A 56,086-nucleotide genomic window follows, 5' to 3' on the forward strand; every position below is an offset into this window, starting at 1 on the left:
GATCCGGGGCCTATTGGTTCCCAGAGCGGTGACGAGGACACGCCGACGCGCGCCCATGCTCAGCGTGTCGTCCCGGTTTCGGCGCAGCCGAAGACCGGGACCCAGTAACCCGAACGGTTCGAGTCGAGCCGGAGCGCAGCCACCGAAATGTCGGCGGCTGCCTTCCCGCCACCATCTGCCCCGGCGGATACTGGATACCTGCCTTCGCAGGTATGACAGCCGAGAGTGGGGTGAGCGTCCTCCGCCTCACATCTGCCGAGGGTACCAATGGTTCCCGGGTCGCGGCTGCGCCTCGTCCGGGAAGACGCGGGACTTTGCATCCCCTCAGAACAGCGAGCCCTGTCCGCTCTCGCGCGGTTTGGCGGCCGGGCGCGGTTTTGCACGCGGTGCCGGCGCAGGTCGTGCCGGTTCGCGTCCTCCGCCGCTTCCCCCGCTGCCGGCGGGATCGCCGTCGCCGGATGCGGTTGCGGCAAGCCGGCTCTCGTCGCCGAATTCGATAGTGAGCGCATCGCCCGGCCGGACGCCATGGGCCGAGCGCAGCGGCTGCCCGTCCGCGTCGCGCACCAGGGCATAGCCGCGCGACAAGACGTTCTTGTAGGAGAGGCTCTCCAGCAGCTTGGAGACGCCATCGAGCCGCGCCCGGTCGCGGGCAAGCTGCTGGCGATGCGCCCGCAGCGCCCGCGCCTCCAGCCCGCCGAGCCGCTCGCGCGCGATCAGGACCGTGCGCGCCAGCGTGTGCGGCGACAGCCGCCCTGCGGCCATCATCTGCCGGCCGCGCTTGTCGCGAAGGCCAGTGCGCAGCGCCGGGGCCAGCCGTTCCGCATAGGTGTCGAGCCGCTGCCGCGGCAGCGCCAGCAGGTCGCGCGGCGAGGGCAGGGCGGCGGAGGCCGCCCGCAATTCCGTCCGCCGCCCGGCGATCAGCCGCAGCAGGCCGGAGATCTGCCGCCGCGCCAGCCCGTCGACGGTGGCCATCAGCTCGCCGCGCACCGGCACGGCGATCTCGGCCGCGCCCGTCGGCGTCGGGGCCCGCAGGTCGGCGGCATGGTCGATCAGGGTCCAGTCGGTCTCGTGGCCGACGGCGGAGATCAGCGGGATTTCGGACGCGGCCGCCGCGCGCACCACGATCTCCTCGTTGAAGCCCCACAGGTCCTCGATGGAGCCGCCGCCGCGCGCCACGATGATCACGTCCGGGCGCGGGATCGCACCTCCCGGCGCCAGGCGGTTGAAGCCCTCGATGCCGTTCGCCACCTCGCGCGCCGAGGTCTCGCCCTGCACCCGCACAGGCCAAACCAGCACATGCAGCGGAAACCGGTCGGAGATGCGGTGGAGAATGTCGCGGATCACCGCGCCGGTCGGCGAGGTGACGACGCCGATCACGCGCGGCAGGAAGGGAAGGCGCCGCTTGCGCTCCTCGGCGAACAGGCCCTCGGCGGCGAGCTTGCGCCGCCGCTCCTCCAAGAGCGCCATCAGCGCGCCGACGCCGGCCGGCTCCAGCGAATCGATCACCATCTGGTATTTCGACTGGCCCGGAAAGGTGGTGATCTTGCCGGTGGCGATCACCTCCAGCCCCTGTTCGGGCTGGATCTTCAGCCGGCTCGCCTGGCCGCGCCAGATGACGCCGGACAGCACCGACTGCGCGTCCTTGAGGTCCAGATAGATATGCCCGGAACCGGGCCGCGAGATGCGCCCGAGTTCGCCGCGCACGCGCACATAGCCGAAGGCGTCTTCCATCGTGCGCTTGATCGCGCCGGAAATCTCTGACACCGAGTATTCGGAAAGGTTGTCGCTGTCTGCCAAGGCGGGATCCGATTGGTGCTTTGCGTCCCGCGAGGGGACCGCACCTTGGGTCCCCCGTCAAGACCGCGCGCCCGCCGGTCCACGGCTCTCCCCTTCACGCGTCCCGGAAAACCCCGCCATGCCCCGCTACGAATTCCGATTGCCGCGCCTCCATGTCGAAGAAGGCCTTGCCGCCGGCGCGCAGATCGCGCTCGACCGGGCCCAGTCCAATTATCTGCTCAACGTGTTGCGGATGAAGGACGGCGACGAGGTGCTGCTGTTCAACGGCCGCGACGGCGAGTGGCGTGCAGCGCTGCGCCAGGAGGGGCGCAAGCAGGCCTCGCTGGTGGCAGGCAGCATGACCCGCCCGCAAGCCCCGCTCCCCGATCTCCACTATCTCTTTGCCCCGCTCAAGCGCGCGCGTCTCGACTACATGGTGCAGAAGGCGGTGGAGATGGGCGCCGGCGCACTGCGCCCCGTCGTCACGCGCTACACGCAGTCCGGCCGCGTCAACCTGGAGCGTATGCGCGCCAATGCCGTCGAAGCTTGCGAGCAATGCGGCGTCCTCGCCGTTCCTGCCATCGACGAGCCGGTGGCGCTGGAGGCGCTGCTCGCCGGTTGGCAGGCGAGCGAAGGCGCGCGCATCCTCGTCTTCTGCGACGAGGGCGAGGCCAGCCAGAACCCGCTTGCCGCGCTCGATAAGCTGTCGCAGGGCGTGCCGCTGGCCGTCCTCGTCGGACCGGAAGGGGGCTTCTCGGAAGAGGAGCGCGCGCTGCTGCGGGCGCAGCCCTTCGTGGTGCCGATGCCGCTCGGGCCCCGGGTGCTGCGCGCAGACACGGCGGCCGTCGCCGCTCTCGCGGTGGTTCAGGCGCGGCTCGGCGACTGGGTCTGAGGCGGGGACTGCCGCCGTTTTCGCAGCATTCCGCCACTGGACTGGATCACGAAAAATCTCATTTGTTTTGGCAGGGGCGGCTGAGTATGGTGCGCGCCGACCACGCGAAGGGATACCCCATGGCCCGCGATACCATTGATTCCACCCCGGTCGCGGGGGTGGCCGACCTCGCTGCGACGCTTGAGGCCGGCTGCAAGCCGACGGACTCGTTCCGCATCGGCACGGAACACGAGAAGTTCGCCTTCCGCCTCGCCGACAATTCTCCGGTCCCCTACGAGGGGCCGGCCGGCATCGAAACCCTGCTGACGGGCATGGAAGGCCTGCTCGGCTGGGAGCGGATCGAAGACAACGGCCGCGTCATCGGCCTTGCCGATCCGGTCGGCGGCGGCGCGATCTCCATCGAGCCCGGCGGCCAGTTCGAGCTGTCCGGCGCGCCGCTGGAGAACCTGCACCAGACCTGCCGCGAGACCAACGCGCATCTGGCCCAGCTGCGCCAGATCGCCGAGCCGCTCGGCATCGGCTTCCTCGGCCTCGGCATGACGCCGGACTGGCGCCGCGAGGACGTGCCGGTGATGCCGAAGTCGCGCTACGAGATCATGACGCGCTACATGCCCAAGGTCGGCAGCCTCGGCCTCGACATGATGTACCGCACCTCGACCATCCAGGTGAATCTCGACTTCGCCTCGGAGGCCGACATGCGGGCCAAGATGCGCGTCGGCCTGGCGCTGCAGCCGGTCGCCACCGCGATCTTCGCCAACTCGCCCTTCACCGATGGCCAGCCGAACGGCTTCCGCTCGTTCCGCGCCGAGATCTGGAAGGACACGGACAACGACCGCTCCGGCCCGCTGCCCATCGCCTTTAAGGACGGTTTCGGCTTCGAGAGCTATGTCGAATGGGCGCTCGACGTGCCGATGTATTTCGTCAAGCGCGGCGGCACCTATTACGACGTCACCGGCACCAGCTTCCGCGCCTTCATGGACGGCGCGCTGGAAGGCGTCGTGCCGGATGCCCGGCCGACCATCGGCGACTGGAACAACCACCTGTCGACCCTGTTCCCGGACGTGCGGCTGAAGAAGTATCTGGAAATGCGCGGCGCCGACGGCGGTCCGTGGCGGCGCATCTGTGCTCTGCCGGCGCTCTGGGTGGGTCTGCTCTACGACGAGGGCATTCTCGATCAGGCCGGCGAGATGATCCGCGACTGGACGGAAGAAGAGCGCGTCGCCCTTCGCAACGACGTGCCGCGCCTCGGCCTCGAGGCGCCGTTCCGCGGCGGCACGGTGCTGGATCTCGCCCGCGAGATGGTCGGTCTGTCCCGCGAGGGGCTGAAGCGCCGCGCCCGCCTCAACGACGGCGGTCAGGACGAGCGCGTGCATCTTGCCGCCGTCGAGGAGACGGTCGCGAGCGGCATGTCGCCGGCCGACGTCATGCTGCGCCGCTACAACGGCGACTGGCAGGGCGATCTCTCTCGGGTCTACACCGCTTACGCCTATTGAGGATACGCGGCGGCGCAAGTCATTTGACCGCGCCGCCGCGACAGCGGAAGATGCCTTTTCCTGAAAGTGGAAAAGGCATGCGATGACCGAGAGCTTTCCTGCCCTGGGCGCCTTCGATCCGGCTGCGGTCGGCGAGGCGATGCGTCGCCAGTTCGGTTGGGGCGAGAGCGAGGTCGCCCGCGCGGCCGAGGCCTTGATGCCGGCGGCGCTCGCCGGCATGCGCCGCTATGCCGCCTCTCCCTCCGCGCTCGAGGGCCTGCTCGCCCTGATGCCCGGTCCCGGCCGCGCCGCGGCTCTCCCCGACCCGTCCGCCCTGGTGGGCGAGCCGCTCGCCCTCATCTTCGGCCCGTCCGAGGTGCAGCGCTCCATCGCCGAGTATGTCGCGCAGCAGACCGGGCTCGAGCTTCCGGGCGTCGAGACGATGATGCCGGTCGTTGCGACGCTGGCGCTCGGCCAGGCGGCCCGGCGCTTCACCGTCGGTCCGGCGCGCGAATTGCTCGATGCCTTCCTTGCCGGCTATGCCCGCGGCCGGCCGAAGCCTGTGCCCAACCCGATGCGGGTGATGGCGCCCTATACGGAGGCGATGCGCTCGTTCTGGGATGGCTATCTCGGCCTTGTCGGTGCCGCCACCGCGACCGGCGCCTCGGCGCAGGAGCAGGAGGAGCCGCCGGTACCCGAAAAGGCACCCGAAGCCCCATCCGAACCCGAGCCCGAAGCCGAAGCCGTCGACGGACCTGCCGAGGAGACCGCGGCCGATGCCGGATCGGCCCTCGTCGACAGTTGGCTGTCGCTCGGCCGCGACATTCAGGAACGGCAGATCCGCAGCTTCGAGACCCTGTTCGAGCAGGCCTCTTCGGCGAAGAAGGCCGACTGGAACGACTGAGCCGCCGGCGGCCGACGCACAAAAAAAGCCCGCCTCGGGGGGAGGCGGGCAAGGTGAGTCGGCGAGGGGCCGACAGGGCCTCGGCACCGGGCGTAGGGAGAGGGTCTCGAGTGCCGCCCGGCGCGAAGAGGAGGTCAGGCGCCGCGCTTGCGGCGCCCGGAAAGGGTCGAGATGCGCCGCTCGTTCCGCAGGCGCGACAGTTGCATGCTCGGATCGACATAGTCGGTCGCGTAGAGCGAGGCGGCGACGTCGGAGCGCGTCACGCCGATATCGGCGAGCATGTAGTCGTCGAGATCGAGCAGGCCGGAGATCGCCTTGCGGTTCTGCCGGCGGCGCCATGCCGCGGCGGTAAGCGCGAGAAGCGAGGTCGCGGCGGTGCCGAGCGTTGCGAGAAGGGAAACGCGCGCCGGTCCGGCGATCGGGGTATTGCATACCTGCGTCATGGCAAGTCTCTCCTTTCCGGCGCCCCGGGGTGGCGCGCCTGGTATGTGCTGTGGCGGCGCTGCCGCCTCCGTCCGTTTCGTATGACAAGAGAATATGAAGCACAGATCGATTTAACAAACGAATGTTTTCGATGGATATCGATCTCGATCCGTGATGTATTGAGGTCAGGACACAGTCAGCGCGGAACGCGGCCTTTTGGCGCGCTGCGCAAGCCGGAGGCGACAGCCATGGCCCATGCTCTCGATATCGACCAGTTGCGCACCTTCCTTGCCATTGCCGAGCTCGGCAGTTTCACCAAGGCGGCGGACGCGGTGAACAAGACCCAGTCGGCGGTCTCCATGCAGATGAAACGGCTGGAGGACCGGCTGGAGCGGCCGATCTTCGTCAAGGACGGGCGCCAGTCTCGCCTGACCGAAGACGGCCATCGCCTCATCGAGTTCGCCCAGAGGATGATCCGTCTCAACGACGAGACGGTGACGGCCTTTTCCGCTCCTTCCATCGTCGGCCGCGTCCGGCTCGGCCTGCCGGACGACTATGCCGAGCGGTTGCTGCCGCAGGTGCTGGCCGCCTTCGCCCGCCTCAACCCGGCTATCGAGATCGCCGTGCAATGCCAGGGCTCGATCTTCACCGGCGAGATGATCGAGCGCGGCGAGCTCGACCTTGCCATCGTCACTTCCGGCGATTGCGTCAAGGTTCAGGGCGAGGTGATCCGCCGCGAGCCGCTGCACTGGGTGGCGCCGGCCAACCAGTGCCTGCATTGCGAGGACGTGCTGCGTCTGGCGCTCGGCCCCACCACCTGTTCCTGGCGCAGCCAGGCGGTCTCCCTGCTCGACCGCATGAACCGCGCCCATTGCATCGCCTATACCTCCTCCAGCGCCGCGGCGCTGATCGGCGCCGTCCAGGCCGGCCTTGCCATCGCCGTCCTGCCCGAAAGCGCCGTGCGCGCCGGCATGCGCATCCTGGGCGAGAGCGACGGTTTCCCGATGCTGCCGCCCTGCGACATCACCATGGTCCGCGCCGCCGCGGCCACCGACCCGGTGCATGACGCGCTCTGCGCCCATATCCGCGCGGCCATCGGCAATGTCAGTTCCGAGATGTCGATCGCGGCCGAATAGGCGCTCTCAGCTCTTGGCGCGGCCCGAGCGCAGCACCAGGAGGTTGCCGGCCAGCACGCAGACGAGGCCGGCGATGGCGTCCGGCCCCCAGTGGAAGCTCTCCAGCACGGTCGAGACCATCAGGGCGACGACCGGGAACATCACGGTCGAATAGCCGGCCCGGGCCGAGCCGATGCGCGCCAGCAGCGTCAGATAGCAGGCGAAGGCGACGACCGAGGCGATCACCGCCAGGTAGACCATCGCGCCGAGATAGGTCGGCGTCCATTCGATGGCGAAGGACGCCCCGCGCGCGGCCGCGAACAGGCCGAGCAGCACCGTGCCGTAGACCATGCCCCAGGCGGTGGCCGAGACCAGCGGGATGCCGCTCTTCTGGTTGGCGGTCGAGACCATGTTGCCGAGGCAGAAGGACAGCGTGCCGGCAACGCAGAGGCCGAGGCCGAGCAGGGCCGTTGCGTCGAGGCCGCTATCTGCCGCGCCCACGATCTGCGGGCGGAACAGCAGCGCCACGCCCGCGAAGCCGAGCAGCGCGCCCAGCAGCACCCGCCGGCTGATGCGCTGGCCGAAGATCGCAAAGCCCAGGATCATGTTGAACACCGAGGCGAGCGAGAACACGACCGACAAAAGGCCCGAGGGCACGTACTGGCCGCCGTAGTAGAACAGCGTGAAATTCGTCGAGAAGAGGAAGAGGCCGAGCCCGGCGAAGCGCAGATGCGTGCGCAGCGGGAAAGAGAGCTGCGCGCCGCGCGCCATCGCCCAGCCCATCATGATCGCCGAGGCCAGCACGAAGCGCCAGAACACCGAGACTTCCGGCGGCACCACGCCGAGCTGCAGCTTCAGCGCGTACCAGGAAAAGCCCCAGGCAAGCACCGTGAGGCCGTAGAGCCCCATGTCGAGCGGGGAAAGGGCAGGGTCGTCGCGCAGGGCGGCGCCGGGAGCGAGCGTGGTCATGGGATGCTTCTGGCAGGGAAAGGAAGGGCAATCATGCCCCATCCTGCGCCCCGCGACCAATCAGGATTGTTGACCCGATCGATGCATCCTGTTGATGGTTCGCGCGCGCCGCCACAACCTTTATGAGCGCCGCAGGCGCCAGCGGGCGCGCAGGCCTTCCGAAGTCAGGTAGACGAGGCCGAAGAGATACAGCCCCGTCATCGTCAGCATGGTGACGATCAGCACCGGATAGCCGTACCAGGCGACCGCCAGCAGCCACAGCGCCACGATGTTGAAGAAGAAGGCGAAGCGTTCGGCCTGGCCGCCGCGGCGCGCGCTGCGCAGCAGGGAGCCGAACACGGGGATATAGTCCAGAAGGCGGATGAGCCTGCTTGCCATGGGAAACCGTCCTGTTGTCGCAACGCCCGAACGGCCCCCTCGGGCCGCCCCCCTTGAGGGCGCGTTCCGGCAACAGATGCGCCAGCCGCGCGCGGTCGGGAATGCGGCGAGACGTCCCTGCGACAATCAGGGCCCGTCGAGGTCTGCCGCGCTGTCGTGCCAGAGCGGGCGGAAGCCGGCGGCCAGCACCGCAACGCTTGCCGACGGCGTCAGCAGCTCTGCCCGTGTGTCTGCGGCGCGCGCAAGGGCCTCCGGCTCGGCCGGGCGGTAGCCTGTAAAGCTCCAGGTGAGCCACCGTCCCTCGCGCCGCGTCAGGATCGTCTCGCCCAGCCGCACCATCGCCCCGTCGGGCAGCATCTCCAGGTCGCCAAGGGCAAGAACCGGGCGTTCTCCCGTGCGTTCGCCATGCAGCTGCCGGTCCATTTCCGGCGCGCTGGGCGGGGAGCTGAGCCCTTGCGCCCGCTGCCAGGCCGCGCGATAGCGCAGGGCATCCGCCCGCCGGCACTCGAAGCAGGGCCGGTGCCCGGCGGCGAGCGCGGTCGCTTCGTCGAGGAAGAACAGCTCGGTATAGCCCGCGCCCATCACCTTTCGCCTGCGGCCGCGAAACTCCAGCACGCAGCAGATCCAGGCGCGCGAGCGCCAGCGCGCCCGCCCGAGCGTCTGCGTCTGCGGATCGTGCAGCCGCCCGCCGCGATTGCCCATCATCGTGCCGCGCGCGGCGACCGCATGCAGGCCGCCGTCGGCGGACACCCGGTTGGTCAGCGGCATGGCATCCTCAACCGAGCCGCCAGTCTTCCGTCTCCACGCCCTGGTCGCGCAACTGGTTGACCCGGTCGTTGGCGTAGCGCTGGAAGCCTTCGCTCTGGTAGGCGCCGCTGCGCACCCATTCGAAGAAATGGTAGAAATAGAAAGGCGGCAGGTAACCCTGGATGCGGGCGATCTCCGCCTCGCGGCCGGTCTTGCCGGCGACCCCTTCGGCATCGGGCGGGAAGAACAGGATCGTCGGGGTGAAGTTGACCAGCCAGCGCCGGCCGAGCGCGCGCTCCTCCATCGCCTCGCCGTCGAAGTCGGTCGTCTCGCGCGCGCCGAACAGGTCGAGCTGCAGGATCGCGAAATTCTCCTTCATCCAGGGCAGGTAGTCCTCGCGCGCAAGGTTCACCTCGTGGGTCTTGCGGCAGAACGGGCAGCCGCCCTGTTCGAACATCACCACGAAATGCTTGCCCGCCGCCTGCGCCTCGGCCAGGTCCTCGCCAAGGTCGAGGAAGCTCTCGACGAACCAGTCCTGCTTGTAGAGCCCGTCGTCGCCCAGCGTCGCCGCGCTTGCCGCGCCCGGCCGGACGAGCGGCAGGCTCGCCCCCGCGGCACCGGCCGCCAGCGCTGCCAGCGAAAAGTCGCGTCTCGTGATCATGCTGTTTCCTCCCGACACATTCCTTTCTCGGAATGTATCAGCTCGCAGCACGCCTTGCATCCGCAATGCGGGGAGGGGACGAGGAAATCAGGCCTCGCCCACCACCACGATATGCAGCGCCCGCGGCCCGTGCGCGCCGAGCAGCAATGTCTGCTCGATGTCGGCCGAGCGCGAGGGGCCGGTGATCATGTTCACCGTGCGCGGCATCGTGCCCTTGCCGTGGATCCCGCGGATCCGCTCCCACAGGCTCTCGTAGTCGCCGGCGATATCGGCCGCCGACAGCACGACGATATGATGCTCGGGCAGGAAGTTCAGCGTCGTCGGATTGTCCGGGCCCGAGGTCAGCATCAAGGTGCCGGTCTCGGCGATGCCGCCGAAGGCGTGGGAGACGGTGGCGAGATCCGCATTCTCGGCCCGGCCGCGGTCGACTTCCAGGTTCGCCTGCGCTGCCCAGGGCATCGCGGCGAGCCGCGCGTCCTCGCCGAAGCGCACCCGCGCCGGCAGGTTTTTCGACTTCAGATAGTCGGTCACCGCCTGCGGCACCTCGGCCGGGCTCGCCACCCGGGCGATGCTCGCCTGCACCTTTTCCGCCATCTGGCAGAACAGGGCGACCCGCGCCGCCGGGTCCAGCTGGCCGCGCGCCGGGATCAGGCCCTTCGGCGCGCGCTGCAGCCGGTCGGTCACCGCCGCGCGGCGCATCGTGTCGTCGCCCTTGCGCCCCATGGCCGAGCGCATCTTGGCCAGGATCGAGGCTTTTGCGTCGCTCATGCCGAGACCCTTTCGCCGTTTCCGCCCGTTTTCCGCGCGTCCTTTGCCTTCGCCCATTGCGCCTGGAACGTGCCGCCCTCGGGCGCCGGCAGGTCGCGGTGCCGGGTCCAGCCGCCGGCCAGCGGCAGGAAGGAGAAGCGCCCGCGCGCCCGGCCCATCAGGCCGAGCGTCGTCATCGCAACGCGCGTCGCCATCTGGTACAGCGCCGGCCGCTTGGCGAAGAAGGCCCACATCGCCAGCCCGTAGCGGGCGGCCGCCGGGTTGAGGTTGCGCGAGAACTCGCGCTCGCGCCAATGGCGCATCATCTTCGGCAGCGGAATGCGCATCGGGCACACGCTCTCGCAGCGCCCGCAGAAGGTCGAGGCGTTGGGCAGGTGGCCCGACTGGTCGACGCCGATCAGCGAGGGCGTCAGCACCGCGCCCATCGGGCCGGGATAGACCCAGCCATAGGCGTGGCCGCCGACCGCGTGATAGACCGGGCAGTGGTTCATGCAGGCGCCGCAGCGGATGCAGCGCAGCATGTCCTGGAACTCGGTGCCCAGCATCGACGAGCGGCCGTTGTCGAGCAGCACCACGTGGTACTCCTCCGGCCCGTCGGGATCGCCCGCGCGCTTCGGCCCGGTCGAGACGGTCGTGTAGACCGACATGTCCTGGCCCGTCGCCGAGCGCGCCAGCACCCGCAGGATCTGCGACACGTCCTCCAGCGTCGGCACGATCTTCTCGATCGAGGCCACCACCACATGCGTCTTCGGCAGGATCTGCGTCAGGTCGCCGTTGCCCTCGTTGGTGACGATGATCGAGCTGCCGGTCTCCGCCACCAGGAAGTTGGCGCCGGTGATGCCGATATCCGCCTGGAAATACTTGTCGCGCAGCACCGCGCGCGCCTCGCCGAGCAGCGTCGTCGGCTCTTCCAGGTTGCGGTCCGGGTCGAGATGGGTATGCACGCGGCGGAAATCCGCCTCGACCTGGTCCTTGTTCACATGCACCGCCGGGGCGATGATGTGGCTCGGGTGCTCGCCGCGCAGCTGGATGATGTATTCGCCCAGATCCGTTTCCACCGGCGCGACCGAGTGCTCCTCGAGAAAGGCGTTGAGGCCGATCTCCTCGGTGATCATCGACTTGCCCTTGGTCACCGTCCGGGCGCCGCGCTTGCGGCAGATGTCGAGGATGATGGCCCGCGCGTCCTCGGCCGTCTCGGCCCAGTGCACGTGGCCGCCGGCCGCTTCCACCTTCTCGGCATAGGCCTCCAGGTACAGGTCCAGATGGGCCAGCACATGGTCCTTGATGTCGCGCGCATTGTCGCGCAGCCGGTCGAATTCCGGCAGCGCGGCGGCGGCCGTCGCGCGCTTGGTGATGAAGCCCGAGCGCACATGGCCGAGCGCGCGCTGCAGCGGCGCATCGTCCAGCGCGTGGCGCGCGTTGCTCTTGAACTGAGGCGAGGTGATCTGCATGTGAGGCTGGCTCCCGTGCGCTTGCCCGTGACCGGTACCGGTCAGCGCGTCCGCTTTTCGCCGATGGCCGGCTGGTCGATCATGCCCGCCAGCACCTCGGCGACGTGGCGGACCTCGATGGCCGACCCCTCGCGCTTGAGCTTTCCGGCCATGTTCATCAGGCAACCGAGATCGCCGGCAAGCAGCATCCCCGCGCCGCTCTCGCGGATGGTCTTGGTCTTTTCCTCGACGATCTTGTTGGAGATGTCGGGATATTTGACGCAGAACGTGCCGCCGAAGCCGCAGCACACGTCCGGGTCGCGCATTTCCTTCAGCTCCAGCCCCTCGACGGAGGCGAGAAGCTTGCGCGGCTGCCGGGAAATGCCGAGTTCGCGCAGGCCCGAGCAGCTGTCGTGATAGGTGGCGCTGCCGTTGAAGGTCGCATCGACCCCGGCGATGCCCAGCACGTCGGTGAGGAAGCTGACCAGCTCGAACACCTTGGCGGAAAAGGCCGTGGCCCGCTCCTGCGCGGCCGTGTCGCCCTCGAACAGCTCCTCGTAGTGCTTCTTCAGCATGCCGGCGCAGGAGCCCGACGGCGCGACGACGTAATCGTAGCCCTCGAAGGCGCGAATCACCTGCTCCGCGATGGCGCGCGCGTCCGCCCGGTCGCCGGAGTTGAAGGCCGGCTGGCCGCAGCAGGTCTGTGCCGCCGGCACCTCGACGAGGCAGCCCGCATCCTCCATCAGCTTCACCGCGGCGAAGCCGACGCTCGGGCGGAACAGGTCGACGAGGCATGTCACGAAAAGACCGACGCGCGGGGCGGTTTTCGGCGTCTGCGGTGTCTCGTTCGGCTGCGCGCCGGTTTGCGCGGTGGCTGTCATTGCGTCCCTGCTTCTTCTGTCGGGCGGCGGGGAGCCCGCCGTCGCTTGCTGTCGTCCTGCTCGCTCTCCAGGCGTTGCGCCAGCCGCAGCTCGGAGACGATACTCCAGCTGCCCGAGCGTGCCATGGCGTAGGCGACCTGCTCGACAAAGTCGATATGCGAACTGGCCGCATCGCCCGCCCGGCCCGCATCGCCTGCCATTACGGCCTCGTAGATTTCCCGGTGCTGCTCCAGCAGCTTCTCCCGCGATCCGGGATAGCGATAGAGCTGGACGCGGCTGTAGAACACCCCGTCGGCCAGCAGCCGGTAGCACGAGCGCAGCGTGTGCAGCAGCACGATGTTGTGCGCGCTCTCGCCGATCGCCTGGTGGAATTCCACGTCGAGTTCGGCTTCCCGCCCGAAGTCCTCGCCGTTATGGGCGGCCTCCATGGCGCGGAAGATCCGGGTGATGATCTCGCGGTCCGCATCGGTTGCCCGCTGCGCCGCCAGCCGGGCGGTGGTCCGCTCGATCTCGCGGCGATACTCCAGGTAGTCGGCAATCGCCGGCGGGTGGCGCCGGACCAACTCGACGATGGCCTCGGAGAACACGGTTCCGATGACGTCGGCGATGAAGGTGCCGCCGCCGTGACGGGTTACCAGCAGGCCCCGTTCCTCGAGAGTCTTGATGGCATCGCGCAGGATGGGGCGCGAGACGTCAACTTTCTTTGCCAGATCACGTTCGGCCGGCAGCCGGTCGCCGGGGCGCAGAACCCCCTGCAGGATCAGTTCCTCCACCTGATCGACAACGGAATCTGCCGTCCGGTTGTGATGGATCTTCTGGAATACCATCGTCCCGATCTTGTTTATTGCAACGCAGCGGAAACTCATCGCAACGCAATAAGTTTCTTCGCGTTGAAGTAGGTTGGGGCAATTTATTCCGTATTGCGTTGAGTGGTCAATATTGTTATCCAATTAGCGTGGGTTGGTTTTCTCCGGTTGGGAGGCCGGTTTCCGACCCGCGGGAGATGGGCGTGGATGTTGCCCGGCCAGGTTGTGCGGCGACAATCTGCCGGCAAAGGCAGGCATCCGTGTCCGTCCTGTTGCGCGATGGGGAGCGCTCGACGTCGGGGCATTGCCGGGCATTGCGTCCGCTGTGTTGTCGTCGGTGTCCGGTCCCTGGAGCGCACAATGTTCCTAGGGAGGACCTGAACGTGAAATCTTTCATTTCTGCAGTTGCCGTAACAGCGTCTCTTGCGATCGGTGCGACATCGCCGGCCGTCGCGCTGGACAAGCTGGACTGGGATCTTCAGTCGACCTATCCGGGCTCGCTGACGCAGCTCGGCACGCTCGGAAAGCTCGTGTCCGAGCGCCTTGCCGCGGTTTCCGGCGGTGAGATCAACCTCAAGTTCCAGGAGCCGGGTGCCATCGTTCCGGCGCTGGAGGCCTTCGACGCCGTGGCGTCGGGCGCCGTGCAGGCGGCCTGGTCGACCCCGGGCTACTGGACCGGCAAGGACAGCTCGCTCGCGCTCTTCGCGGCCGTGCCGTTCGGCCCGAGCGCTCCGGAATATGTCGCGTGGCTGAAGTTCGGCGGCGGCCAGGAGCTGCTCGACGAGATCTACGGCGCCTACGGCATCAAGTCGCTGATCTGTGCGGTCATCGCGCCCGAGGCTGCCGGCTGGTTCCGCAAGGAGATCAACACCGTCGACGATCTCAAGGGCCTGAAGATGCGCTTCTTCGGCCTCGGCGCCAAGGTCATGCAGAAGCTCGGCGTGTCGACGCAGCTGCTCGCCGGCGGCGACATCTTCCCGGCGCTCGAACTCGGCACCATCGACGGCACCGAGTTCTCCATGCCGGCGATTGACCTGAAGCTCGGCTTCTACCAGGTGGCGAAGTACTACTACTTCCCGGGCTGGCATCAGCAGTCGACCATGTTCGACCTGATGATGAACAAGGCCGAGTGGGACGCACTGGACGACCAGACCAAGGCCATCTTCGAGACCGTCTGCGAAGCCAACATGATCTACGGCATTGCCGAGGGCGAGGCCATCCAGGCTTCGGCGCTCGCCGAACTGGAGAAGCAGGGCGTCAACCTCAAGACGTTCGATCCGGCGATCCTGGAGTCTCTCGAGGCAGCCTGGAACGAGGTCGTCGAGGAAGAGAAGGCCGCGAACCCGAACTTCGTGAAGGCTTGGGAGTCGCTCTCCAAGTTCCGCGAGGAATACACGATCTGGTCCGACATCGGTTACCTCAAGAAGAAGTAACCCGGATCGCCTGACAGGGCGGGTCCGCACCGTCTGAACCGGTGGTGCGGACCCGTCGTTTGCGCGAGTGGCCGACAAGGTCGCCGCGCCCGACGGCGAGCCGGACGCCGACCGCGCAGCCGTACGGTCCACCGATTACCCGGTCGGGGAGAGAGTTCCCATGTCAACGCTGATCAGCCTTGCCGGCATCGCGGCTTCACTCGTCGCGGCGTTTGAGCTTGGCATTCCTGCCTATATGGTAGAGCTAGGCATTCCTGCCTATACCTCTACCTCTATCCTGTGCGCTGCGGGCTTCGTGCTCGGCATCCTCGGCGGTTTTCTCGGGGGGCGCGTGTCGCTCGCCGTCGCCGCCATGGTTCTGGCCGCCTTCGTCTTTGCGGTCACCGACAGCGGAATGACGGCCGTCCTCACCTCGCTGGACGTCAATCCGCTCGGCTTCTTCCGCAAATACGACGGCCTTTCGGGCCTCATCGGATCGCTGGCGATCCTGACGATCACCCTGCTCATCTTTCGTACCCGCGCGCCGCGGGCCTACGAGACCATGCTCGACACGTCCGACGACTTCGACCGCGTGGTCGTGGGCGCCGGCAAGCTGGCCTCCTGGCTCTTCGTGCCCTTGATGCTGATCATCTTCTACGATGTCAGCCAGCGTAAGTGGCTCGACTTCGACACGTCGATCATGGACACGTCGTTCTATGTCGACAGCACCAAGCTGCAGGAAATGGAGTGGCATCTGCATGCGACGCTGTTCCTGCTCTGCCTCGGCTTCGCCTACCGGGCCGACGGGCATGTGCGCATCGAACTGATCCGCGACCGGCTGTCCCAGCGCGCCCGGGTGTGGATGGAACTGGCGGGCATCCTCCTGTTCCTGCTCACCTACTGCTACCTCATCGTCGAGTTCGGCTGGATGTATGCCAGCAAGTCCTACGAGATCGGCGAGGTCTCGGCCGCCCAGACGGGCCTGAGCCATCGCTGGATCATCAAGGGCATGCTGCCTCTCGGCTTCGCATTGCTGTTCACCGCCGGCGTCTCCGCTGCGCTGCGTTGCGTCGTCTATCTCTTCGGCCCGTCCTACCTGAACGAGCGCTCCGGCGATTATGCCGGCACGCATCACGCGGACCTGCCGAAGGATGTGGTCACCAACGGGCCGATTACGGACTGATCGGAGAGCTCGAAACATGACTTTCGTGGAACTTTTGCCGATCTACATGTTCGTGGCGCTCGCGCTGCTGCTGTTCACCGGCTTTCCCGTCGCCTTCATCCTCGGCGGTGTCGGCCTCGGCTTCGCATTCCTGGCCCAGGAACTGGGCGCCTTCAACGTCGCCCGCCTCGTTATCCTGCCCAGCCGCATCTTCGGCAGCACCATGGAAAACCCGGTGCTGGTGGCCATTCCCATGTTCACCTTCATGGGCACGATGCTGGAAAAATCCGGCGTCGCGAAGGACCTGCTGCAATGCCTGCAGGTGCTGACGCGGCGGGTGCCGGGCGGCCTTGCCCTGTCGGTGACGCTGATGGGCACGATCATGGCCGCGACGACGGGCATCATCGGCGCCTCGGTGGTGATGATCACCCTGCTGGCGCTGCCCGTGATGCTGGAGCGCAACTACAACATCCCGCTGGCGACCGGTACCATCGCCGCCTCCGGCACGCTCGGCATCCTGATCCCGCCGTCGATCATGCTGGTGATCATGTCGGACCTGATGTCGATCCCGGTCGGCACCGTGTTCGTCGCGGCCATCGTTCCGGGCCTGCTGCTGTCGGCGCTCTACACGATCTACATCATCGTGCTGTGCCGCATCCGACCGCAGCTCGCCCCGCCGCTGCCCGACGACATCGGCCCGTCCACCCGGGGCGAATTCTGGACGATGATCCTGAGGAGCTTCATCCCGCCGGTCTTCCTGATCGTCGTGGTGCTCGGCTCGATCTTCGCCGGTCTCGCCACTCCGACGGAGGCCGCCGGCGTCGGCGCCCTCGGCTCCACGCTGCTCGCCTTCCTCAACCGCCAGCTCACCTTCCAGGTGATGAAGGATGTCTGCTACCGCTCGGCGCTCACCGGCGCCATGCTGTTCGGCATCTTCCTCGGCGCCACCTGCTTCTCGCTGGTGTTCCGCTGGCTCGGCGGCGATGCGCTGATCGACGAGTTCATCGCCTGGGCAGGCGTCGGCCCCTGGGGGATCCTCTTCGTGCTGATGGGGATGGTGTTCTTCCTCGGCTTCTTCTTCGACTGGGTCGAGATCACCCTGATCGTGCTGCCGGTCTTCGGACCGATCGTCGCCGGCCTCGACTTCGGCGACCATCTGGCCGGGTTCGAGGGCGTCGGCGAGGTGGCGCTGATCTGGTTCACGATCCTCGTGTCGACGAACCTGCAGACATCGTTCCTGACCCCACCCTTCGGCTTCGCGCTCTTCTACATGAAGGGCGTGGCGCCTCCGGGCGTGACGATCCAGCACATCTACAGGGGCATCATTCCCTTCGTGATGCTGCAGCTCATGGGTCTTGCGCTGTGCATGCTCTTCCCGGGCATCGTCCTGTGGCTACCTAACGCATTGCTCGGCAACTGACGTCTGTGGCCTAATGCTGCCCCGCCCGCGCGTTTACCCGCGCGGGCGGGGCATTTCTTTGCGCGGACGGGATTTCGGCAAGCGGGGGGCTGGGCATGGCGGACAGCGACAGCAACGGGCAGCCGCCTGTGGGCGAGCCGCATCTTCCCGGCTTTGCGCCCCATCCCGCCCGCGATCTCGTCCTCGGCGAGCTGCACGCCCGCCCGTTCCGGCCGCTCGTCGGGCCGCGCGTCTTCCTGCGCTACGGCTTCACCGTCGACGATGCGGGCGTGGAGGCGGACCGCGACTGGTTCGCCGGCTATTGCCGCTCCCTCGGCCTGCAGGGGCCGGGCGAGGCCGAACGGCATCATCTGGTGGAGATCGGCGAGGGGGTGCTGCGCCGCGAGCGGCACGGCGAGTTCCTCACCTATACATGGGACGGGCCGCTCGATGCCGCCGCTCCGGCCGAGGCGGCGCCCGCCGGCCATCCCTTCGGCGCCCGCTTCCGCGCGCCCGGCCCGATGATGGTCGCCGTGCGCTGCGACGTGGTGCCGGCGGACGGGGAGGCCTTTTCCCGGCGCTTCGCCCTGTTCGACCGCACCAGCCTGTGCGTCTCGCAGACCGGCGGCGGCGCCTCGCTCATCGCCACCGACTTCCGCCAGGACCGCGACGGCCTCACCCGCATCCTCGTCGGCGACCGCTCGCTGTCGCCCGTGCAGGCCGGCGCCCAGTGCCAGCGGCTGCTGGAGCTGGAGACCTACCGCCTCTTCGCCATGCTCGGCCTTGCCGAGGCGCAGCGCCAGATGCCGCGCGTCTCGGCCATCGAGGATGCGCTGCTGGCGCTGGCCGAGCGCATGCGCACCAGCGACGGGCTGGAGGCCAACCGCGCCCTGCTCGGCGAGCTGATGCGCCTTGCCGCCGACCTGGAGGCGAGCGCGGCCGAGAGCGCCTATCGCTTCGGCGCCAGCCGGGCCTATTACGGCATCGTCCGCCAGCGGCTGGAAACCTTCGGCGAGGACCAGCAGGACGGCTATTTCACCTTCACCCAGTTCCTGTCGCGACGGCTGGCACCCGCCATGCGCACCTGCGAGACGCTCGAGGAGCGCCAGGTCAAGCTGTCGGAAAAGCTCGCCCGTGCCGCCACCTTGCTGCGCACCCGCGTCGACGTCGAGCTGCAGGAGCACAACCGCTCGCAGCTCGCCGCCATGAACCGCCGCGCCCGGCTGCAGCTGCGCCTGCAACAGACGGTCGAGGGCCTCTCGGTCGCCGCCGTCAGCTACTACGTGGTCGGGCTGATCGCCTATCTCGCCAAGGGCGCCAAGACCGGGCCGCTGGCAGCCATGCTGCCCTCGCCCGAGCTGATGACCGGCCTTGCCGTGCCGGTGGTGCTCGCCGCCGTCTTCCTCACCGTCCGCCGCATCCGCCGCCACCACAGCGAGGAAGACCACGGCGAGGGGTGAGGAGGAGGGGGCGCCACCTCCACGGCCGTCATCCCGGCCGCGCGCAAGCGCAGAGCCGGGAACCATTGGCACCCTCGGCAAGCATGAGGCGGCAGCGCATCACCACCTCCACCGCTGTCATACCTGCGAAGGCAGGTATCCAGTATCCGCTGGGGCGGATGGTGGCGCGAAGGCAGCCGCCACCGGCGTTCCGGAGCGCTACCACAAGCGCCCTCGGCTCGCCGGTCCCGGCTCGCGCTTCACTTGCCCGGGAGGACGCCAGAGAGTCAGGCGCCCTCTCCCGCGCTCCAAAAACAAAAAAGAGAGCCGCTCGGGGGAACGGCTCCCTTCAAACTCTCATGTCGCTGATGCGCGCGTCATGCGCTCCCGCCCGCGGCGGGGCGGGTCACTTCTTGCTGCCGTCGGCGGCGAACTGCGCCAGATAGGCGATCACGTTGGCGCGCTCGTCTTCCTTCTTCAGGCCGGCAAACGCCATCTTGCCCTTCGGGATGACCTTCTTCGGCGCTTCGAGATAGGCCGACAGCGTCTCGGCATCCCAGGTCTTGCCCGCTTCCTTGCCTTCCAGCAGCGCCGGCGAATACTTGTAGTCCTCGATATGGCCCCAGGCCGCGTCGACGACGCCGTTCAGCTGCGGGCCGACCTTGTTCTTGGCGCCCTCGCCGACGGCATGGCAGGCCATGCACTTGCGGAACACCTTCTCACCTGCAGCGGCATCGCCCTCGGCCTGGGCGCTCGCGGAGAATGCGAGCACGGCGGCGCCGGCCAGCAACACAAGACGTTTCATAGACTTTCTCCCAAGACTTCTCTTCGAACGGTCGGACGCTGGTCCGTCTTTCGCCTGGCTTGCAGACGGCGGGAACACTAGCACGATACCGCCGCGCGTCATCCTGCCCCTGCCGAGGCAACATGTCGCATTTTTTCGAAACGAGAGTCCCTTTCGGCCAATTCGAAGTCAATTCTGCTTCTCGATTGGGGCAGCGGGCGCCGCCGCGTGTGATGGTCCGTCTCAGCCGTCGGCCAGCGCCTCTGCCACGCTTTTCTCGGGCTGGGCCAGCCACTGGTCCAGCCCGTCGTCCCAATAGGGGGAGGGGCCGTAGAGCTTCGCCATGAAGTCGATGAACACCCGCACCTTGGCCGGCAGGAAGCGGCGGCTGGGGTAGACCGCATGCAGGCCGACATTCTTGGAGGCGCGATAGTGCGGCAGCACGATGCGCAGCTTGCCCTCGCGCAGCTCCGGGCCGATGTCCCAGGTCGAGCGCAGCGCGATGCCGAGCCCGGCCAGCAGCGCCTCGCGCACCACCTCGCTGGAATTGGTGCGGATCGGCCCGCCCGTGCGCACGATCTCGATGCCCTGCGGCCCGGCCAGTCGCCAGGTCTCCTGCTGGGTGGTTGAGATGCAGGCATGCCGGTTCTGCAGCTGCTCGATGGTCTGCGGCGCGCCGCAGCGCTCCAGATAGGACGGGGCGGCGCACAGCACCCGGTGCACCGGCGCCAGCCGCCGGGCGACGAGGCTGGAATCCTCCAGCTCGGCGATGCGGATGGCGAGGTCGTAGCCTTCGCCGACGATGTCGATGAACTCGTCGGACAGGTCCAGATTGAACGACAGGTCCGGATTGTCGGCGAGGAACGCACCAAGATGCGGGGCGATATGCATGCGGCCGAAAGCGGTCGGCGCGCTGACCTTCAGCGTGCCGCGCGCCAGCGCCGAGCGGCGGGTGACGAAGGTCTCCGCCTCCTCGATCGAGGCGAGGATCGCCACCACCCGCTTGTAGTAGCCCTGTCCCGCCTCCGTCAGCGCCAGCTGGCGGGTCGTGCGTTGCAGCAGCCTTGTGCCCAGCCGGTCTTCCAGCCGGCGCAGCCGTTTCGACACCACGGCGGGAGACAGGCCCATTTCGCGCCCGGCGGCGGACATGCTGCCGGCAGCCACCACCCTGGCGAAGATTTCCATGTCGGGAAAATCGGTCATTTTCAACGCACCGGACTTGGTTCTTGTAAATCTTCAACGCTTTATAACGGACAAGCCGTCTGGCATGTTTCGCGGGGTGCCGTTGCCGTCCGGCATCGCAAAACTGTCTCAACCTTGATATTACGCGGGATGACGCCCGCCGGATCTAAAAAGCGGCGCGATTGTGTCGAGGGAGGAAACGACATGAGCGGCATTGCCATGCCACGGCCGGACGAGGCCGTCCTGTCGCGTCGCGAGGAGATCGTGCGTGCCCTGAAGGAGATGGTGCCGGGCGAGGGCGTCATCGACACCGACATCGGCATGCGGGTCTACGAGACCGACGGCTTCAACGCCTATCGCCAGATGCCGATGGTCGTGGTCCTGCCGGAAACCGTCGAGCAGGTCTCGGCCGTGCTGCGCTATTGCCACGAGAACGGCGTCAAGGTCGTCCCGCGCGGCGCCGGCACCTCGCTGTCGGGCGGCGCCCTGCCGCTCGGCGACGGCGTGCTCATGTCGATGATGAAGTTCAACAAGGTGCTGGACATCGATGCCGCCAACCGCGCCGTCGTCGCCCAGCCCGGCGTCACCAATCTCGGCATCACCCGCGCGGTCGAGCATCTCGGCTTCTACTACGCGCCCGATCCCTCCTCGCAGATCGCCTGCTCCATCGGCGGCAACATCGCGGAAAATTCCGGCGGCGTGCACTCGCTGAAATACGGGCTGACCACCAACAACGTGCTCGGCCTGGAAATGGTGCTGATCACCGGCGAGGTGATCCGCCTCGGCGGTAAGCATCTCGATTCGGAAGGCTACGACCTGCTTGCGCTGATGACCGGGTCGGAAGGCCTGCTCGGCGTCGTCACCGAGGTCACCGTGCGCATCCTGCAGAAGCCGGAGACGGCGCGAGCCGCGCTCGTCGGCTTCCCCTCCAGCGAGGCCGGCGGCCAGTGCGTCGCCGAGATCATCGGCGCCGGCATCATTCCCGGCGGCATGGAGATGATGGACGAGCTTGCCATCAACTTCGCCGAGGACTTCGTCAATGTCGGCTACCCGCGCGAGGCCGGCGCGCTGCTGATCGTCGAGCTCGACGGGCCCGAGGCCGAGGTCGACCATCTGCTTTCCGAGGTCGAGGCCATCGCCCGGCGCAACGGCGCCAGTTCCTTGCGCGTCTCCACCTCGGAGGAGGAGCGTCTCGCCTTCTGGGCCGGGCGCAAGTCGGCCTTTCCGGCGGTGGGGCGCATCTCGCCCGACTATCTGTGCATGGACGGCACCATTCCCCGCCGCGCCCTGCCGCAGGTCCTCGCCCGCATGCGCGAGCTCTCCGAAAAGCACGGGCTGCGCTGCGCCAACGTCTTCCATGCCGGCGACGGCAACCTGCATCCGCTCATCCTCTACGATGCCAACAAGCCGGGCGAGCTGGAGCGGGCGGAGGATTTCGGCGCCGACATCCTGCGGCTGTGCGTCGAGGTCGGCGGCGTCTTGACCGGGGAGCACGGCGTCGGCATCGAGAAGCGCGACCTGATGCCGGTGATGTTCTCCGAGGACGACCTCAAGCAGCAGCAGCGGGTCAAGTGCGCCTTCGACCCCAAGCAGCTGCTCAATCCGGGCAAGGTGTTCCCGGAGTTGCACCGCTGCGCGGAGCTCGGACGCATGCATGTCAGCAAGGGGCAGCTGCCCTTCCCGGACATTCCGCGCTTCTGACAGTTCGCGCTTCCGAAGAAGCGCCAATCTCGAACCCGCAAGCCAGGACGAGAAGATCAAGATGCCCGACACGTTCAAGCCGCGCACGGCGGAGGAGGCCCGCGACGTCGTCCGCTGGGCGGCGGCCGAGCGCGAGCCGCTGGAAATCGTCGGCCAGGCCTCCAAGCGCGCCCTCGGGCGCCCGGTGCAGGCCGGCCACGTGCTCGATATGTCCGGCCTTGCCGGCATCGAGCTCTACGAGCCGGAGGAACTGGTCCTCACCGCGCTGCCCGGCACGCCGATCGCCGAGATCGAGGCGGCGCTGGCGGCGAAGAATCAGGAGCTTGCCTTCGATCCGCTGGACTACGGGCCGCTGCTCGGCAACCCGGCGGGGCAGGGCACGCTCGGCGGCGTCATCGCCGCCAACCTTGCCGGCTCCAAGCGGCTGAAGCACGGGGCAGCGCGTGATCATGTGCTCGGCATGGACGCGGTCTCCGGGCGCGGCGAGATCTTCCATTCCGGCGGCCGGGTGGTGAAGAACGTCACCGGCTACGACCTGCCGCGCGCCCTGACCGGCTCCTGGGGCACGCTGGCGGTTGCCACCCGCATCACGCTGAAGGTGCTGCCGCGGGCGCAGACCGAGGCGACATTCCTGCTCTCCGGCCTCGGCGATGCCGAGGCGGCCACGGCGATGACCGCCGCCATGGGCTCCTCGGCCGAGGTCTCGGCCGCCGCCCATCTGCCCGCGGCCGCCGCGCAGGATCTTGCCGCGCGCGGCCATACGCTCTCCGGTCCCTCGACCCTGTTGCGGCTGGAGGGCTTCGGCCCCTCCGTCGACTACCGCTTCGAGCAGCTGCGCGCCCTGCTCGGCGCCGACCGGCCGGTCGTGCGGGTGGAGGCGGACGCCTCCCGCGCCCTGTGGCGGGCGGTGCGCGACGCAGAGGCCTTCGCCGGCACGGACGATCTCGTCTGGCGGCTCTCCGTCGCTCCGACCGCCGGTGCCGCCGTCGTCGCGCAGCTTGCCGGTCGGTTCGCCTGCAAGGCGTTCTACGACTGGTCGGGCGGCCTCGTCTGGCTCGCCGTGCCGGGCACTGATGCCCGCGCCGAGGCGATCCGCGCCGCCATCGCCGCTTGCGGCGGCGGCCATGCGACCCTGGTGCGCGCGCCTGCACCGCTGCGCTCTTCCATCCCCGTGTTCCAGCCCCAGCCGGCCCCGCTTGCCGCCCTTTCGGCCCGGCTCAAGGAGCAGTTCGACCCACACGGCATCCTCAACCCGGGCCGCATGACGGCGGGACACTGACATGCAGACCAGTTTCTCCATCCATCAGCTTGCCGACCCGCACATGGCGGAGTCGGAAAAGATCCTGCGCAAGTGCGTCCATTGCGGCTTCTGCACGGCGACCTGCCCGACCTTCGCCCTGCTCGGCGACGAGCTCGACAGCCCGCGCGGCCGCATCTACCTCATCAAGGAGATGCTGGAGAACGACCGGCCGGCCGATGCGCGCACCGTGCGCCATATCGACCGCTGCCTGTCCTGCCTCTCCTGCATGACGACCTGCCCCTCGGGCGTGCACTACATGCACCTGGTCGACCATGCCCGCGCCCATATCGAGAAGACCTATCGCCGCCCGCTCGGCAACCGGATGGTGCGCTCGCTGCTGGCCTTCGTGCTGCCGCATCCCGGCCGCTTCCGCCTGTCGCTGGCCGCCGCCTTCTACGCCCGACCCTTCGCCGGCGTGCTGCGGGCGATGGGAGGCCCGTTCAAATCGCTGGGCGCGATGCTTTCGCTGGCGCCCATGAAGGCCCCCTCGCCGTCCTCGCTGAAGCCGGGGAGCGCCTATCCGCCCGCCGCTGCCGCCGCGCGCAAGGGCCGCGTCGCGCTTCTGACCGGCTGCGCCCAGCCGGTGCTGGCGCCGGAAATCAACGAGGCGACCGTCCGCCTGCTCAACCGCGCCGGCGTCGAGGTGGTGCTACCCAGGGGCGAGGGCTGCTGCGGCGCGCTCGTCCATCACATGGGCCGCGAGGACGAGGCGCTCACCGACGCCCGCCGCAATGTCGATGCCTGGACGCGTGAGATCGAGGGCGAGGGGCTCGATGCCATCCTGATCACCGCGTCCGGCTGCGGCACGACGATCAAGGATTACGGCTTCATGCTGAAGGACGATCCGGCCTATGCGGAAAAGGCCGCCAGGGTCTCCGCGCTGGCCAAGGACGTCACCGAGTACTTGACCGGCCTCGACCTCGGCGCGCCGGTGCGCAAGACGGGTCTGACGGTCGCCTACCACTCGGCCTGCTCCATGCAGCACGGGCAGAAGATCACCCGCCAGCCGAAGCAGCTGCTCACGGCGGCCGGCTTCGCCGTGCGCGACGTGCCGGAGGGGCATCTGTGCTGCGGCTCGGCCGGCACCTACAACATCCTGCAGCCGGACATCGCCCGGCGCCTGCGCGACCGCAAGGTCGCCAATATCGAGAAGACCGCGCCCGATCTCGTCGCCACCGGCAATGTCGGCTGCATCACCCAGATCGGCAGCGGGACGCAGCTGCCGGTGCTGCACACGGTGCTGCTGCTCGACTGGGCCTATGGCGGCCCGGAGCCGGCGCTCCTGGGCGAGGCCGGGCTGATGGCTTCCGCCTGAGGCGGCATTTGCCGGACCGACAAACGAAAAACCCCCGGGCGGCGGAACCGTCCGGGGGTCTTGCTTGCGGGGAACTTGCAGCAAAGCGGGTTCAGAGAACGTGCACCTTCGCGCCGACCGGCACCCGGTCGTACAGGTCGATCACGTCCTCGTTGCGCATGCGGATGCAGCCGGAGGAGACGGCCCGGCCGATGGTCCAGGGTTCGTTCGAGCCGTGGATGCGGTAGAGCGTCGAGCCGAGATAGAGGGCGCGCGCGCCGAGCGGGTTCTTCGGGCCGCCGGCCATGTGCACCGGCAGGTTCGGCTGGCGCTTGCGCATTTCCGCCGGCGGGCGCCAGTCCGGCCACTCGGCCTTGCGCGTCACCTTGTGCGTGCCGGCCCATTCGAAGCCCGGACGGCCGACGCCGACGCCGTAGCGGCGGGCGAAGCCGCCCTTCTCGATGAGGTAGAGATAGCGCGCCTCGGTGTCGATGACGATGTCGCCGGGCTTGTGCTTGCCGTCATAGGCGACGGTGGTCGGCAGGAAGCGCGGGTCGACCTGGCGCTGCACCTTTTGTTGCGGGGCCGCGCCGGGGGCGACGCCCATGTGGCGCACCCGCTCCATGCGCTGCGGCTGGCGCATCACCGGCCGGGTGGTCACCTGCGCCCGCATCTGCCGGCGATGGGGCTGCAGCTGCAGCACCCAGGGCTCGGTCAGGTCCGGGCTGAGCAGAAGCGGCGGCGCGCCGGCGCCGCTGCGATAGTCGGCCTCGGCAGGGGACAGCGCCATCGCGCCGGCCAGCATCGCCGCGGCAAGTAGGAATCCTGTTCGCTGCATCGACGTACTCGCAACCTCTTCGTCGCACCACGGGCACCGCCGGGGCGGCAGGGCACGGGCGGTTCGTTCGAAACTAGCGGCTGCGCGGCAGTCAATCGTAAACCTTGCGGCAAGACGGGCCGCTTTCTCTCCGCTTGGTTAGCGCACCGTTGAAGGACATGGTCAACGCCCGGTGAATCGGGGGCGCTTGCCGGTTAACGCCGGCCTTGCCTCAGTTCACCAGCGGGCGCACCTGGCGCACGATCGCCGGCAGCAGGGGCCGGACCTGCTCCAGGCTCATGCCCGGCTTGATGCTGGGATGGTAGAGCATGTTGAGCAGCAGCCGGTCGAACGTGGTGAAGCGGCTGTGGCGCGAGCGGTCGTTGAACACCGAATGCGACAGCGAGGTGTCGTCGTTCATCGGGCCCAGGCCCTGCAGCAGCTCCTCCACCAGGCAGCGGCGGAACAGGAAGTCGCCCTCGTCGGAGACGATCACCGCCGCCGATTGCGAGATGCCGCGCCGGTCGGAGACGACCCGCACCAGGCAACGGCCCGGCACGTCGGCGGTCGGATCCTTGTAGATGTGCCGGCGGACCACGTCGCGATACTGGCCCCGGTCGACCACATAGACGTGGAAATTCGCTTCCGCCGGCGTCGGTACGACGATCGTCGACAGCCCGCGAATCCCTTTGCCCATCTGCTCGATGAACCGGTAGACGATCGGCCTGCGGTTTCGGGTTGCCATGTTGTGGACGTAGAAGCGCACCGGTCCGGCATATTTCTTGACGAGATAGGGCTGCCAGCTCCACGAGCGGTATTCCAGACCGAAGACCGTCTTCATGAAGCCGTCGATCAGTTCCTCGGTGGAGAAGGTGTGCGGCGCGGCCGACGACGATGCCGTGCTGCCGGAAAAGGCCGGTAGGGCAAGGCAGAGCAGCAGGATCAGTCTCGACAGCGGTCGGCGCAAGATCGCGATTCCGGTACGGCATTTCAGGTCAGGCGTCGGCCGCCGGGGTCGAGCATACAGAACCGGGCAGGGGATCGGAACGCAAAATCGCGCTGCGGCAGGCAATTGCCGTCGCGGCAGAGGCGCCGGAACAATTCCTTAAATCTCTGCGGCTATACGTATTTCCGACGCCCCCCCGGTACAACCTGCCCTGGAAGACGTGGAGACAAGCCCCACCATGATGGCCACAAGAAGAGCCTTTAGAGCCGAGAGCCTCTTGCAGCAGCCGAGCGCTGGCGGGGCGGCGGCTCAGGGGCCGGGTATCCAGTACCATGCCCTGATGGCGGAGATTTCCGCGATCAAGGCGATGATTCGCCCGGCCGAGGAGGTCGGCAACCAGGTCCTGGAGCAGTTCAAGAAGGAGCTGGGCGAGGCGGTCAAGCTCAAGGCCGAGCTCGATTCGATCTACGAGGCGATCGCCAAGACCAAGCGCGAGATCGCCACCCTGCACCACACGACCGGGCAGGACAGCCACGAGATGAGCCGGGTCACCAACGAGCTCGACGCGGTTGTCAGCGGGACGGAAGGGGCGACCGAGGGCATCCTGTCTGCGGCCGAATTCATCGACGAGACCGCCAACACGCTGGCGGCGCGCCTGCGCGGCCAGGACGCGGAGCTTGCCCACGACATCCAGGAGAAGGTCGTCCAGATCTTCGAATCCTGCAACTTCCAGGACCTCACCGGCCAGCGCATCACCAAGGTCATCAACACGCTGCGCTTCATCGAGGACCGCATCATCCGCATGATGGAGATCTGGGGCGGCATCGAGAGCTTCAAGTCGATCTCCCCGGAAGAGCAGCCGACCCGCGAGGGCGACGCGGCCCTGCTCAACGGCCCGGCGCTGGAGACCGACGAAGGCCTCGCCAGCCAGGACGATATCGACGCGCTGTTCGCCTGAGCGCGTCCACGTCCCCCGTCATCCCTTGCCTCCGTCGCCATCGCGGCGGCGGGCTTCGGACGGTGGAGGCGAGCGGAGAACCCGCGAGCCGGAACGAGCCCGCGACCGCGGCCCGGGCTTTCGCCCGCCCCCGCGGAGCCGGAGCCCGGCGCGAGCGAAAAAGTGGCATCGCTTCACAAGCCTTGCCGTTCCTGCTATTCGAACAAAAAGTGAACGATCTGGCGTACGGGTGCGCCGAAAGGAGAGACGATGGGCGAGGCGATAGATGGCATGGGCGGCGAGGCCTCGGTGCAGGACGACCTGCCGCCGGGCCTGCTGCGCGGCGAGGACGGCCGCCACCGCTGTTGGTGGCACGGCAACAAGCAGGACTATCTCGTCTATCACGATCATGAATGGGGTCGTCCCGTCACCGACGACCGGCGCCTGTTCGAGAAGATCTGCCTGGAGGGGTTTCAGTCGGGCCTGTCCTGGCTGACCATCCTGCGCAAGCGGGAGAGCTTCCGCGCCGGTTTCGCCGGCTTCGACTTCGAGGCGGTGGCGCGCTTCGGCGATGCCGATGTGGAACGGCTGCTGCAGGATGCCGGCATCGTCCGCCATCGCGGCAAGATCGTCTCGACCATCAACAATGCCCGCCGCGCCTGCGATCTTGCCGCCGAGCGCGGCTCGCTCGCCGCCTATTTCTGGAGCTTCGAGCCAGGGCCCCAGGACCGGCCCGCGCGCTGCGACCATGCCTCGGTCTCGGTGTTGGCGCAGACGCCGGCCTCCCGCGCGCTGTCGAAGGACCTCAAGAAGCGCGGCTGGAGCTTCGTCGGTCCCACCACGGTCTACGCCTTCATGCAGGCCATGGGCCTGGTCAACGACCATCTCGAGGGCTGCTGCGTGCGCGAGGAGGCGGAGCGGCAGCGGCAGGCGCTGGTCCGCCCGACCTGAAGACGAGGCCTTTCCTCCCTCGCAGCCCCTCAGCCGCTCTGGCAACCAATAGCCTTCGGATCTCGCGATACTCGTCCGGGGTTGCGGCTGAGGGAATGCGAGGGCAGAGGAGAACGCGACGGCGGTGCCTCACCCTCAGGCCGTCATCCCGGCCGCAGGCGAAGCCGGAGAGCAGGGATCCATTGGCGCCCTCGGCCAGCGTTTGTCGCTCCAGCCTTCCTTTAGCGTCTTCCCGGCGCGACGCCGCACCGTCCGCCGCTGCCCTCGCGGTTTCTCCTCAGGTTCAGTTGCCCCGGCAGGCACATGGAGGTTGCGCGGCCTCCGCGCTTGGGCTTAGCTGACATGGCATTTGCCACGAGGGGGCGCCAGGAAGCGACCGGGAAGGGCGGGGACGGGTCCCGTCTTCCGTCGGTTCCGCAGCGGTCTCCTTGTCGGAACGACAGGCGCCGGCAAACGGCGTCGCTTGGGGCGCGCAACGCGCTGCCCACGGGAGGACTGACATGAAATTCGCACGCTATGCCATCGGCCTTGCCGCCGGCCTTGCGATGACCGCCTCCGCGGCCTTCGCCGACACCACCACCTTGCGCATCACGCTGCAGCTGCCGCTCAAGAGCCATCTCGGCGAGAACGTGACCCTGTTCAAGCAGAAGGTCGAGGAGATCTCCGGTGGCGACATCAAGGTCGAGATCTACGACTCGGCCCAGCTCTACAAGGACAACGAGGTGCCGCAGGCCGTCGGCTCCGGCGCCATCGAGATGGGCGTCGCCTCGCTGACCCGCTATGTCGGCGACGTGCCGGCGGTCGACGTCTTCTACATGCCGTTCCTGCTCAACAGCGAGGACCTGGTGCGCAAGGCGGTTGCTCCGGGCAGCCCGGTGCGTGGCCCGCTCGACGAGGCGATTCTCGAGACCGGCGCCCGTGTCGTGTGGTGGCAGGCCTATGGCGGCTCCGTGCTGCTGTCGAAGGGCGAGCCGATCCGAACCCCGGCCGACCTGAAGGGCAAGAAGGTCCGCGTGTTCGGCAAGACGCTCGGCGAGTGGATCAAGGCTGCCGGCGGCGCGCCGACCCTGGTCTCCGGCTCGGAGCAGTACATCGCCTACCAGCGCGGCACCGTCGATGTCGGCATGACCGGCGTGTCCGGCGTCGACAGCCGTCGCCTGTGGGAGGTCATGGACACGATCACCGTGACCAACAACGCCGACATCGAGTTCATCGTCGTCGTGAACGAGCAGTTCTGGCAGGGCCTGCCGGAGCAGCACCGCGCCTGGATCACCGAGGCGGCCCTGTTCGCCGAGAAGGACGTGCGCGACCGTATGTCGAGCATCGAGGCCGCCTCCTACCAGGCCGCTCGGGAGAACGGCATGACCATCTACGAGCCGACCGCCGAGGAAATCGCTGCCTGGGAAGCCGCCGCGCAGCCGGTTTACGACCAGTTCCTCGCCGATTCGGGCGAACTCGGCGCCAAGGTCCTCGAGGCCGCCCGCGCCCTTAAGAACTGATCCCCTTTTCGGGATGAGCGCCGGGGCGGCCCGTTTCGCCCCGGCGCACCCGGACCTTCCGCAATCAAGCTGGGATTGACCCGATGCTGCGTGTGATCGACGCCGTGTCCCGACTGGCCGGGACGGTGGCGGGCTGGGCCTATTTCGCCACCGCCCTGATGCTCGGCTACGAGGTGGTGATGCGTTATGTCTTCATCGCCCCGACCATCTGGGCCGAGGAACTGGCGCGCATGCTGCTGGTCTGGGCCACCTTCGGCGGCGCGGCGATCCTGCTGCACCGGCGCCAGCACATCGCCATCACCCTCTTGACCGATCACCTCTCGCCCCGCCTGCGGCAGGTGCAGGAAGTGTTCGTCCTGCTCTTCATTGCCGGGCTTGCCGCCGTCATCGTCCATGACGGCGCCGGCATCGCCTACGATTCCTTCCATCGCGGCCGCACCACCGGCTCCATGCTCGACCTGCCGGCCTGGTGGTCGCAGGTTTCGCTTCCGGCCTGCTTCGCGCTGCTCGGCTTGCAGGCGCTCGTCGAGGCGCTGCGCGTCGCCATCGGCGGGGTCGACGACCTGCCGCGCGGCTCCGTGGAGCACTAGGTCGTGAACTCACAATTCTGGCCTACCCGAAGGGCGCCGTTCGAGCATCTCACTGCGGCGTCGGATCGCTCGGCCGGGGGACCTGCCCCGGCCATCGCGCTCCTCCTGGCATATCATTGCCCGAACGGACGCCGTTTCCGGCACAATTGTGAGTCCACGACCTAGATGACCACCATCCTCATCCTCCTGGCGCTCTTCGCCCTGCTGCTGGTCGGCGTGCCGGTCGCCTTCACCATGACCGGCCTCGGCTTCGGCCTGCTCTATTTCGGCGGCTTCTCGCCGCTCATGGTGCCGCAAGGGCTGCTGTCGGCGGCCGACAGCTTCGTGCTGATCGCCGTGCCGCTGTTCCTCCTGATGTCCAACGTGCTGCTGAAGGGCGGCGTCGGGCGCGATCTCTTCGCTGCCGTGCAGGCCTGGGTCGGCCACTGGCCGGGCGGCCTTGCCATTGCCACCATCCTGTCCTGCGGCATCTTCGCGGCGATCTCCGGCTCCTCCGTGGCCACGGCCGCGACCATCGGCACCGTGGCGATCCCGGAGATGACCTCGCGCGGCTATCCCCGCCGCTTCGTGCTCGGCCTTCTGGCCGCCGGCGGCACGCTCGGCATTCTCATTCCGCCCTCGATCCCGATGATCGTCTACGGCGTCATCACCGAGGAATCGATCATCGCCCTGTTCCTGGCCGGCGTCGGTCCGGGCCTGCTGCTGATGGTGCTGTTCATCGCCTGGTCGGTGCTCTATGCGAGCTTTGCCGCCGACTATCAGCCGAGCCCGCGCGCCACCTGGGACGAGCGCCGGCGCACCGCCATCCGCGCCTTCCCGACCGTGCTGCTCGCCGCCTTCGTCATCGCCGGCATTTACATGGGCATCTTCACACCCACCGAGGCGGCGGCCATCGGCTTCCTCGGCTCGCTGATCGTCGTCGGGCCGGTGCTGCGCACCCTCGACTGGCCGAAGTTCCGCGACGCGGTCGCCGAGGCCATGACCACCACCGTGGCGATCCTGCTGATCGTCGCCGGCGCCAAGGTCTTCGGCAAGGCGATCACCCTCTACCGCATTCCCCAGGACATCTCGCTGTTCCTGTCGGAACACATCGCGACCGCCGGCATGTTCGTGCTGGTCGTCGCCCTCGTCCTGCTGGTCATGGGCCTGTTCCTGGAATCCCTGTCGATGATCCTGATCATGGTGCCGGTGCTCTCCGGTGCGCTGATGGCGCTCGGCATCGATCCGATCTGGTTCGGCGTCTTCTTCGTCATCATGATCGAATGCGCCCTGATCACCCCGCCTGTCGGTCTCAATCTCTATGTGATACAGGCGGTCGGAAAGGCGAGCATGGGCGAGGTCGCGACCGGCGTCCTGCCGTTCCTCGTGATCATGTTGGCCAGCGCCGCCATCATCTTCTGGTGGCCCGCCGTCGCGCTCTACATCCCCTTCCGGCTGTAGGCGCGCGCCGCCGCCCGGTTTCCAGCGAAAAGGCAAGCTCATGTCCTCTCCCGCCGCGCGTCTTCGTGCCCATCTCGCCGCGACCCCGCTCACGGTCATGCCCTGCTGCTTCGACGGCCTGTCGGCCAAGCTGATCGGCGACGCCGGCTTTCCCGTCACCTTCATGTCGGGCTTTGCCGTCTCGGCGGCCCGCATCGGCGCGCCCGACACCGGCCTCATCTCCTATGGCGAGATGGTCGATACCGGCCGCAACGTCTGCGCGGCGACCGGCGCAATGGTCATCGGCGACGGCGACACCGGCTACGGCAATGCCCTCAACGTCAAGCGCACGGTGCGCGGCTACGCCCAGGCCGGTTTTGCCGCGATCATGATCGAGGACCAGGTCGCGCCCAAGCGCTGCGGCCACACCCGCGGCAAGCTGGTCGTCGACCGCGCGGAGGCCGTCAACCGCATCAAGGCGGCGGTCGATGCCCGCGAGGAGGGGGCCGACATTCTCATCCTCGCCCGCACCGACGCCCGCCACGGCCACGGGCTCGACGAGGCGCTGGAGCGTGCGGCCGCCTTCCGCGATGCCGGGGCCGACCTGCTCTTCGTCGAGGCGCCGCAGTCCGTCGAGGAGATGGTGCGGATCTGCCGCGAGGTGCCCGGCATCCACATGGCCAATCTCGTCGAGGGCGGCGCCACGCCGCTCCTGCCCCATGCCGAGCTGCAGCGCATCGGCTACCGGCTCGCCGCCTATCCCTTGACCCTGCTCTCCGCCGTCACGCGCGCCATGCAGGAGGCGCTGCAGGTGATCAAGGCAGGCCGCCATCCCGACGAGGCGCTGCTCGACTTCCCCTCCCTGCGCAAGGCGGTTGGCTTCGACGCCTATTACGAGGAAGAGGCGAACTACGCCGACCGTCGCGATTGACACTATCTCACAGGGACGGCAGGCGGGGATAAGCCGTTTGCCGTCCGTGCCGCTCGGCGGGGATAAGGGCTCGATGGCGGCCGAAATCCGCGCCGTGCCCCGATTTCGAGAAAATTGAGACGGGTTTGGATCGGAAAACGCAAAATTTCTCGAAATTTTGCAAAATTCATCTCGAAAATTCTCGAAACTGATTTCTCTTTATCTTCAAAGACTTGAGTGAGATCGCATGGCGAAGTCGCTCCGCTGTGATCTATCGCCGTGAGCCCTGCGTAATTTCGCCGAGACCCAAGGTGCGACGGCTTTCCCGATCCGCCGCTCGACCAACGCTTTCGGTCTCAGCCGGAACGCCTACCCGATCGGCTTGCCGGCCAGGAGGCCGCTCTCCCCCGGAGCGGCCTCCTTTTTCGTTCAAAGCGCCGGCTTGCGCGCCAGCCAGTCGGTCGCCTGTTCATAGGCCTTTGCCGCCTGCAGGACGCCGAGATCGTCGCGCGGCCGGCCGATGATCTGGATGCCGGCCGGCAGTCCTTCAGCCGAGAAACCGGCCGGAACCGCGACCACTGGCAGGCCCAGAAGGCTTGCCGGAACAACGACTTCCATCCAGCGGTGGTAGGTGTCCATCGCCCGGCCGCCGACCTCCTCGGGCCAGTCCAGATCGACGTCGAAGGGAAACACCTGCGCCGTCGGCAGGATCAGGATGTCGACCTGGTCGAACAGCCGCAGCACCGCCCGGTGGAAGGCGCTGCGCACCACGCTGGCCTCTTCCAGCCGCGCCGGCGTCAGCACGCGGCCGCGCTCGATTTCCCAGATTGCCGCCGGTTTCAGCTTGTCGCGGGTCGCCGCCGCCTCATAGAGGCCGCCGAGCTTTCCGGCAACCCGCCAGCTCCGCAGATCCGCCCAGGCCTGAAACACCCGCTCCGCATCGAAGCCCGGCGCCGGCTCCTCGACCCGGCAGCCGAGCCCGGCGAAGACGTCGACCGCCGCCCGGCACAGCTCGAGCAGTCCCGGCTCGAATGGCAGATGGCCGCCAAGATCGCCGAGCCAGCCGACCCGAAGGCCGGCGATGTCGGAGCGGATCGGCGGCACGAATTCGGACCCGTCGCCCGGCAGCGATTGCGGCGCGCGCGGGTCGTACCCGGCCTGCACCGACAGCAGCAGCGCCAGGTCGTCGACACTGCGCGCCATCGGCCCTTCCGTCGCCATCCCGTCGAAGAAGCTCTCCGGGCCCGGCCCCGACGGCACGCGGCCGTAGCTCGGCCGCATGCCCAGCACGTTGCAGAAACCGGCCGGATTGCGCAGCGAGCCCATCATGTCGCTGCCGTCGGCCACCACCAGCATGCGCGCGGCCAGCGCCGCCGCCGCGCCGCCGCTGGAGCCGCCGGCGCTGCGCGTCCTGTCGTACGGGTTGCGCGTCGGCCCGAACAGCGGGTTGTAGGTATGCGAGCCGAGGCCGAATTCCGGCACGTTGGTCTTGCCGATGATGAGGCCCCCGGCCGCCCGGATGCGCGCCACCTGGATGCCGTCCTCCTCCGGCACCTGGCGGGCGAAGACCGGCGAACCCATGGTCGTCGGGATGCCGGCGGTCATCGCCAGGTCCTTGATCGCCTGCGGAATTCCGTGCAGCGGCCCGCGCGAGCGCCCGGCGGCGAGCTCTTCGTCCGCAGCATTGGCCTCGGCCAGCAGCGCGTCGCCGTCGCGCAGCGAGACGATGGCGTTGATCGTCGGATTGACTGCGTCGATCCGCGCGAGCGTCGCCTCCATCACTTCGCGGGCCGATACCTCGCGGCCATGGATCTTGCGCGAAAGCTCGATGGCGGACAGCTCGAGCAGCTCTTGTGACGACATGAACGGGACCCTTCGGGCTGGAACTGCCGGCTGTCGGCACGCGACGACCGACAGCGGCAAACGGGGCGGGCAAGCGCGCGGGAGACAAGAGCCTCCCTCGCGCCAGTGACTTGAAATGTCACATGTTCCGCGGCGAATGCCAAGGGCGGGCCGGCTGAAAGGGGCCAGCTCCTACAGCGCCGAGGCGCGGCGCAGCCAGTCCGGATTTTCCAGGCAGTAGTAGCCGGAGATCCGGCTGATCGTGCCCGCGCGCTTCCAGTCGTTGAGGACGCGGCTGACATTCTCGCGCGCCGCCCCGGCCATGTTGGCGATGTCGGCCTGCGACAGCTTGTAGTGGATCAGGATGCGGTCCTTGTCGACCGGCTTGCCGAACGTGTCGGCGAGCTGCAGCAGGGTCTGGGCGACACGGCCGGGCAGGGGCAGGAACGAGCGCGCGGCCAATACGTCGTTGGCCTGGCGCAGCCGCTGGCCGACGATGTAGAGCATGTGGCGGTAGAGCGCCGGGTTCTCGTCGGCGAACCGCTCGAACGCGTGCTTTTCGATGAAGGCGAGGCGGGTTGGCTTCAGCGCGGTGACGGTGGCCGAACGCGCCCGCCCGTCGAGCAGCGCCAGTTCGCCGACGATGGCGCCGGGGCCGAGCACGGCCAGCAGCTGCTCGTCGCCCTCGACGCTGACGATCGAGACCTTCAGCGAACCTTCGAGGATCGCATAGCAGCCGTTGCCGGGATCGCCGGCCTCGAACAGGATGGCGCCCGGCTTCACCGACATCGGCCGCGCCAGCGCGGCCAAGCCGGAGGCCAGGCTGCAGTCCAGCCCCTCCATGGAGAAGCTGTTCTCGAGGAAGTTCCTCAGTTCCACCATCTACCCTGCCTCGATTCTTCGTCCCCTGGGACGCGCATTCTCGGGGCCGGCGCATGAATGCCGCATGAACTGGAAGGATGCGCCGGCACGACTGCCCCGTCGCGCCGGGCCGGATTGGCCCCGTCCGGCCATATTACGGCGGTTTCGCTCGCAGCAAAGCGGATTGTGTGACCGTCGTCACTGTAACCGGACGTGGCGGCCCCTATATCAGGAACAACAGGCGCTGCTCTCCTGACCTGGCAGCGCCCCTCCCGAAAAACCGGTCCCCCATCCCCGCGGGGGGCCGGTTTTCGCGTTTTCCGGCGCTGTAAGTCGCTGTCAGTACAGGAAAATATCCTTTTCCATCAGCAGCAGCGGAAAGGTATCCCCGCGGAAGAACGCCAATTGGGCGCTGCGCGTGTCGAGGCGCGCGCGCGGCTCGACACGCCGCAGCCGGTCGTCGATTTCGCCGGGCTGGCAGAAGACGACGGTCCGGTCGGAAAGCCCGTCCATCCCGCGGCGCAGATGCTGAACATGGGTCGCTTCGTCGATTGCCTCGGGAAAGTCGGGTCCGCGCTCCAGCACCTTGACGCCGAAATTCTGCGCCATACGGACGAACCTGGCCGCCGCGCGCGGGCTGAGCTGCGGCATCACGATGCGCGGGGGCCAGCGGCGCAGGCCGGCCTGCTTCAGCACCACACGGGCGAGCGCCGGCACGGCCAGCAGATCCTCCGCCACATGCAGGAAGTCGGCCGGGCGCTGGTAGAACTCCTCGAAACAGGTGATCTGTGCCTCCACCTCTTCGGCCAGCATCTCGTCGGGCAGCAGGCGCAGCGCGCCCCGCAGACGCCACCAGCGCGCCTTGGGAAAGCCGTTGCCGAACTGGCCGCGCGCCCGCACCGACAGCGGCGCGAAGGGGCGGGTGAGCGTCAGCGTCAGCCCGACCAGCGTGCGATGGCGGACGTTGTCGACCGTGTCGCGCAGCGGCAGGTACTCGCGCGACCACAGGTCGGAGACGACGAGACACCCGACGGCGGAGAGCGCGCCGGCCGAGATCAGCTCGCGCAGGGCCCGGTCGACGCCGAAGGCCAGCCCATAATCCGCTGACGTGAGGAGGATCCGTTTCATGCCGGAATTCTATGCAGGGACCGGCGCGTTGGCGCCAGTGTCAATTTTCTCTGCCGAATTTGTCTGGCCGAGCCCTGGCGAGGTTACGGCAGCGGGTAGACCGGGTCGAGAGGTCCACCCGCATGCGGTTCGGCGACCCGATAGACGACGAGGTTCTCGATCGGCGTGCCGCGCGAACTGCGGGTCAGCACGGCAACCCGCTCTACCTCGGCAAAGCGGGCCGAGAGGCGCTCCAGGCCGGGATCGCGCCGCTCCTCGGCAACGAACAACGCCGGCTGCGCCAGCGTGCCGGCGTCCGGCTCGGGCCGCATCGCGTAGCGAATGCGCTGGTCGACCTGCTCCACCGGCATCACATTGTCGAGCTGCCAGGAGAGCTGGGCGTTGAGGCTGTAGGCGTTGGTGGCGATCCATGCCGCGCCCTGTTCGCGCGCAAGTGCCTGCAGCGCCGTGCCGATCTCCTCCCAGCCGCGGGTCTGGTGCGTCGGATCCTTGCGCGCGAAGGCGCCGGTCAGCGGCGCGACCGCATGAACGTAGACGACCGCCGACACGGCAAGCCCGAGCGCCACGGCAACGGCGGAGAACCGGTGCCAGAACCTTGGGCCCGGCCGTAGCGGCGGGTTTGCTGCGACCAGCGCGGCGGTAAGGGCGATGGCCGGAAACAGCGGCGCCGGCCAGTTGCCCTGCACGCGCGAATGCAGCGAATGCGCCAGCAGGTAAATGAGGAAGGGCAGGCTGGTCCACAGCAGCAGGCCGCCCGCCGCCTCGCCCCGCAGGGCGGCACGGGCGATGCGCACCACGCCGATGCCGGCAAGCACCGCGACCAGCGGGTTGGCAAGGCCGACCAGCGCGCCCAGGAATTCCGGAAGGTAGCGCGCGCTCCAGCCCTCCGGCACGGCGCGGCCGAACTGCTTGGTGAAGGACGCCCATTCGTGCGCCGCGTTCCAGCCGATGACCGGAGCTACCAGGAGGGCGGCGAGCAGCCCGCCGGCCCAGAGCTGCCAGGCGCCCCACCAGCGGCGCGCCTGCGGCACGAAGACGAGATAGAGCACGATGCCGGCGCCGAGAAACAGCACCGAATACTTGGCGTTGAGCCCCAGTCCGGCGAACAGGCCGACCGCCAGCCACCACCAGGGGTTCTCGCTCGCCGTCAGCTCCGCCAGCGCCCAGATGGCAAGACCCCAGAACAGCACGGAAGGCGCATCGGGCGTTGCCAGCAGGCTGCCGACGCCGATCAGCAGGCTGGCATTGAGAAAGAGCACCGCAAGGCCGGCGACGCGCGCACCGTAGAGCAACTGCCCGGTGCGCCACAGCGCGGCCGAGCCGATGGCGGCCGACAGCACCGACATGAACCGCAGGCCGAGCGCGGTGTCGCCGAACAGCGACTGGCCGAGGAAGGCGAACCAGGCGACCATCGGCGGATGGTCGTAGTAGCCGGCGGCGGGAGAAAGACCCCAGAGCCTGTAATAGGCCTCGTCTTCGGCAAGGCCGGCATCGGCGGCGACCAGCAGCCGCAGCACGGCGAGGGCGGCGACCAGCAGCGCGAGGGGCAGGGGGCGCAACCACAGGGGCAGGGCCTCCGCTTCCGTGCTGCTTGGTCCGAGCGCCTCGCTCTTGGGTGCGTGTCCCGCCATCTCGTCGTCCTTGTCGCGCCGCGAAGGCCTGCTGAGGCTTCAGGCCTTGCGCCAGGTCAGCACCGAGCTTGCGGCATAGTTCCACACCGCGCCCATGACCGCACCGGCAAGGCCGGCAAGCCCGATCAGGATGCGCCCGGCATCCTCCTGGTAGACCAGCGAGGCGACGCCGACATTGGCGACGACACCGACGCTGCACACCACGTAGAAGGTGAAGAGACCGCGCAGGGCTGCGAAGCCGCGCAGACGGCGGTCGCGATAGGTCAGGCGGTTGTTGAGCCAGAAATTGGTGGTCATGGCGACGAAGGTTGCCGCCGTCTGCGCCACCGGGAAGGACAGGCCGCCGATCTCCATCATGGCAAACAGCGCCGCCATGTGGACGACGACGCCGGACGCGCCGACCAGCATGAACATCAGGAAGCGGATCGAGACCAGGTCTCCGACGAGCTTGGACAAGATGAGCCCCAGAAAGTCGAGCGCCACCAGCGTGTCGAGCTTGCTCTCGCCATGCAGGCGCTCTCGGAAGACGAAGGGAAGCTCGACGATGCGCAAGGAGCCGCGCGCGGTGGCGACGATGTCGAGCAGGATCTTGAAGCCCTGCGACGAGAGTCCGGGTGCCAGCCGCTCGACCTCGGAGCGGCGGATCATGAAGAAGCCGCTCATCGGGTCGGACAGGGTCACCTTCAGCAGCACCCGCGCCAGCCGGTTGGCAAGGCCGGAGCCGGAGGCGCGCACGCCGGACAGGCCGGTGCCGACGTCGCCGCCTTCCACATGGCGGCTGGCCACCGCAAGGTCGGCCGCGCCGTTGGACAGGGCTGCCAGCATCTTCGGCAGCAGGGTCTCGTCGTGCTGCAGGTCGGCATCCATCACCGCCACATAGTCGGCGGATGAGGCCAGCATGCCCTCGACGCAGGCGCCCGACAGGCCGCGCCGTCCGACACGGCGGATGACACGCACCCGCGGGTCGCGCGCGGCGATGGCGCGGGCGACGTCTGCGGTGCCGTCGGGCGAGTTGTCGTCGACGACGATCGCCTCCCAGGCGATGCCGGCGAGCGCGGCGTCGAGCCGGTCGATCAGGACAGGCAGGTTGTCGCGTTCGTTATAGGTCGGCAGCACGACCGAAAGCCGTGCTGCGCCAAGCGGCGCCGTGCCGTCGGCCTCGCCCGTCTGCTGAATGCCGTCGCCCGGCATGGGAACTCCGAACATCAAGGGGATCCGGTCTGTCTTGATCGCCCGCGACCCGAGGGCCTGCAAGGCGGAACCGCGCGGGACCATAGTCGGAACGCCCCCGATTGCAAGCGCCGATCCGCCGCAGCGTCCGGCGCGCCCCGGGCTTCAATCTCGGAAGTGGTCTGGAAACGGGTCGTGGGCAGCGAGTGCGGTCGATACGCAGACACGACAGCGGCATTGAACTGAATGCTGTTTGGCCAAACCGGCAAAGAGGACCTCCCGATGAATTCCCGACCAAGCAACGACAAGACTGCGATGCAACTTCTGGCGAAGATGTTCGAGGTGGAAATGGCTTACATGGCGTCTACAGACAAGGACGCGAGTATTCTTGCGCAAGCATTTCACCCTGATGTGGTGGTGCGCGAGCCTCGCTCGCTTCCTTATGCCGGCGATTGGCAGGGATACGACGGGTTGCAGGCGCTGTTTCGCCTGATGAGTGACGCCTGGAGCGACATGCAGGTGCTCGGAATGACGGCGGCCCGTGAGAACGACAAGGTCTTTATGACGTGTACTCTGCGTCTGACCGTGAGAGCGAACGGCCGGATTATCGAGCAGCCCTTTGCAGAGGCATTGACGTTCCGAGATGGGCTTGTTGCCGACGCGACGCCTTTCTACCACGACACTCACGCGATAGTGGCGAGCCTTCAGGGCGTGTGATCCGTCAGTCGGCTCCCACCCGTCGCGGACGGGCTTCGGACGCAGACCACCGCAGGCACGACAGCGGGCAAGGGTGCCGTTCCCCCGGCGTCCTTGCCCGCGCGGTCCGTTTCGTCTAGGAAACCGGCAACTGCAAGAACGCGCGCGTCTTTTGAGCCATGAGCAAAAAAGATGCGCGCCCGCGATGGATTCCGATACGCCGATGGCCAAGAACAAACCGTCCAAGCTGAAGGCCCGCCTGCCGCGGGGCTTCGTCGACCGCTCGGCCGCCGACATCCGCGCCACCGAGGCGATGCTGGCGAAGATCCGCGAGGTCTACGAGCGCTACGGCTTCGATCCGGTCGAGACGCCGGCCTTCGAATATACCGACTGTCTCGGCAAGTTCCTGCCCGACACCGACCGGCCGAATGCCGGCGTGTTCTCGGTGCAGGACGACGACGAGCAGTGGATGAGCCTGCGCTACGATCTCACCGCGCCGCTCGCCCGGCACGTGGCGGAGAACATCAACGAGATCCAGCTGCCGTTCCGCAGCTACCGCGCCGGCTGGGTGTTCCGCAACGAGAAGCCGGGGCCGGGCCGTTTCCGCCAGTTCATGCAGTTCGATGCCGACAGCGTCGGCGCGCCGGGCGTCCAGGCGGATGCCGAGATGTGCATGATGATGGCCGACACGATGGAGGCCCTCGGCATTCCGCGCGGGTCCTATGTCATCCGCGTCAACAACCGCAAGGTGCTCGACGGCGTGATGGAGGCCATCGGCCTGGGCGGCGAGGAGAATGCCGAGCGCCGGCTGACCGTGCTGCGCGCCATCGACAAGCTCGACAAGTTCGGCATCGAGGGCGTTGAGCAATTGCTGGGCGAGGGCCGGAAGGACGAGAGCGGCGACTTCACCAAGGGCGCGGGGCTGAGCGACGAGCAGATTGAGCGGATTGTGGCTTTTGTCATTCAATCTCTGAAGATTTCACAACTAGCGAAAACCTATGCTCGCAATACTGGTTATAGTGGTAATCCGAAATTGGTTTCTGCGGCTATAGGAGAGCTTTCAAATTATGTTCTGCCGCAAAGCTCTGGAGCTGAGGGCGTAGACGAGCTTGAGACAATAGCGGAGCTAGTATCTGCGGCGGATTATGACAACGGTCGGGTAGCTATCGATCCCTCCGTCGTTCGCGGCCTCGAATACTATACCGGCCCGGTCTACGAGGCCGAGCTGCTGTTCGACGTCACCAATGAGAAGGGCGAGGTCGTGCAGTTCGGCTCCGTCGGCGGCGGCGGGCGCTATGACGGTCTGGTCAAGCGCTTCACCGGTCGCGACGTGCCGGCGACCGGCTTTTCCATCGGCGTCTCGCGCCTGATGACGGCGCTGAAGAATCTCAAGAAGCTTCAGGCCGACGAGGTCGTGGCCCCTGTACTGGTCACCGTGATGGACGGCGATACGGCGAGCCTTGCCCGCTACCAGAAGATGACGCAGGAGCTGCGCGCTGCCGGCATCCGCGCCGAGATGTACCAGGGCAACTGGAAGAAGTTCGGCAACCAGCTGAAATATGCGGACCGCCGCGGCTGCCCGCTCGCCATCATCCAGGGCGGCGACGAGCGCGCCGAGGGCACCGTCCAGATCAAGGATCTGATCGAGGGCGCCCGCCTTGCCGGCGAGATCGAGGACAATGTGACCTGGCGCGAGAGCCGCCCGGCGCAGGTCAGCTGCCCCGAGGCCGACATCGTCGCCACCGTGCGGCGGATGCTGGCCGAGCAGGCCGAGGACCGCGCGCGGCAGGACGGCGAAGCGGGGGCCTCCCAGTGAGCCCCGCCAAGACCCCCGCCGGGCCGCAGGCCGCGCGCTACGCGGCCCTGACCGCCCTGTTCGAGACCGCCGGCTTTCCCGCTGTCGAGCCGGCGATCCTGCAGCCGACCAGCCTGTTTCTCGATCTGATCGGCGAAGACATCCGCGGCCGCATGTACCTGACGTCCGATGTGGCCGGCGAGGAGCTGTGCCTGCGTCCGGACTACACCATCCCGGTCTGCCGCGCCCATCTCGACGGGCCCGGCGCGACCACCCCGGCGCGCTACTCCTATTGCGGCCCGGTGTTCCGCCAGCGCCGCGAGGGCGCGGGCGAGTTCATGCAGGCCGGCGTCGAATGCTTCGGCCGGCCGGACGAGGCCGAGGCCGACGCGCATGTTCTGGCGCTGGCGCTGGAGAGCCTTTCAACGCTCGGCGTCGACGATGCGACGATCCAGATCGGTGACGAGGCGCTGTTCCGCGCCGTGCTCGACGGGCTGGACCTTGCGCCCGTGTGGCACCGCCGTCTCGGCGAGCTGTTCGGCGAGCGCGACCGGCTGGACGCGGCCATCGCCGCCATGACCGGCGGCGTGCCGGACGGTGCGATGCCGGCGCCCGCCTTGATGCGGGCGCTCGACGGCGTCGACCCCGCGACGGCGCAGCAGGCCGTTGCCGAGCTGCTGCGGCTGTCGGGCCTGCGTCCGATTGCCGGCCGCAGCGCTGCCGACATTGCCGGCCGGCTGCTGGAGCAGGCGGCGCTCGCCACCCATGACAGCGGCACCGACCGGGCGGCCGAGTTGCTCTCCGCGTTCCTGTCGATCCGCGGGCGTCCGCGCGAGGCGGTGACGGCGCTGGAAGCCTTTGCGGCCCGCTCCGGGCTGGACCTGGCCTCGGCGCTTGCCGGCTTCACCGCCCGGCTGGACGCGCTGGAGGCGGCCGGCGTCGAGGTGGCGAACCTCGAGTTCTCCGCCGATTTCGGCCGCCGGCTCGACTATTACACGGGCTTCGTCTTCGAAATTCATTCGGCCTCGCGCAAGGATGCGGGCCAGATCGTCGGCGGTGGCCGCTACGACCGCCTGCTCGCCCTGCTCGGCGCCGAGACCCACATCCCGGCGACCGGCTTTTCCATCTGGCTCGACCGGATCTGAGGCGCATTGTCATGACCCATTCGCCGGAAACCGCTGCCCAGCCGCTGATCATCGCGGTGCCCTCCAAGGGACGGCTGCAGGACAACACCCACGACTTCTTCGCCCGCGCCGGCCTGCCGGTCGGCCGTCCGGGCGGGGCGCGCAATTATCGCGGCCGCCTCGGCCGCTTTGCCGCCTCCGAGGTCGAGATCGCCTTCCTGTCGGCCTCCGAGATCGCCCGCGAACTCAGCACCGGGCAGGCGCATCTGGGCGTCACCGGCCTCGATCTCGTGCACGAGACGATCTCGCAGCCCGAGGAGCTGGTGCATGTGGTGACGCCGCTCGGCTTCGGCTTCGCCGATGTGGTCGTGGCCGCGCCCGATGCCTGGATCGACGTGTCGACTATGGCCGATCTCGTCGACGTCGCCTCGCATTTCCGTGCCCGCAGCGGCGGGCGGCTGCGGGTCGCCACCAAGTATGTGGCGCTGACGCGGGCCTTCTTCGCGCAGCACGGCCTGTCCGACTACCGCATCGTCGAAAGCGCCGGCGCGACCGAGGGCGCCCCGGCCGCGGGCACGGCGGAGCTCGTCGTCGACATCACCACCACCGGCTCGACGCTCACGGCCAACAATCTCAAGGTGCTGGACGACGGCGTCATCCTGAAGAGCCAGGCGCATCTCGTCGCCTCGCTGAAGGCCGAGTGGACGCCAGAGCAGCTTGCCGCAGCAAGGGTCATTCTCGACCGGATCGCGGCGGAGGAGCGGGCCCGCTCGCACCGCGAGATCCGCGCGCTGGTGCAGGCGCCGGAACTGACGGCCCGTACGGCGGCCGAGCAGTTCGGCGCGGTTGCGCCCTTCGGCACCCAGGTCGGCCAGCCCCTGCTGCTGCACTGCCCGGCGGATCGCGCCGCCGACTGCGCGACGCTGCTGCGCGACCATGGCGCGCCGCATGTCAGCATCACCACGTTGGATTATGTCTTCGGCACGCAGAACCCGCTCTACGAGCCCCTCGCGGCCCGCGTCGGCGGCTGATCCAACACGAGGAACGCGCGCCGCTGCTCAGTAGTGCGGCGGCTTGGTCACCGGCACGCTGCCGGCGGCCGCGTCTTCCAGTTCCTCGACATGCTCGACCAGCGCCGCCAGACGGCGGTTCAGCGCGTCGATCTGGTCGGCCTGGCGGGTCACCACCTCGTTCAGATCCTCGACGGTGCGCGTCTGGAAGGCGAGCTGCTCTTCCAGCCGCTCGATGCGGGCTAGCGTTTCGCGGTCCATTGCACTTTTCCTCAGGTCTTCTCGTCGGTTCTCTCTCGCCGGCCTTTCCGGGCGGCTCTCCGGCCTCGCCATACCCTTTGCCCGCGCGGCTGTCCATGCGGGTGAGGTTGTGAGGCGGTGCCACCCACCCAGGCTGTCACGCCGGGCAAGGCGAAGCCGCGACCCGGTGCCCATTGACACCCCGGCCGGCGTGAGGCGGGAAGGCATTCGTCACCTTCTCGGCTGTCATGCCTGCGACAGGCAGGCATCCAGTATCCGCCGGGCGCGGTTGTGGCGCTCACGCCGCAGCTCCGGCGCCGCGACCTGAGTCGTATCTCCTGTGGTTACTGGTTCCCGGTCTCCAGCTTCGCTGGAACCGGGAGGATACCCCTTGCACGCAAAATCGGGCGAGGTGCTTTTAACTCCCCTCGTGCGAAAGATCGGGGCCGTCTTCAAGACGGGAATGAGGGACCAACTCGCCGACATGAGCTGATGACGGCTGTGGGATGCAGCCCCCATAAACGGAAATGGGCGGCCCGAGGGCCGCCCATTCGTTGTTTCTGGCTTTATGGACTTCTTAGAAGTCCATGCCGCCCATGCCGCCGCCCGGCATGGCCGGAGCCGGAGCGTCCTTCTTCGGAAGCTCGGCGACCATGGCCTCGGTGGTGATCAGCAGGCCGGCGATCGAAGCCGCGTCCTGGAGGGCCGTGCGCACGACCTTGGTCGGGTCGATGATGCCGGTCTCCACCATGTTGACGTACTGCTCGGTCTGGGCGTTGAAGCCGAACGTCTCGTCGTTGTTCTCCAGGATCTTGCCGACCACGATCGAACCCTCGACGCCCGCGTTCTGGGCGATCTGGCGGATCGGAGCCTCAAGAGCGCGCAGGACGATCTTGATGCCGGCCATGATGTCCGGATTGTCGGAGGTCAGCGCCTCGACGGCCTTCTTGGCACGCAGCAGGGCAACGCCGCCGCCCGGGACGATACCTTCCTCGACGGCCGCACGGGTCGCGTTGAGGGCGTCGTCGACGCGGTCCTTCTTCTCCTTCACCTCGACCTCGGTCGCACCGCCGACGCGGATCACCGCGACGCCGCCGGCGAGCTTGGCAAGGCGCTCCTGCAGCTTCTCGCGGTCGTAGTCGGAGGTGGTCTCCTCGATCTGCGCCTTGATCTGCGCAACGCGGCCCTCGATGTCGGCCTTGTCGCCGGCGCCGTCGACGATGGTGGTGTTCTCCTTGGTGATGGAGACCTTCTCGGCGGTGCCGAGCATGTCGAGCGTGACGTTCTCGAGCTTGATGCCGAGATCCTCGGAGATCACCGTGCCGCCGGTCAGGACGGCGATGTCCTCGAGCATGGCCTTGCGGCGGTCACCGAAGCCCGGAGCCTTGACGGCGGCGATCTTCAGGCCACCACGCAGCTTGTTGACCACGAGCGTGGCGAGAGCCTCGCCCTCGACGTCTTCGGCGATGATCAGCAGCGGACGGCTGGACTGGACGACGGCCTCGAGGATCGGCAGCATGGCCTGCAGGTTCGAGAGCTTCTTCTCGTGCAGCAGGATGTACGGCTTCTCCAGCTCGGCGACCATCTTCTCGGCGTTGGTCACGAAGTAGGGCGACAGGTAGCCGCGGTCGAACTGCATGCCCTCGACGACCTCAAGCTCGGTCTCGAGCGACTTGGCCTCTTCGACGGTGATCACGCCCTCGTTGCCGACGCGCTGCATCGCGCTGGCGATGTCCTCGCCGATCTGGGTATCGCCGTTGGCCGAGATCGTGCCGACCTGCGCCACTTCGGCGGAGGTGGAGATCTTCTTGGAGCGGGCCTCGAGGTCCTTGACGGCGGTCTGGGCAGCGAGGTCGACGCCGCGCTTCAGGTCCATCGGGTTCATGCCGGCGGCAACGGCCTTGACGCCCTCACGGACGATGGCCTGGGCCAGGACGGTCGCGGTGGTCGTGCCGTCGCCGGCGATGTCGTTGGTCTTCGACGCGACTTCGCGGACCATCTGCGCGCCCATGTTCTCGAACTTGTCCTCAAGCTCGATTTCCTTGGCGACGGAGACGCCGTCCTTGGTGATGCGCGGGGCGCCGAAGGCCTTGTCGATGACGACGTTGCGGCCCTTCGGGCCGAGCGTCACCTTGACGGCGTTGGCGAGGATGTCCACGCCGCGCAGCATGCGGTCGCGGGCGTCGGAAGAGAACTTGACGTCTTTGGCAGCCATTTTCAGGTCTCCATGTGGTTTGGGTCATCGCGGTATCGCGCCTGCGGCCTGAAGGAGGCCTGCGGCTGGCGACCGCGAAAAGGACGGGAAAAGCGCGGTGCGGCTTAGCCGACCACGCCCATGATGTCGCTTTCCTTCATGATCAGGACGTCCTGACCATCGATCTTGACCTCGGTGCCGGACCACTTGCCGAACAGCACGCGATCACCGGCCTTGACGTCCAGCGCGATCAGCTCGCCGTTCTCCTTGCGGCCGCCCGGGCCGACGGCGACGACTTCGCCTTCCTGCGGCTTTTCCTTGGCGGTGTCCGGAATGATGATGCCACCGGCGGTCTTCTCCTCGGAGTCGACGCGGCGCACAACAACGCGATCATGCAGAGGACGGAACTTCATGTCGTGCTCTTTCCTTTTGGGGCCAGCGTGGTACTTGTCGCGCCGGCGCCCCTCCGTCGGGGTCGCCCGGATCGCCGACCACGTTGGCACTCTGTGAATGAGAGTGCTAACAGCGCGTTTGATGTAGGCGCCTCTCCCGCACCTGTCAATGGTCTGCTGACACGCTTTTTTCACGTCGCCGCAGCCATGCTGTCGGTCCCCCGGACATGTCGTGCCGTTTGATCGGAAAGTTAAGGTTTTCGAGCCGTTAACGATCTTCGAAAAGAGTTTGGCAAGGGCTGACGACTAAGATGCTGCCATGATCAGGATCCAGCACCTCGCCAGACGTTTCGTCTCCGACCGCCGCGGCAGCATCGTCGTGCCGCTCGCGATCTGCACCGGCGTCTGCCTCATGGTGACGGGCGCGGCGATCGACTACACGCGGGCCTTCAACGCCAAGGTCGACCTGCAGGCTGCCGTGGATGCGACCGCCCTTGCCGCCAACTACGACAGCCAGGGCCTGTCGGAGGACAAGGTCAAGGCCAACGCCGAAGGCTACTTCAAGGCGATCTATCCGGGCGACATCAACGAAGTCGAACTCGACGTCTCGGTGGTGAAGGGGACGGTGACGGTGACTGCCGGCAAGCCGGTCAACACCGTGCTCGGTAGTCTCATGAACAAGCCGCAGATCGACGTGCGCGTCATGTCGCAGACGGTGGTCGGCAAGGCGACCTTCGATGTGGTGATGGTGCTCGACAATTCCGGATCCATGGCCGGCAGCCGCATGTCGACGCTGAAGAAGGCCGCCAAGGACCTCACCGAGACGCTGTTCAAGATCAACGAGGACGGCGACAGGAAGGACCGGGTGCAGATCGGCCTCGTGCCCTTCACCTCTTTCGTCAACGTCGGTGCCGACAAGGCCACCGCGTCCTGGATGGACCAGGAAGGCGCCTCGCCGATCCACTGGAAGAATTTCGAGACCCGCTCCAACGGCAAGCCGGACCCGGCGGAGTTCGACAGCAAGCATCTGACCAACGGCAAGCCGAGCCGCTTCACCCTGTTCAAACAGCTCAAGCATACGGATTGGCTGGGCTGCGTCGAAGCGCGGCCGATGCCCTACGACGTCGACGACACGCCGGCGTCGAGCTCCAACCCGGCGACGCTCTTCGTGCCGCAATTCGCCCCCGACGAGCCGTCGAACGCCAACAAGAAATGGGGCGACAGCTACTACAACAACTATCTGGACGACGACCGTGGCGCCTGCCGGACCTCTTCGAAGAAGGCCGCCCGCTCTTCGGGAATGGACCGCTGGGAATATGCCCAGAAGCGGCTGTGCAAGTACAAGGACCAGCCGCGGGCGCTCGGCAACACGACCGTCTACGGGCCGAACTACTGGTGCAAGACCCAGCCGATCACCGATCTGACCAACGACAAGTCGCAGGTGCTGCGCGACATCCAGACGATGAAGGCGGACGGCCACACCAACATTCACCAGGGTGCGGTCTGGGGATGGCGGGTCTTGTCGCCCTCCGAGCCGTTCACCAAGGGGCGCGAGCCGAAGAAGAACGAGGAAGAAGAGCACGTGCGGGTGATGATCGTCATGACCGATGGCGAGAACACCTACCAAGGCCAGAACTCGTTCAACAAGACGCGCATCAACGCCTATGGCTACGGCACAGAAGAGCGGCTGGGCAACGGCGTCGACACCTACTGGGAAATTCAGGACAAGATGGACGACCGACTGCTGCAGACCTGTTCCAACGCCAAGAAGGGCGGCGTGCAAGTCTATACGGTGGCCTTCCAGATCTCGAGCAGCAGCACCATCAACATGATGAAGAACTGCGCGACGACCCCTGCCATGGCCTTCGACGCGAAGTCCAACAGCGCGCTGGTCGATGCGTTCGAGCGCATTGCCGAGGAAATCACCAAGCTGCGGCTGCAGATGTGAGGAGGCAACGCCGCCCCGTTTGCTGCCGTCAGTCCGAGGCGCGGATCGTGAAGGGAAGCTCGCCGGAGGCCGTCTTTCCGCTCACCGTGTCGGTGAGCGTCGTCACCAGCCGGTAGTCGCCGGGCCGCAGTCCTTCGAAGGCGAAGCTGAGCGTTGCATGAAACTCGCGCAAGCGATTGCGACTGTCGGCGCGCAGGTCGGCAAATCCGGTCTGCTCGGCCAGCACCTGGCCGGACGTGTTCAGCAGTTCGAATCCGGCTGTCAGCCGTACGCCGTACCCCTCGGCCGTCGCTTCATGGCCGAAGCCGACCGGCTCGGCATAGACGGTCAGCGTGTCGCCGGCGGCAAAGACCGCGTCTGCCCGCGGGGTGTAGCGGCCGTAGCCGGTCGAAGGTCCGTCGGTGAAGGCAAGGGCGGCGAAGGAGAGGGGAGCCTGCTGCCAGGCGGCATCCAGCGCTTGATAGGCGCTGGAAAGACCCTCGGGGAGCGAAGCCTGCTGCGCAAAGGCCCCTGCGGGAAGCACTGCAAGACCTGCAGCAAGCGACAGAGCCCTTGCCAAGGAGGCGGGACGCGCCCCGCGCGCCCCGAAACCGACAGCTAGTGCCTGCCCGACAAAAGTGCCGAAGCGACCCGACTTGCCCCTGATCATCCAAGCCCCGCCCTGTTGAAGCCCCGCAATGCGCATTTTGCGGCGCACCGTATAGAACGGGGCGCGGAAAACAACAAGATTATCCGGCAAAACCGGTGAACAGCGCGCTGTCGCCGCCCTCGATCCGGTCGCTCCACGACTGGCGTTTGCGATAGATCGTCGAGGGGCTGATTTCCAGCGCTGCCGCCGCCTTGGCGATGTTGCCGTCGAAGGCGTCGAGCGCGTCCTCGATGATCCGCTTTTCCTGCGCCCACAAGGGCTCGATCTCCCCGCCGCGGCGGCGAGCGCCGAAGGGTGCGAGCGAACCGCGCACCGGCTCGTGACGGAGCGAAATACCGCCCTCGCCGAGCAGGAAGGCCGGCAGCATCTGCGCTGTCAGCGCATCGCCCTCATGCAGCACCACTGCCTGGCGGACCGCATTTTCCAGCTGGCGGACATTGCCCGGCCAGTCGTAGGTCAGCAGCTTCTCGCCGGCGCAAGGGGCGACGCCGGCAAAGGCGCGGCCCTCCTCGCGTGCATAACGGGTCAGGAAGGCCTGGGCGAGCGGCAGGATATCCTCGCGGCGGTCGCGCAGCGCCGGCAGGCGGATCGGCAACACGTGCAGCCGGTAGAACAGGTCCTCGCGGAAGCGCCCCGCAGCGATTTCCGCATGCGGGTCGCGGTTGGTGGCGCACAGGATCCGTACATCGACGGGCCGCGGCCGGGTATCGCCGACGCGCTGCACCGTGCCGGTCTGCACGAAGCGCAGGAGCTTCGATTGCAGGGCGAGGTCCATCTCGCCGATCTCGTCGAGGAACAGCGTGCCTCCGTCGGCCGCTTCAGCAGCGCCAGCCCGATTCTCCGAGGCGCCGGTAAAGGCGCCACGCACGTGGCCGAAGATCTCGCTTTCCATCAACTCGCCGGGAATGGCGGCGCAGTTGATGGCAATGAAGGGGGCCTCGGCCCGGGGCGAGCGGGCATGGATGGCGGCGGCCGCCAGTTCTTTGCCGCTGCCGGATTCGCCGGTAATGAAGACCGGAGCGGAGGAGGGCGCGATGCGGCGGATCTGGTCGTAGACCTCGCGCATGCGGGCCGAGCCGCCGACAAAGCTCTCGAAACGGAAGGGTTCGCGGGTCGCGGTCAGATCGCGGGGCTCGCCTGCCCCTTGCGCTGCCTGCCGGCGCTGGCCTTCGCCGCGCGGCGTGCGGGTATTCTGGATCAGGAAACGGTCGATGCGCTCGGCCACTGCGACGGGATCGATCGGCAGGCTGATCACATCATGCGCGCCGGCTTCCATTGCCGCCAGGCTGCGGCTCAGCGATTCCCTCGGGCTGATCGCCATCAGCATCGCCTGCGGCTGCGCCGCAGCGAGGCGGGACAGGTGTCCGTCCTGGCCGAGGGTTTCGAGGTCGACGATCATGACGTCCGGGCGCACCTGGGTGCTCGCGGCGTAGAACGGCTCGAAACTGTGATAGGCGACCGGCGTCGCGCAGGGATGATCCATCGCCCGAGCGATCGAACCGGCTAGCTCGCGGGTCGTTCCGTCTCCGTCGAGAACGGCCAACCGAATTTTCCCCGCAGCGCCGTGCATGGACTCCATGCTTTGGCGACCCCCTTCTTGCTTCCGCCCACCGGCGGCATCGATTTGATTTGCCGTCAGATTCTGATCGGACATGGTAAACAAACTGTTTCCGAAGCCGGCCTGTGAAACAGGTGGCGCAGCCGGCCGGCCGCGATCCACAGCCGAGCGGGCGTGCCGCGGCGGATGGACCCACGAATTTCTGCGGATAGGTCGAGCCCGATGCGGGTGATAGGGTCGCCGGGATGCGGTCACAGACTGCAAGGCGCCGGCAAGGACCAGCCGCATGAAACGTATCGTGATCCTGTTTGCGATCCTGGCAGCCGTTGCCGCCGCCTGGGGCGGCTTCGTATGGTGGCGGGACCGGCCGGTGCCGGTCATCGTCGTCACGCCGCATATGGGACGGGCGGCCGACGTGGTCTACGCCACCGGCGTGGTCGAGCCGGTGCGCTGGGCGAAGGTCACCAGCGTGCTGCGGGAACGCATCGTCGAGCTGTGCAGTTGCGAGGGCGAGACCGTGGAGGCGGGGCAGGTGATCGGCCGGCTCGATTCCACGGCGGCCCGTGCGACGCTTGCAGAGCTGGAGGCCCGTGCCCGCCTGTCGGAACAGGAGCTCGAGCGGGCCGCAGGGCTGCTGGAGCGCCGCGTCGTCTCGCAGCAGGCCTTCGAAAAGGCCGAGAACGACCACTCCCGCAATGTCGCTCTGGTCGCTGCGCAGGCGGCGAGGCTCGGCGACTACGAGCTGCGCGCGCCGATGGACGGCCAGGTTCTGCGCCGAGACGGCGAGGTCGGCGAGGTGGCCGAGCCCGGTGCCGTGCTCTTCTGGGTCGGGCAGGACCGGCCCCTGCAGATCGTTGCCGACGTCAACGAGGAGGACATCCCGCTGGTGCGCCGCGGCCAGACGGCAGTTGTGCGCGCCGACGCCTTTCCCGACAGCAGCTTCGAGGCCAGGGTCGAGCGGATCACCCCCAAGGGCGACCCGGTGCTCAAGACCTATCGGGTCTATCTCGCCTTTCCGCAGGAAACCCCGCTGATGATCGGCATGACCAGCGACGTCAACATCGTCGTGCGCGAGGTCGAGAACGCCATGTTGATCCCGCTCGCCGCCCTCGACGAGGACCGGGTTCTGGTGCTGGAGGAGAATGGCCGGCTGACGGCGCGGCGGATCTCCGTCGGCATTCGGGGGATCGAGGAGGTGGAGGTGCTGGAGGGGCTGGAAATCGGCGAGCGCGTCGTCTCGCCCTGGGCAGAAGGGCTTGCTCCCGGCATGGCGGCAACACCCGCAGCCGCTGCGAGCGGAGACTGAGACTGTGCCCCTCATCCTGTCCATCGCCCTCACCCATGTGAGGGGACGTCTCCGCCAAAGCATCGTGTCGGTGCTGGGCGTGATGCTCGGTGTCGGGTTCTCCATCGCCATGGCGGCCCTGATGCAGGGATCGCAGGAAGATTTCATCGCCACGCTGGTCGATGCGATGCCGCACGTGGAGGTGAGCGACGAGGCGCGCGATCCCGCCCCGCCGCCGGCCGCGCGCTTCTTCGATGCGGTCAACGTGATCGGCGCGCGCCCCGACGACGACACGCGCGGCCTGCGCAATCCGGCAAGGCTGCGGGCGATGCTGGACAGCTGGCTGCCGGGCAGGATGACCATGACGCTGGCGGGCCAGGCGGTGCTGCGCTACGGAGGGCGCGATGTGGCCGTGTCGCTGACGGGTATCGATCCGGCCGGCTATCTCAGGGTTTCGAACATCGGCGACGACATGCGCGCCGGCTCTTTCGAGGAGCTTGCCGCCAATCTCAACGGCATCGTCGTCGGCGACGGGGTGGCGGAAAAGCTCGGTGCACGGCTGGGCGATACGATCGCGGTGTCCACGTCCGCCGAGGCGGTGCGGCGGCTGAAGATCGTCGGGCTGTACCACACGGGCGTCACCCAGGCGGACGACGCCACGGCCTATGCGATGCTGAAGACGGCGCAAGTGCTCTTCGCCCGGCCCGATGTCGTAAATCGGATTTCGGTGAAGCTGGACGACATCAACGCGGCGCGCGCCGTCGCCGCGCGTATCGAGCGTATGACCGGCTACCGCTCCACCTCCTGGCAGGAGGCGAACGAGAGCCTGATGGAGGTGCTCGTGGTGCGCAACGTCATCATGTACACGGTGGTCGGCGCCATCCTGCTGGTCGCCGGCTTCGGCATCTTCACCATCGTCTCGACCATCGTCCACGAAAAGGCCCGCGATATCGCCATCCTCAAGTCGCTCGGCTTCGGGCAAGGCGACATCCGGCGCATCTTCCTGATCGAGGGGTTGGTGATCGGCGCCGCCGGCTCCGTGCTCGGCTCGGTGCTCGGCTACCTGATCACGCTGGGGCTCGATTCGGTGACCTTCGAGGTGCGGACGAATGTCGAGATGACCTCGCTGCCGCTGACTTACAGCCCGCTGCACTATCTGATCGCCAGCGGTTTCGCGTTGCTGTCGGCCGGTATCGCCGGCTACCTGCCGGCGCGGCGCGCCGCCAAGCTCAATCCGGTCGAGATCATCCGGGGGGCATCGTGAGCGCTATCGCGGAAGAGGCTGCCGACGCCGTCGCCGGAGCGGGTGCCCCGCCTTTGATCGAGGCGCGGCGCCTGACCCGCATACTGCCCGGCACCGTGCCGGTGACCTTGGTGCGCGAGATCGACCTGACGATCCGCGCCGGCGAGTTCGTGGCGATCACCGGGCCGTCCGGCTCGGGCAAGTCGTCGCTGCTCTATCTGCTGGGCCTGCTCGACAGCCCGACCGAGGGCGAAGTGCTGATCGAGGGCGAGCCGACGCATCTCCTGTCCGAACGCCGGCGGGCGGCGACCCGCCTGTCGACGCTGGGCTTCGTCTTCCAGTTCCATTTCCTGCTGCCGGAATTCTCAGTCACCGACAACGTGATGATCCCCATGCGCAAACTCGGCCGGCTGCCCGCGCGCGAGATGCGCGAGCGGGCAAGGGGGCTGCTGGCCGATCTCGGCCTCGGCGATCATCTGGACAAGCGGCCGGACCAACTGTCCGGCGGCCAGCGCCAGCGGGTGGCGGTGGCGCGCGCACTGGCCAACGAGCCGCCTGCGATCCTGGCCGACGAGCCGACCGGCAGCCTCGACAGCCGCTCGTCGGACCAGGTCTTCGACATCCTGCGGGCGCTGGTCGACGACCACGGCAAGACGGTCATCGCCGTCACTCACGATCTCGACATGGCGGCACGCATGGACCGCCGGCTGCACCTAGTGGACGGGATGCTTGCCGACCCGTGAGGAGGCTCAGCCGGCGACGACGTCGTAGCCCGCCGCCTCGATCGTCTCCACGATCCGCTCGCGGGGCAGTAGCGTCTCGATGCGGGCCGTGCCGCTGGCTAGGTCGATCTCGGCGCTGGCTGCCGGGTCCGCAGCCGCGAGCGCCTTCTTCACCGAGGCGACGCAGCCGTTGCAGGTCATGCCGTCGATCTTCACTTCGATCATGGTCATCCGCTTTCCTTCCTGCCGCCGATGGCGGACGTGACTGTCATTCCCCGGAAGAATGGGGTTTCCAGTAAGGGGAAGGTCAAGGGGGAGTTTGCCGGCCGAAAGCTGCCTGGCAGCGACACTTTCCTCGCTCCTCCGGGGGCTTGGGGCTGGAGACTCGGAAGAATCGTCGTATTCAGTTGCTATTCGAGGTAGGTTTGATTCGGCTTCGGCGGAAGCACGGACTTGGCCGGACGAGCATGGCACGCGCGACAAGCATTTTCATTTTCCTCTGTATGGGGGTGATCGCGGCCTCCGTCGCTGCGATCATGATGTTCCAGTTCGCTCGCCCCGTGGGCGAGGCGGTGACGCTTGGCCTGTCGCTCCTTTGCACCATGATCGTCGTTCATCTCGTCTTTGCCCGCCAGCGCGACCGCGGCGACATGGCCGAGAAGGTCGCGGCGCTCGAGGAGCGCGTGCTCGAGGTCGATGAGGACGTCAGCAACATCGAGGGCCGGCTGACCGGCATGGAGAGCAATCTGCCGCGCCGCACCCGCGAGGAGATCGATCCGCTCTTCGCCGAGGTGGAGGTGCTGGGCAGCCTCATCAAGCAGATGGCCGAGGCCATGGCCGGCATGGAAGACCGCATCGACCAGCAGGACGCGCGCCAGATCGCGCCGCCTCCGCCGCAGGAGCGCTTCGCCGCCTACGAGGAGCCGCGCGCGCTCGGCTACAGCCAGCCGACCGGCGCCGGGCATGCGGCACAGTCGGGCGCGGCCTATGCGGCTCAGGCTCCCGATCGCATCCCCGCCTACGGTCATGGCCAGGCAGGCCATGGACAGACAGGCCCGGCCCAGGCACCGCACGGCTATGCGCAGCCGCAGCACGGCGGCGATGCCCCGGCGGTGCGCGGTCCCGCGCCCGGCGAGGGGCCGCTCGGCAGCCGCGCCCAGGAGAGCCAGCGTTCGCCGGCCATGGCACGCGCGCGGGAAGACGCAAGGCCCGATCCCGAGCTGCGCCGGGTCATCCAGGACGCGCTCGACAACAACCGGGTCGATCTGTTCCTGCAGCCCATCGTGACGCTGCCGCAGCGCCAGGTCCGCGATTACGAGGCGCTGACCCGGATTCGCGATGCGCAAAACAACTATCTCGAGCCGGTCGACTTCATCGCCGAGGCGACGCGTGCCCGCATGATGCCGGCCATCGACAACCTGATGCTGTTCCGCGCCATCCAGGTGCTGCGCCGGCTGTCGAGCCGGAACCGCCGCTCCGGTCTCTTCGTCAACCTGTCGATCCAGACTCTTGTGGACGAGCGTTTCTTCCCCGGCTTCCTCGATTTCCTGCGCGCCAACGAGGGCTTTTCGGGCCTCCTTACGTTCGAGTTCACCCAGAGCGACGTCAACGAAATGGGCGCGCTGGAGCTGGAG

At 67.7% G+C, this 56,086-nt stretch carries 51 protein-coding genes (1 of these 51 cut by a window edge); 26 read left to right on the top strand and 25 right to left on the bottom strand.

Annotated elements, in window-relative coordinates:
* Positions 1-324 precede the first annotated feature (324 nt).
* Positions 325-1,797, bottom strand: coding sequence for an exodeoxyribonuclease VII large subunit (xseA, locus tag MNI96_RS11090; RefSeq protein ID WP_249693049.1), 1,473 nt, complete (start codon positions 1,795-1,797; stop codon positions 325-327).
* A gap of 118 nt (positions 1,798-1,915) precedes the next feature.
* Here xseA and MNI96_RS11095 point away from each other — a divergent pair, with 118 nt between their 5' ends.
* The 3 genes from MNI96_RS11095 (at position 1,916) to MNI96_RS11105 (ending at position 5,044) form a co-directional block, all read left to right on the top strand.
* A complete protein-coding gene (locus MNI96_RS11095) occupies positions 1,916-2,668 on the top strand; it encodes a 16S rRNA (uracil(1498)-N(3))-methyltransferase (protein ID WP_249693051.1) in 753 nt (250 codons plus the stop codon).
* A 119-nt stretch (positions 2,669-2,787) separates the two neighbouring features.
* The gene (locus MNI96_RS11100) at positions 2,788-4,161 is read left to right on the top strand and encodes a glutamate--cysteine ligase (RefSeq protein WP_249693053.1); all 1,374 of its coding nucleotides are present in this window, start codon (positions 2,788-2,790) and stop codon (positions 4,159-4,161) included.
* 82 nt (positions 4,162-4,243) lie between these two features.
* On the top strand, positions 4,244-5,044 hold the full coding sequence (locus tag MNI96_RS11105) for a DUF937 domain-containing protein (protein ID WP_249693055.1): 801 nt from the start codon (positions 4,244-4,246) through the stop codon (positions 5,042-5,044).
* Positions 5,045-5,178: 134 nt separating this feature from the next.
* On the opposite strand, the gene MNI96_RS11110 is transcribed toward MNI96_RS11105, so the two are convergent.
* The gene (locus MNI96_RS11110) at positions 5,179-5,487 is read right to left on the bottom strand and encodes a DUF1127 domain-containing protein (RefSeq protein WP_249693057.1); all 309 of its coding nucleotides are present in this window, start codon (positions 5,485-5,487) and stop codon (positions 5,179-5,181) included.
* A gap of 228 nt (positions 5,488-5,715) precedes the next feature.
* On the opposite strand from MNI96_RS11110, the gene MNI96_RS11115 reads away from it, so the two are divergent.
* Positions 5,716-6,603 carry a LysR substrate-binding domain-containing protein gene (locus MNI96_RS11115; protein WP_249693059.1) on the top strand — a complete coding sequence of 296 codons (888 nt, stop codon included), beginning with the start codon at positions 5,716-5,718 and terminating at the stop codon, positions 6,601-6,603.
* Between the two features lie 6 nt (positions 6,604-6,609).
* On the opposite strand, the gene MNI96_RS11120 is transcribed toward MNI96_RS11115, so the two are convergent.
* The 8 genes from MNI96_RS11120 to MNI96_RS11155 all read right to left on the bottom strand — a co-directional run bounded on the left by MNI96_RS11120 (position 6,610) and on the right by MNI96_RS11155 (position 13,243).
* Positions 6,610-7,551, bottom strand: a complete 942-nt coding sequence (locus MNI96_RS11120; RefSeq protein ID WP_249693061.1) for a DMT family transporter — start codon at positions 7,549-7,551, stop codon at positions 6,610-6,612.
* Positions 7,552-7,671: 120 nt separating this feature from the next.
* Positions 7,672-7,929, bottom strand: coding sequence for a hypothetical protein (locus MNI96_RS11125; protein ID WP_249693064.1), 258 nt, complete (start codon positions 7,927-7,929; stop codon positions 7,672-7,674).
* 126 nt (positions 7,930-8,055) lie between these two features.
* A complete protein-coding gene (locus tag MNI96_RS11130; protein WP_249693066.1) occupies positions 8,056-8,697 on the bottom strand; it encodes a hypothetical protein in 642 nt (213 codons plus the stop codon).
* Between the two features lie 7 nt (positions 8,698-8,704).
* Complete coding sequence (locus MNI96_RS11135) at positions 8,705-9,337, bottom strand: thioredoxin family protein (RefSeq protein ID WP_249693068.1); 633 nt, start codon at positions 9,335-9,337, stop codon at positions 8,705-8,707.
* A gap of 87 nt (positions 9,338-9,424) precedes the next feature.
* The gene (locus MNI96_RS11140; protein WP_249693070.1) at positions 9,425-10,105 is read right to left on the bottom strand and encodes a LutC/YkgG family protein; all 681 of its coding nucleotides are present in this window, start codon (positions 10,103-10,105) and stop codon (positions 9,425-9,427) included.
* The gene (locus tag MNI96_RS11145; protein WP_249693072.1) at positions 10,102-11,556 is read right to left on the bottom strand and encodes a LutB/LldF family L-lactate oxidation iron-sulfur protein; all 1,455 of its coding nucleotides are present in this window, start codon (positions 11,554-11,556) and stop codon (positions 10,102-10,104) included. Before MNI96_RS11145 ends, MNI96_RS11140 begins: the two co-directional genes overlap by 4 nt.
* A 41-nt stretch (positions 11,557-11,597) precedes the next feature.
* Positions 11,598-12,416, bottom strand: a complete 819-nt coding sequence (locus MNI96_RS11150; RefSeq protein WP_249693074.1) for a (Fe-S)-binding protein — start codon at positions 12,414-12,416, stop codon at positions 11,598-11,600.
* Complete coding sequence (locus MNI96_RS11155) at positions 12,413-13,243, bottom strand: FadR/GntR family transcriptional regulator (RefSeq protein WP_283776450.1); 831 nt, start codon at positions 13,241-13,243, stop codon at positions 12,413-12,415. Before MNI96_RS11155 ends, MNI96_RS11150 begins: the two co-directional genes overlap by 4 nt.
* A gap of 362 nt (positions 13,244-13,605) precedes the next feature.
* Between MNI96_RS11155 and MNI96_RS11160 the strand changes: the two genes are divergently transcribed.
* The 4 genes from MNI96_RS11160 (at position 13,606) to MNI96_RS11175 (ending at position 18,655) form a co-directional block, all read left to right on the top strand.
* Positions 13,606-14,655 carry a TRAP transporter substrate-binding protein gene (locus MNI96_RS11160; RefSeq protein ID WP_249693076.1) on the top strand — a complete coding sequence of 350 codons (1,050 nt, stop codon included), beginning with the start codon at positions 13,606-13,608 and terminating at the stop codon, positions 14,653-14,655.
* A 160-nt stretch (positions 14,656-14,815) separates the two neighbouring features.
* Complete coding sequence (locus MNI96_RS11165) at positions 14,816-15,817, top strand: TRAP transporter small permease subunit (RefSeq protein ID WP_249693078.1); 1,002 nt, start codon at positions 14,816-14,818, stop codon at positions 15,815-15,817.
* 16 nt (positions 15,818-15,833) lie between these two features.
* On the top strand, positions 15,834-17,216 hold the full coding sequence (locus MNI96_RS11170; RefSeq protein WP_249693080.1) for a TRAP transporter large permease: 1,383 nt from the start codon (positions 15,834-15,836) through the stop codon (positions 17,214-17,216).
* A 95-nt stretch (positions 17,217-17,311) separates the two neighbouring features.
* Positions 17,312-18,655 carry a DUF3422 family protein gene (locus MNI96_RS11175; protein WP_249693083.1) on the top strand — a complete coding sequence of 448 codons (1,344 nt, stop codon included), beginning with the start codon at positions 17,312-17,314 and terminating at the stop codon, positions 18,653-18,655.
* Positions 18,656-19,040: 385 nt separating this feature from the next.
* Here MNI96_RS11175 and MNI96_RS11180 read toward each other — a convergent pair whose 3' ends face one another.
* Both MNI96_RS11180 and MNI96_RS11185 read right to left on the bottom strand, forming a co-directional pair.
* Positions 19,041-19,439, bottom strand: a complete 399-nt coding sequence (locus MNI96_RS11180) for a c-type cytochrome (protein ID WP_249693085.1) — start codon at positions 19,437-19,439, stop codon at positions 19,041-19,043.
* 222 nt (positions 19,440-19,661) lie between these two features.
* Positions 19,662-20,621 carry a LysR family transcriptional regulator gene (locus MNI96_RS11185; protein ID WP_249693087.1) on the bottom strand — a complete coding sequence of 320 codons (960 nt, stop codon included), beginning with the start codon at positions 20,619-20,621 and terminating at the stop codon, positions 19,662-19,664.
* Positions 20,622-20,804: 183 nt separating this feature from the next.
* Here MNI96_RS11185 and MNI96_RS11190 point away from each other — a divergent pair, with 183 nt between their 5' ends.
* The 3 genes from MNI96_RS11190 (at position 20,805) to glcF (ending at position 24,916) form a co-directional block, all read left to right on the top strand.
* A complete protein-coding gene (locus tag MNI96_RS11190) occupies positions 20,805-22,301 on the top strand; it encodes an FAD-linked oxidase C-terminal domain-containing protein (RefSeq protein WP_249693097.1) in 1,497 nt (498 codons plus the stop codon).
* Positions 22,302-22,362: 61 nt separating this feature from the next.
* The gene (locus MNI96_RS11195) at positions 22,363-23,580 is read left to right on the top strand and encodes an FAD-binding protein (RefSeq protein ID WP_249693101.1); all 1,218 of its coding nucleotides are present in this window, start codon (positions 22,363-22,365) and stop codon (positions 23,578-23,580) included.
* Between the two features lies 1 nt (position 23,581).
* Entirely contained in the window at positions 23,582-24,916 is a 1,335-nt protein-coding gene (glcF, locus tag MNI96_RS11200) for a glycolate oxidase subunit GlcF (RefSeq protein ID WP_249693104.1), read from the top strand.
* Between the two features lie 91 nt (positions 24,917-25,007).
* Here glcF and MNI96_RS11205 read toward each other — a convergent pair whose 3' ends face one another.
* Both MNI96_RS11205 and MNI96_RS11210 read right to left on the bottom strand, forming a co-directional pair.
* Entirely contained in the window at positions 25,008-25,733 is a 726-nt protein-coding gene (locus MNI96_RS11205; RefSeq protein ID WP_249693106.1) for a L,D-transpeptidase, read from the bottom strand.
* A 211-nt stretch (positions 25,734-25,944) separates the two neighbouring features.
* Positions 25,945-26,679: a DUF2927 domain-containing protein gene (locus MNI96_RS11210; protein WP_249693108.1), complete on the bottom strand. Its 735-nt coding sequence runs from the start codon at positions 26,677-26,679 to the stop codon at positions 25,945-25,947.
* Positions 26,680-26,896: 217 nt separating this feature from the next.
* On the opposite strand from MNI96_RS11210, the gene MNI96_RS11215 reads away from it, so the two are divergent.
* From MNI96_RS11215 to MNI96_RS11240, 6 genes are all read left to right on the top strand, one after another.
* Positions 26,897-27,616, top strand: a complete 720-nt coding sequence (locus tag MNI96_RS11215; RefSeq protein WP_249693110.1) for a protein phosphatase CheZ — start codon at positions 26,897-26,899, stop codon at positions 27,614-27,616.
* A 249-nt stretch (positions 27,617-27,865) separates the two neighbouring features.
* A complete protein-coding gene (locus tag MNI96_RS11220) occupies positions 27,866-28,546 on the top strand; it encodes a DNA-3-methyladenine glycosylase I (RefSeq protein ID WP_249693112.1) in 681 nt (226 codons plus the stop codon).
* Positions 28,547-29,046: 500 nt separating this feature from the next.
* Positions 29,047-30,045, top strand: a complete 999-nt coding sequence (locus tag MNI96_RS11225) for a TRAP transporter substrate-binding protein (protein WP_249693115.1) — start codon at positions 29,047-29,049, stop codon at positions 30,043-30,045.
* A gap of 83 nt (positions 30,046-30,128) precedes the next feature.
* Positions 30,129-30,635, top strand: coding sequence for a TRAP transporter small permease (locus MNI96_RS11230; RefSeq protein WP_249693117.1), 507 nt, complete (start codon positions 30,129-30,131; stop codon positions 30,633-30,635).
* A 165-nt stretch (positions 30,636-30,800) separates the two neighbouring features.
* Complete coding sequence (locus MNI96_RS11235) at positions 30,801-32,075, top strand: TRAP transporter large permease (protein ID WP_249693119.1); 1,275 nt, start codon at positions 30,801-30,803, stop codon at positions 32,073-32,075.
* A gap of 40 nt (positions 32,076-32,115) precedes the next feature.
* Complete coding sequence (locus MNI96_RS11240; protein ID WP_249693121.1) at positions 32,116-32,985, top strand: isocitrate lyase/PEP mutase family protein; 870 nt, start codon at positions 32,116-32,118, stop codon at positions 32,983-32,985.
* 408 nt (positions 32,986-33,393) lie between these two features.
* Here the strand turns inward: MNI96_RS11240 and MNI96_RS11245 are convergent, their stop codons facing one another.
* The 5 genes from MNI96_RS11245 to MNI96_RS11265 all read right to left on the bottom strand — a co-directional run bounded on the left by MNI96_RS11245 (position 33,394) and on the right by MNI96_RS11265 (position 39,617).
* The gene (locus MNI96_RS11245; protein ID WP_249693123.1) at positions 33,394-34,827 is read right to left on the bottom strand and encodes an amidase; all 1,434 of its coding nucleotides are present in this window, start codon (positions 34,825-34,827) and stop codon (positions 33,394-33,396) included.
* 171 nt (positions 34,828-34,998) lie between these two features.
* Positions 34,999-35,688: a Crp/Fnr family transcriptional regulator gene (locus tag MNI96_RS11250; RefSeq protein WP_249693125.1), complete on the bottom strand. Its 690-nt coding sequence runs from the start codon at positions 35,686-35,688 to the stop codon at positions 34,999-35,001.
* Between the two features lie 318 nt (positions 35,689-36,006).
* Positions 36,007-36,795: a ChbG/HpnK family deacetylase gene (locus MNI96_RS11255; RefSeq protein WP_249693127.1), complete on the bottom strand. Its 789-nt coding sequence runs from the start codon at positions 36,793-36,795 to the stop codon at positions 36,007-36,009.
* A gap of 83 nt (positions 36,796-36,878) precedes the next feature.
* Positions 36,879-38,426, bottom strand: coding sequence for a glycosyltransferase family 39 protein (locus MNI96_RS11260; protein WP_249693129.1), 1,548 nt, complete (start codon positions 38,424-38,426; stop codon positions 36,879-36,881).
* 39 nt (positions 38,427-38,465) lie between these two features.
* Positions 38,466-39,617 carry a glycosyltransferase family 2 protein gene (locus tag MNI96_RS11265; protein ID WP_249693668.1) on the bottom strand — a complete coding sequence of 384 codons (1,152 nt, stop codon included), beginning with the start codon at positions 39,615-39,617 and terminating at the stop codon, positions 38,466-38,468.
* Between the two features lie 261 nt (positions 39,618-39,878).
* Between MNI96_RS11265 and MNI96_RS11270 the strand changes: the two genes are divergently transcribed.
* From MNI96_RS11270 to hisG, 4 genes are all read left to right on the top strand, one after another.
* Positions 39,879-40,313 (top strand): nuclear transport factor 2 family protein, encoded by a 435-nt coding sequence (locus MNI96_RS11270; RefSeq protein WP_249693131.1) that lies wholly within the window; start codon positions 39,879-39,881, stop codon positions 40,311-40,313.
* A gap of 202 nt (positions 40,314-40,515) precedes the next feature.
* Positions 40,516-42,108 (top strand): histidine--tRNA ligase, encoded by a 1,593-nt coding sequence (gene hisS / locus MNI96_RS11275; RefSeq protein ID WP_249693133.1) that lies wholly within the window; start codon positions 40,516-40,518, stop codon positions 42,106-42,108.
* The gene (locus MNI96_RS11280; RefSeq protein WP_249693135.1) at positions 42,105-43,232 is read left to right on the top strand and encodes an ATP phosphoribosyltransferase regulatory subunit; all 1,128 of its coding nucleotides are present in this window, start codon (positions 42,105-42,107) and stop codon (positions 43,230-43,232) included. The genes hisS and MNI96_RS11280 overlap by 4 nt, the downstream gene beginning before the upstream one ends.
* Before the next feature lie 11 nt (positions 43,233-43,243).
* Positions 43,244-44,242, top strand: a complete 999-nt coding sequence (hisG, locus tag MNI96_RS11285) for an ATP phosphoribosyltransferase (protein ID WP_249693140.1) — start codon at positions 43,244-43,246, stop codon at positions 44,240-44,242.
* A 27-nt stretch (positions 44,243-44,269) separates the two neighbouring features.
* On the opposite strand, the gene MNI96_RS11290 is transcribed toward hisG, so the two are convergent.
* The 3 genes from MNI96_RS11290 to groES all read right to left on the bottom strand — a co-directional run bounded on the left by MNI96_RS11290 (position 44,270) and on the right by groES (position 47,068).
* Positions 44,270-44,482 carry a SlyX family protein gene (locus MNI96_RS11290; protein ID WP_249693141.1) on the bottom strand — a complete coding sequence of 71 codons (213 nt, stop codon included), beginning with the start codon at positions 44,480-44,482 and terminating at the stop codon, positions 44,270-44,272.
* Positions 44,483-45,038: 556 nt separating this feature from the next.
* Positions 45,039-46,676 (bottom strand): chaperonin GroEL, encoded by a 1,638-nt coding sequence (gene groL, locus MNI96_RS11295; RefSeq protein WP_249693142.1) that lies wholly within the window; start codon positions 46,674-46,676, stop codon positions 45,039-45,041.
* Between the two features lie 104 nt (positions 46,677-46,780).
* Positions 46,781-47,068 carry a co-chaperone GroES gene (gene groES, locus MNI96_RS11300; RefSeq protein WP_249693144.1) on the bottom strand — a complete coding sequence of 96 codons (288 nt, stop codon included), beginning with the start codon at positions 47,066-47,068 and terminating at the stop codon, positions 46,781-46,783.
* A 298-nt stretch (positions 47,069-47,366) separates the two neighbouring features.
* Here groES and MNI96_RS11305 point away from each other — a divergent pair, with 298 nt between their 5' ends.
* Positions 47,367-48,995 carry a TadE/TadG family type IV pilus assembly protein gene (locus MNI96_RS11305; protein ID WP_249693146.1) on the top strand — a complete coding sequence of 543 codons (1,629 nt, stop codon included), beginning with the start codon at positions 47,367-47,369 and terminating at the stop codon, positions 48,993-48,995.
* Positions 48,996-49,023: 28 nt separating this feature from the next.
* Here the strand turns inward: MNI96_RS11305 and MNI96_RS11310 are convergent, their stop codons facing one another.
* Both MNI96_RS11310 and MNI96_RS11315 read right to left on the bottom strand, forming a co-directional pair.
* Positions 49,024-49,518, bottom strand: a complete 495-nt coding sequence (locus MNI96_RS11310; protein WP_249693147.1) for a hypothetical protein — start codon at positions 49,516-49,518, stop codon at positions 49,024-49,026.
* 205 nt (positions 49,519-49,723) lie between these two features.
* Positions 49,724-51,187 carry a sigma-54 dependent transcriptional regulator gene (locus MNI96_RS11315; protein ID WP_249693149.1) on the bottom strand — a complete coding sequence of 488 codons (1,464 nt, stop codon included), beginning with the start codon at positions 51,185-51,187 and terminating at the stop codon, positions 49,724-49,726.
* Between the two features lie 301 nt (positions 51,188-51,488).
* Here MNI96_RS11315 and MNI96_RS11320 point away from each other — a divergent pair, with 301 nt between their 5' ends.
* Genes MNI96_RS11320 through MNI96_RS11330 form a run of 3 tightly spaced genes read left to right on the top strand, consistent with a single transcriptional unit; the run spans position 51,489 to position 54,473 of the window.
* Positions 51,489-52,508, top strand: a complete 1,020-nt coding sequence (locus tag MNI96_RS11320; protein ID WP_249693151.1) for an efflux RND transporter periplasmic adaptor subunit — start codon at positions 51,489-51,491, stop codon at positions 52,506-52,508.
* A 4-nt stretch (positions 52,509-52,512) separates the two neighbouring features.
* Positions 52,513-53,751, top strand: a complete 1,239-nt coding sequence (locus tag MNI96_RS11325; protein WP_249693153.1) for an ABC transporter permease — start codon at positions 52,513-52,515, stop codon at positions 53,749-53,751.
* Positions 53,748-54,473: an ABC transporter ATP-binding protein gene (locus tag MNI96_RS11330; protein ID WP_249693155.1), complete on the top strand. Its 726-nt coding sequence runs from the start codon at positions 53,748-53,750 to the stop codon at positions 54,471-54,473. Before MNI96_RS11325 ends, MNI96_RS11330 begins: the two co-directional genes overlap by 4 nt.
* Before the next feature lie 6 nt (positions 54,474-54,479).
* On the opposite strand, the gene MNI96_RS11335 is transcribed toward MNI96_RS11330, so the two are convergent.
* Entirely contained in the window at positions 54,480-54,683 is a 204-nt protein-coding gene (locus MNI96_RS11335) for a heavy-metal-associated domain-containing protein (RefSeq protein WP_249693157.1), read from the bottom strand.
* A 236-nt stretch (positions 54,684-54,919) separates the two neighbouring features.
* Between MNI96_RS11335 and MNI96_RS11340 the strand changes: the two genes are divergently transcribed.
* Positions 54,920-56,086 carry the 5' portion of an EAL domain-containing protein gene (locus MNI96_RS11340; RefSeq protein WP_249693159.1) on the top strand. Its footprint extends 366 nt past the window's final position, so only the first 1,167 of its 1,533 coding nucleotides appear in the window; the start codon lies at positions 54,920-54,922; the stop codon falls past the right edge of the window.

It is taken from the genome of Stappia sp. WLB 29 (assembly GCF_023507705.1).
GTDB lineage: Bacteria > Pseudomonadota > Alphaproteobacteria > Rhizobiales > Stappiaceae > Stappia.

Excerpts from the sequence above, each read along its gene's own strand:
- MNI96_RS11095 (WP_249693051.1), top strand. The coding sequence starts at position 1,916 with ATGCCCCGCTACGAATTCCGATTGCCGCGCCTCCATGTCGAAGAAGGC.
- MNI96_RS11100 (WP_249693053.1), top strand. The coding sequence starts at position 2,788 with ATGGCCCGCGATACCATTGATTCCACCCCGGTCGCGGGGGTGGCCGAC.
- MNI96_RS11105 (WP_249693055.1), top strand. The coding sequence starts at position 4,244 with ATGACCGAGAGCTTTCCTGCCCTGGGCGCCTTCGATCCGGCTGCGGTC.
- MNI96_RS11110 (WP_249693057.1), bottom strand. The coding sequence starts at position 5,487 with ATGACGCAGGTATGCAATACCCCGATCGCCGGACCGGCGCGCGTTTCC.
- MNI96_RS11115 (WP_249693059.1), top strand. The coding sequence starts at position 5,716 with ATGGCCCATGCTCTCGATATCGACCAGTTGCGCACCTTCCTTGCCATT.
- MNI96_RS11120 (WP_249693061.1), bottom strand. The coding sequence starts at position 7,551 with ATGACCACGCTCGCTCCCGGCGCCGCCCTGCGCGACGACCCTGCCCTT.
- MNI96_RS11125 (WP_249693064.1), bottom strand. The coding sequence starts at position 7,929 with ATGGCAAGCAGGCTCATCCGCCTTCTGGACTATATCCCCGTGTTCGGC.
- MNI96_RS11130 (WP_249693066.1), bottom strand. The coding sequence starts at position 8,697 with ATGCCGCTGACCAACCGGGTGTCCGCCGACGGCGGCCTGCATGCGGTC.
- MNI96_RS11135 (WP_249693068.1), bottom strand. The coding sequence starts at position 9,337 with ATGATCACGAGACGCGACTTTTCGCTGGCAGCGCTGGCGGCCGGTGCC.
- MNI96_RS11140 (WP_249693070.1), bottom strand. The coding sequence starts at position 10,105 with ATGAGCGACGCAAAAGCCTCGATCCTGGCCAAGATGCGCTCGGCCATG.
- MNI96_RS11145 (WP_249693072.1), bottom strand. The coding sequence starts at position 11,556 with ATGCAGATCACCTCGCCTCAGTTCAAGAGCAACGCGCGCCACGCGCTG.
- MNI96_RS11150 (WP_249693074.1), bottom strand. The coding sequence starts at position 12,416 with ATGACAGCCACCGCGCAAACCGGCGCGCAGCCGAACGAGACACCGCAG.
- MNI96_RS11155 (WP_283776450.1), bottom strand. The coding sequence starts at position 13,243 with ATGGTATTCCAGAAGATCCATCACAACCGGACGGCAGATTCCGTTGTC.
- MNI96_RS11165 (WP_249693078.1), top strand. The coding sequence starts at position 14,816 with ATGTCAACGCTGATCAGCCTTGCCGGCATCGCGGCTTCACTCGTCGCG.
- MNI96_RS11170 (WP_249693080.1), top strand. The coding sequence starts at position 15,834 with ATGACTTTCGTGGAACTTTTGCCGATCTACATGTTCGTGGCGCTCGCG.
- MNI96_RS11175 (WP_249693083.1), top strand. The coding sequence starts at position 17,312 with ATGGCGGACAGCGACAGCAACGGGCAGCCGCCTGTGGGCGAGCCGCAT.
- MNI96_RS11180 (WP_249693085.1), bottom strand. The coding sequence starts at position 19,439 with ATGAAACGTCTTGTGTTGCTGGCCGGCGCCGCCGTGCTCGCATTCTCC.
- MNI96_RS11185 (WP_249693087.1), bottom strand. The coding sequence starts at position 20,621 with ATGACCGATTTTCCCGACATGGAAATCTTCGCCAGGGTGGTGGCTGCC.
- MNI96_RS11190 (WP_249693097.1), top strand. The coding sequence starts at position 20,805 with ATGAGCGGCATTGCCATGCCACGGCCGGACGAGGCCGTCCTGTCGCGT.
- MNI96_RS11195 (WP_249693101.1), top strand. The coding sequence starts at position 22,363 with ATGCCCGACACGTTCAAGCCGCGCACGGCGGAGGAGGCCCGCGACGTC.
- glcF (WP_249693104.1), top strand. The coding sequence starts at position 23,582 with ATGCAGACCAGTTTCTCCATCCATCAGCTTGCCGACCCGCACATGGCG.
- MNI96_RS11205 (WP_249693106.1), bottom strand. The coding sequence starts at position 25,733 with ATGCAGCGAACAGGATTCCTACTTGCCGCGGCGATGCTGGCCGGCGCG.
- MNI96_RS11215 (WP_249693110.1), top strand. The coding sequence starts at position 26,897 with ATGATGGCCACAAGAAGAGCCTTTAGAGCCGAGAGCCTCTTGCAGCAG.
- MNI96_RS11220 (WP_249693112.1), top strand. The coding sequence starts at position 27,866 with ATGGGCGAGGCGATAGATGGCATGGGCGGCGAGGCCTCGGTGCAGGAC.
- MNI96_RS11225 (WP_249693115.1), top strand. The coding sequence starts at position 29,047 with ATGAAATTCGCACGCTATGCCATCGGCCTTGCCGCCGGCCTTGCGATG.
- MNI96_RS11230 (WP_249693117.1), top strand. The coding sequence starts at position 30,129 with ATGCTGCGTGTGATCGACGCCGTGTCCCGACTGGCCGGGACGGTGGCG.
- MNI96_RS11235 (WP_249693119.1), top strand. The coding sequence starts at position 30,801 with ATGACCACCATCCTCATCCTCCTGGCGCTCTTCGCCCTGCTGCTGGTC.
- MNI96_RS11240 (WP_249693121.1), top strand. The coding sequence starts at position 32,116 with ATGTCCTCTCCCGCCGCGCGTCTTCGTGCCCATCTCGCCGCGACCCCG.
- MNI96_RS11245 (WP_249693123.1), bottom strand. The coding sequence starts at position 34,827 with ATGTCGTCACAAGAGCTGCTCGAGCTGTCCGCCATCGAGCTTTCGCGC.
- MNI96_RS11250 (WP_249693125.1), bottom strand. The coding sequence starts at position 35,688 with ATGGTGGAACTGAGGAACTTCCTCGAGAACAGCTTCTCCATGGAGGGG.
- MNI96_RS11255 (WP_249693127.1), bottom strand. The coding sequence starts at position 36,795 with ATGAAACGGATCCTCCTCACGTCAGCGGATTATGGGCTGGCCTTCGGC.
- MNI96_RS11260 (WP_249693129.1), bottom strand. The coding sequence starts at position 38,426 with ATGGCGGGACACGCACCCAAGAGCGAGGCGCTCGGACCAAGCAGCACG.
- MNI96_RS11265 (WP_249693668.1), bottom strand. The coding sequence starts at position 39,617 with ATGCCGGGCGACGGCATTCAGCAGACGGGCGAGGCCGACGGCACGGCG.
- MNI96_RS11270 (WP_249693131.1), top strand. The coding sequence starts at position 39,879 with ATGAATTCCCGACCAAGCAACGACAAGACTGCGATGCAACTTCTGGCG.
- hisS (WP_249693133.1), top strand. The coding sequence starts at position 40,516 with ATGGCCAAGAACAAACCGTCCAAGCTGAAGGCCCGCCTGCCGCGGGGC.
- hisG (WP_249693140.1), top strand. The coding sequence starts at position 43,244 with ATGACCCATTCGCCGGAAACCGCTGCCCAGCCGCTGATCATCGCGGTG.
- MNI96_RS11290 (WP_249693141.1), bottom strand. The coding sequence starts at position 44,482 with ATGGACCGCGAAACGCTAGCCCGCATCGAGCGGCTGGAAGAGCAGCTC.
- groL (WP_249693142.1), bottom strand. The coding sequence starts at position 46,676 with ATGGCTGCCAAAGACGTCAAGTTCTCTTCCGACGCCCGCGACCGCATG.
- groES (WP_249693144.1), bottom strand. The coding sequence starts at position 47,068 with ATGAAGTTCCGTCCTCTGCATGATCGCGTTGTTGTGCGCCGCGTCGAC.
- MNI96_RS11305 (WP_249693146.1), top strand. The coding sequence starts at position 47,367 with ATGATCAGGATCCAGCACCTCGCCAGACGTTTCGTCTCCGACCGCCGC.
- MNI96_RS11320 (WP_249693151.1), top strand. The coding sequence starts at position 51,489 with ATGAAACGTATCGTGATCCTGTTTGCGATCCTGGCAGCCGTTGCCGCC.
- MNI96_RS11335 (WP_249693157.1), bottom strand. The coding sequence starts at position 54,683 with ATGACCATGATCGAAGTGAAGATCGACGGCATGACCTGCAACGGCTGC.